This window comes from Clostridium puniceum, assembly GCF_002006345.1.
Lineage (GTDB): Bacteria > Bacillota > Clostridia > Clostridiales > Clostridiaceae > Clostridium > Clostridium puniceum.
In genome coordinates this window covers 57,672-109,021 of the sequence record NZ_LZZM01000022.1, presented here as the reverse complement: position 1 = coordinate 109,021, position 51,350 = coordinate 57,672, and the positions used below count along the sequence as shown (strand labels likewise).

The following is a 51,350-nucleotide window of genomic DNA, read 5'->3' as shown; positions in this document are numbered from 1 at the left end:
GGATTATTGTTGAGCATCTCCTAATTATGTTTTTAATAGAAATTTTAGAAGGTTTCACTATTAATTTTCCACTGTATTTCTTAAATGTCCAGCCAAGAAAGTCAAACCCTTTATCGATATGTGTAATGTTGATGATATAAAATTTAATATAGAGGAAAGTTGGAAGTCAGTTAGTATAAAGGAAAGAGGTAATAAAGCAAAAATTAAAAAGTGCAATGAAAAGAATGTAAAAAAATCTAACAAAGCATTAGTTATGGAAAGGCAAATACAAGATATAGATGATAAGTTTATAGAGTTAATAAGTAAATATAAACAGGAGATAATTAAAATTTACTATGATGAATATGAGTTTTTGACAGTAATTTTAAAGTGCTCTCAATTCAAAGAGTTATTAGGTTCAAAATATATGCCATCATGTGTTGTTGGAATCACTTTTAATCAAAATAGTAATATGGTAGTTTTACAATTTAACAATTATGAGAACTTAGACGAGAAATATAAAAAAAATATAAAGAAATATATGAGTTGTTGGATATAAATAAGTTAAATTTAGATATGGATTATGGGAAAAAGGTTCTTAGCATAGAAATGAATAACATTGAAAAAAAGTATATGTCTTATATAGACAATAAATGTGAGATAGCATTAGTGAGAATTAAAGATAATTTTGAGATAAGTATTCCTATTGATGTAATAACTAAATTATTTGGTGGTTTAGAATTTGTGTATAGGCTACCTTTTGCGTTGGGGCTAAAATATAAAGATAACAAAAGCATATTGTTGATACATTACGAACCTATAAGATATAATGATATACTTAATCAAGAATTGAAAGAAAAATTTAAATACCAATATTATTTTAAAATCACTAATTAAGAGGATTTACTAGAGTATCTATTATATAAAGAGCGGATTCCCAATAAAATGTTTTCTGGATATAAGGAGTATGATGAAGAGGTTGGATTCTTTTATCAAACTATGGAATCAGTTTTAAAGGTTGATATTAGTAAAAGTATTATTCGTGATGAATTGTACAAAAACTCGAAAGAATATAAAGAATTAGATGGAATTATTAATATTGGATAGAAGTTGAGAAAGAATATTGACAAAATATAGAATATACCCTTATAATTAAACCGATGGTCGGTTTAATTATAAGGGGGTTTTATGTCAAGAACAAATAAGAATTTTGATAACAAAAGAAATGAATTACTGGAATTAATATGGGATATATTTATTTCAAATGGCTATGAAAATACTACACTTGCATTTATAATTCATTCACTAAATATTTCAAAAGGTGCATTTTATCATTATTTTAATTCAAAGGAAGAATGTGCAAATGCGGCTATAGAAATGAAGGTTAAACATTGGATTAGTCAAATAAGCAAAGAAGATACAAAAAAAATAAGGGCTGATGAAAGACTTAAGAAAATTATTTTAATAGGTAGTAGAATTGCTAAAGATAATAGTAAACAGAATGAAAAGATGCATTCTTCGTCAAATATAATATTTCATCAAAAGTTGATGGTAAATATAATTAAACAATTTTCACCTATTTATGCTGAAATAATATGCCAAGGAGTTGAAGATGGAATTTTTAATGTAAAATATCCCTTTGAAACGGCAGAAATGATTTTAACACTTTCTAATTTTTATTTAGATGTAAATTTATTTGAGTGGGACTTAGAAAAAATGGTTTCAAAAGTTATTGCATTTGAGGAAATTCTTACATGCACTTTGGGTATGAAAGAAAATATATTTAATTTTATTAGTAGGTCATTTAAATTGGAGGATAAGTAATGAAAATTTTAATAGTAGGAACAGGGGTAATAGGAACACTTTATGGACATGCTCTTTCAAAATACCACGAAGTTATACATTTTGTTCGTGAAGATAAACTTAAGATTATGAATGAAAGAAATATACTTTATGATATTATTGATGAACGTGAAAAAGAAGAAAATATGTATACAACTGGAGAGTACACATACAAATGTATATCTAGAGTAGATTGTGATTATGATTTGATAATAGTGCCAGTAAATACTTATCAATTAAAAAATATACTAGAAACATTAATAAAGCAAACACCCAATGCTAATTATTTACTATTTACTTTAAATTGGAGTGGAACGGATAAAATTGATAAGTTATTAAAGAAAGAACAATATATTATGGGATATGCTGGAGGCGGAGGAACATTTAAAGGTAATTTGCTTTGGGGTAATGTAGGAAATGATGTTATGTTAGGTGCAGTATATGAAGAGCAAAAGCCATTACTTGATAACGCAATTGAGATGTTTAAAACGTGTGGAATTATACCTGAAATTCCAAGCAATGTACTTCATTGGTTATGGATTCATAATGTAGGAGCAAGTCCAATTGGAGTTGGACTTTCAAAGTACAATGATATTATCAGATATCTAGAAGATGAAGAATTAGTGGAAACTTGCTTTAAAGCAATGAATGAATGTTATAATTTATGTGAAAAAAGGGGTGTTGACTTATCACAATATCCTGAAGTTGAAATGTTCAAAATGTCCTTTTCTAATTTATATCCAATGTTTAAGAAAAACTTTGAGGAAAACTCTATAATGCAACGCTATACAGCTCATGCATTGCTGGCGATCGATGAAATGAATGATAATTTTAAACAAATGTTTGAATTAGGTAAGGAAATAGGAATTGATATGACAAATATGAAAGAACTTATGAAGCTATTATAATATAAGTAAATATTAAAAATTAATGATAAATTAAGATGGAATACTTAGAACAATAAAAGCTTTGGGTATTCCTTTTTTCTATTTAAAGGAGGTAAGTTATATGTAATAAAATTGATATTTTATCGTGTATCAAATATTTTAGGACTAACAATACTATAAATAAATGTGAAGTTTATAAAAAAAGTGAGAGAGTTAGAACTTTAATAGTTACCTGCAACGAATGCTATTAAGACTATTTTTATAGTAAATAATTTATTATTTAGAAATATATATAATAAAATAGTTGAAATCTTCTTTTGATAGTAGTAATATACAAATATAGTACGTATATAGAACTATACTTATATGGTATTATACTTATGTGGGATTATTTTTTGAGGAGGTTTATTTATGGAAAGTAATAAAAATATTTTTAAGGAAAATTCAAAATGAATTTTAATAGGTACGCTGAATTTTATGATGAAAGTGGTGACGGAAAGTTTGTAGCTCCAATGTATGGCGAAATTATTAGTAGGATAATGAGTGAAAGTCCTAGAAAATTATTAGATGTTGGATGTGGTACAGGCAATGTGTTGATGAAGCTTTGTGCAAATGAAGAATTGAGTTTATATGGGCTAGATATCTCGGAAAAAATGATAGAAATGGCTAATAAAAATCTTGAGAATAAGGCTGAGTTAAAAGTTGGTGACTCAGAATATATACCTTGGAAAGAGAATTTTTTTGATGTGGTTGTATGTAATGCATCATTTCATCATTATCCAAATCCTGAAAAAGTTTTATCAGAAATAAAAAGAGTATTAAAAAATAAGGGGATATTAATTATTGGAGAACCAACAGCACCAGTAATTCTTAAACAAATATTAAATCTATTTTGTAAGGTATCTAAGAAAGGTGATTATAGAATATATTCTAAGAAAGAAATTGAAGCACTTCTAGTAAAGTGTGATTTTGAACCATTTGAATTTAAAAAGATTAATTGCAAGAGCTTTGCTATTAATGCTAAAATAAGAACATAAACAGAAATAAATTTTGGAGTGACAATCATGGATAAAGAATGCAAAAGACAAGTAAATGAATTAAATATATTGTGGCATCGTATGTTGGTAGAGTCTAATTATAAAGATATAGAATCAAGATATTCCAATATACAAGGACTTAGTACTAATGAACTAGCTATAATTAGAATTATTTCCGAAAAAGATGAGGTTATTATAAAAGATATTTTAGAAGCATTAAATATTCCTAAAAGTACACTGACTAGTATAATAGATAAATTAGAAAAGCGTAATTTTGTTATTAGAGCTATTAGTAAAAGAGATAGACGCTCTTACAAATTAGAACTTACTGAAAAAGGTAAAGTAGCACAAGATGAGCATATTAAATTTGAAGAAGAAGTTTATGGGAATATAATAATTTCATTAGACACTTATGAAGAGAGGGAAGATTTCTTAAAATTGCTAAGAAAGATTGTAGGGAATATTTCTAGTATATGATAAAAAGAAGAAACTAGAATTAAGTATTAATGATAATTTAATAAAGCTTTAAAAACTATATAGACAATACATTATAAAAGTTTAATTTTAACGTTATAGTAAGAGGCATAGGGGATAAAGTTAACTGATTAATGTTAGGAGTAACTGTTGGAGCTAAACAGTACCTAAAAATTTTTTTGTTATCGTTCTAAAGGGTAGTAGATAGGTGAAAAATCTTGTCTGCTACCTTTGTTTTTTTGACCTAAATTACATAATATAGTAAAATGATAAATAATAAGGAAACTGAGAGGGGTTATAATATGAAATTAGCAAAATATTAAGAAAATTTATTAGTCAAGACTGATAAATTGATGAAATCGACCAATTTAAAATAGGTAGTAACTTATTTGAGAATAAAACAAAGGTATGGGAAACTGAAGAATGGCAAGAAATAAAGGGAAATAAAATTCAACATAAATGTAGTCAATGTGATTCAACAGAAGGATTGAGGTTACAGCATGAGCTAGAGAGAAACGACTAGCCCAAAAGTGTGGTATATATATTTATTTAAAGAGGGATTTTGATGAAAATATATAATTTATACAATTGAGTATAGATATGGAAGGAGATAAAATAGGGTGGATATGATTATAATTTCAATTATTGTGAGTGTTTTTTTTCTATTTAGCATAATTTACTTTTCTGTTAGATTTGCAATAAAACCTTTAATAGATAATTCAAAAAAAAATTTTAATAATGTAGTTAGCAATGAAATTAATTTTGGATTAAAAAATTTACTTGACATAGGAGTTGTTAATGAAAGTGAACTTAAAGAAATAATAAATATTTATAATAAGGAAAAATATAATCCTAAAATTAATAAACAATATGAAAAATATGAAAAAATATTAAAGGAATTGAGAGATATGGGATATTTTACTGATGGGGTTTATAATGACAAATTAAAAGTATTAAAGAAACATTTTAATTAAAACTATTCCTTAAATTTAAGAAATATAGTTTTATGAAATTTATGATTTTTATATTATAAATCAAATTTATGTGAAGGATAATAGATTGAGTTGTTACATTTGTGACAGCTCTTTTCTGTTTTATTAAAGCCTTTAATACAATACCTTGAAAATAAATGTTGTTATAAAATATATGGTTTCTAATTCAATCGATGTAATATATTGGGAGATTGTACATATATATGTTAAACTGTAAAAAGAAAAGGGGGGAGAACTATGAAAAAAATAGTTTCTTTAATAGCTATTTCATGTATAATAGCTACTTGTGTTGCACCAGTGAGTGCATTAGCAACAACTAAAAGTATAAATAATAAACTACTATATATAGGAGCTACTCCTATGGAAAAAATAGTGATTAGCGATGAGGATGGAAGTTCTAAGCAAACAACATTGAACTCGTCAGTTTAAAAAAAGGAATCAACAAATAAAGATGCTAAGAGGGAGGTGATGGACGTACAAAAGTCAACTGATGGAATTAATATAAGTGATGATATGGTAAAAGACGGTCTTATAATAGAATATGATTCAGTTAAAAATAACAAAGAGAATATTAAATTAGCTAAAAAAGTATTAAATACTGGACAACCAGTTGTATTTGTTAGTGATAATATAAGTAAAGAAGATATATGCAATTTACTAGATATTAAAATAGGTTCTAGATTTAAACAAACTGGAGATTCTATTTTAAAAGGAATAAAAGTAGAAAAATATGATGATTCATATCTATTCAATTTTATATTTTGTGATAATAAAGAGAATAATAATAAGTATATGAGAGATTTATCATTATATAGAGGGTATCAATCTACTGAATTAAAAGATTCAGTTCCAAAAATTAAAAAAATAACTGAAATAGGAGACAACTCTCTAAGCTTATCTAATCAAGTTACAACAGGAGCAAGTGTATCTGCTGAAGTTTCAAAAGGAAGTCTTTTGGGAGTATCTACTCCAGTTACAACAGGAGATTATAAGATTGAAGGCGGTGATGGTGCAACATACACATATACTGATGCAACTGTTGAAGTATCAGCTAAAACTTATTATTATAAGCCGGATCGTACTTGGGGATTAAATTATGGGGACTTTACATGTAATTGTAATTTCTCTCAAGTTTATTCAATGTATACTTATGTAGGTGTGCCTGATGATGCTAAAGTAAATGATTATGCTCCTCGTGATGGTAAGAAAGTCTCATCGGGTAGCACAAATGTATCAATTGCAATTGGAGCATTTACAGTTAATTTATCGCCAGATGTATCAACAAAATACAAATTGGATTCTGGTGGAATTGGTTCTGGTCATGTACAGCTAATAGCTAAACAACAAGCATTTGGTGGTGATTATTATAGTGGTAGCGGAGACGTATTAGAAACTCCACAGCTAGTAGAATATAAGAGCCCTAGTCAATCTCAAAATGGAGCTTTCACATTTTCAACATTTGGGCTTTCATATAATCATAATGATGGTTTCAATGTATATTAAATTTTAAGATTATTAAAAAAGAACTTAGTAAGAGTGTACAAGCGTTACTGAGTTCTTTTTATTTTTAGGCAGGAGTATAGAAATATATTCTTGACTTATTTTTTTTCGTTCAGATTGAATTTGACACTCTATAAAAATAAGTATATTATTTTATTAAAGATGACGAATATTTATTTGGGTATAATGTAATATATTTAAGGTGTAAATAAGATTAATTGGAGTATAAATCTAATCCTAGTTCACTTGTCATGTATATGATGCTGGATATGACATTGTTAATGATTTAGATGGAGTTTTAGAACAATTTGATAAAATAATTGGTTTAGATAAACTATTAGCCATACATTTAAATGATAGCATGAATGTATTTGAGAGCCATAAGGATAGACATGCAAAAATTGGAGAAGGCTCTCTTGGTTTAGATGCAATTTCTAATATTATCAATCATCCTAAACTACGTGATTTGCCATTTTTTCTTGAGACACCAAATGAGCTTGAAGGTCACGGAAAAGAAATTGAATTATTAAAAAGTCTTTATAAAACGGATAAATAGAATTGTAAAAAATTAATATAGAAAATACATAGACTATATATGATGTTTTAAGCACATATATAGTCTTTTTTATAATCATAAAAATAAAACAACTTAAATATAATTAAAAATATTGAAAAATAACTTATAATTACTTATAATTGAAGAGAAAATACTTACATAAATGTATTTAATTTTAGGAAGCAGGTGATCAAATGTATCAAGATGAAAGACTTTTAAAAGTATTAGAATATTTAAATGAACATAATTACATGTCTATTCACGATATTTGTCAAATGTTCAATGTATCAAGGGATACTGCACGTCGTGATATTGTAAAACTCATAAATCAGGGAACTGCAATTCGTACTCATGGAGGACTTAGCTTACCTGTTTTAAAAAACACTATTAAAGAATATAGAGAGAGAATTGAAGCTTATTCGGAAGAGAAAAAAAGTATTGCTAAAAGAGCAATAGAATTTATTGAAGAAGGAAAACATTACTTTTTTGATGTATCTACAATAGTAAGTTTTTTAGCAAAAGAGATAAACCAATCTATTTGGGTACTTACTCATTCCCTTGATAATATTGAGATACTTTCAGAAAAGGAAAATGTAGATGTAAATTCTATCGGGGGATATCTTAATAAAAGAAATAGATTCTTTTATAAAGCAGATTATGTAAAGTATTTTGATGGAATAAGATTTGATGTAGCAATACTTGGAGCAGCAGCTATAACAGAAGATGGCATTTATTATGTTGATGAAGAAGATGCTTTAATTAAACAAGCAGCTGTAAAAAAATCTGATATAGTAATTATTCTTGCTGAATATGAGAAATTTAAATGTTTAAGCTATTACAGAGGTGCGAAATGGGAACAAATAGATGTTATTATAACTGATAAAATACCTCCGACTGCTTTTGTAGATATTATAGAGGCATATGATATTAAATTAATTATTACTAAGTAATTATGCAGGATTATTAAGCAATAATAAGGGAAAGAATTATTAAAATAAGAAATTAATTTAGTTCCAGCTAGAATGCCTAAGGGAATAACATTTTTACAAAAGGAACTTGGAATTAAGCAACCAATTATTTGTTACAGTGGAGCTTTGATTCTAGATGAGGATAATAAGACATTAGCTAAAGAAAATATAGATATTTTTAATCTTGAAGAAATATACAAGTTAGCTTGTGATCATAATATACACATTAGCTTATATAAAGATGATGAATGGTATATAGAAGAAATAGATTATTGGGCTAAACAAGAAAGTGATATAACAAATATTATTCCTAGAGTAACAAACTTTAAGGAATTAATAGAAATATGGAAAAATGAAGGGACTGGACCAAATAAAATTTTATGTATGGCAGCTCCAGATAAAATAGATTTATTAAAAAAAGGCACTAAAGCTATTGATTTAAACATATATCCATCAAAACCAACATACGTAGAAATCATGCCAACAAAATCATCAAAAACATCTGCAATTAATATTTTACAAAAGAAATTTAATGTAGATAAATCAGAAATAATAGCAATGGGTGATAATTATAATGATATAGACATGCTCGAATATGCTGGGCTCGGAATAGCTATGGGGAATGCACCAGAAGAGGTTAAAAAGCATGGAAATGATGTGACTTTAACAAATGATAAAGATGAAGTGGCAGCAGCACTAAAAAAATATGTTATTTTATAACCTGAAGATTAATTCTCCATAAATTGCAGAAATTCAAGCAATTTCTCATAGTAATTGCTTGAGTTTCTCTATAATTACTGGAACGGTAAGAATATTTATTGTTTGCTTTAAATTATAGGCAACAAAAATAGAAAATTAAATAATTATGATTCGTTCATTTCATAAAAAGTCTGCATTTTAATAGATTGATTATAATCTCCAAAGCCTTCTCCAAACAATGTGAAGCCTCCAACATTTTTCGTATCTTTAGGAACAGAAAAACGGAAAGAAATAGTGCTGGTGTAATCTAAGTTAAGATCATCAATTGTAGTTTTAGAAATTTGATATCCGCCATCAATAAACGTTCCATTTTTGTTAATTGACAAAGTTTTAAGTCTTCCATACTGATTACAGATTTCAGGCCACCAAGCAGGAGTCAATCTTCCACGTCTAGCACCAAAATCTCCAGGACTTACCCAATAGCCTAAGTTTATATTATTAATAGAAAAATGAATATCAGATGGATAATCTTCATTATAACCAGGGCTTTCAGATGAAATTTCAAAAGAAAGTTGAAGTTCTGTTAATTTTTGACCAGCAGTTAAACGATTTGGTAAATTATATTCTATAAATCCAGTGGTAAACCAAAGAATAGATGCTCCAAAATGCTCTGGAAATAAAAAGTAACGTGGATCATCAAATTCACCGATGATATTATCTTTAGTTGAGATACCACAAGTAGCTGTTATTTGGCAATTAGAATAATAACCTATACCAATTTCATCTTGGTATGAAGAAACATCTATTTTTTTAGGTAATAAATCAATTATCATAATATCATGAAGTGGTTTGCAAATTTTCATAGAACCACGCTTTCCAGACATAGTATGAATTTCTATTAAACCAACTTCTTCTAACTTTTTTATATGAAGCGAGATAGCACTATTAGTTAAATCAAGCATATTAGCTAAGTCATTTAAGTTTTTATCACCATCTTCATATAAAATTTCCATTATTTTAAGACGCATAGGTGCACTTAGTGCTTTAAACATTTCACTGGCAGCTCTCATAGATTCAAAATGTAGCATAAATTTATCCTTTCCGTGTAAATAATAAATGTATCATAGCAGAAAATATAAGGTTTGTAAATCAGCATATATACTCGATTTTAATTTGAAATTAGATATATTTAATAAAGAATTTCAAATTAAATTTAGTTAATTTGGATTTATTGGCAGCTATAATTTTCAGTTAGAAAATTATAGCTTTAAAATATATACACTTAAGTTTTTTAAGCTAAGAATGTCTTTAATACATTAACAACAGCATCTTTATGTTCAGTATTAGAAATTACCACAAGAACATTATCATCATTAGAAAAATGAATATCATTTAAAAGCTTTAAATTCTTAACATGTATGCCGTAAATTCCATTAGTACCATTACTATCAGTCTTTTTTATTAATTCATGATTTGATAAAGGTAGTGTGGAGAATCCATTAAGGGATTCCAAGTTTAAAAACATTTCAGAAGAAAAGTTTTGCTCAAAAAATTCTTTATTTACAATTGCAATATCTATTTGCTGAGCCGCAATATTCACATGTAACTTTTGAGTCATAGCAAGTCCTGCATTTGACTTGTCATCAGTAAATATTGAATCAAAAGTTATAACTGATTTTTTATTATTATTTAATAAGATATCATTAAGTTTGTCTTTTGCAGGAGTCAATTCGTCTGCATTAATTGAATTACCAACATAGGTAATATTACAATATACCTCTTGTCTATTTATTTGAGAAGATATGTAAGAACCTACAAAAAAAATTAGAATTAAAATGCTTAATATATGAAGTTTGTAATAAGTCCATATATAATCCAATTTTTCTTTAAAAGTTTTATTTGCTAGCCCCTCACGCAGGGATATAGTACGATCCATTGAAATTCCTCCTATGTGTTAAACAAAATATTTTTCTTGTGAATTTATATTTAATAGTAATTATATACCTACTAAAGTTTAAATAAAAGGAAAAAGTTAATATAAAAATATATAAAAAAATAGTTTTTATAAACTTTCACAATTATTTAGAAAACGTTTGACTACTATAATAGAAAATGTTATATTATGAATAATTACATTATAAACTTAAATATTAAAGTATTTACTTAAATAAAAGGAGGATATTATGAGCAAATTATTTGTAAATGTACACGATAAAAAAGGAAAGATTAACAAGGAAATCTATGGACACTTTTCAGAACATCTAGGAAGATGTATATACGAAGGATTATATGTAGGTGAAAATTCTAAAATTCCTAATACAAATGGTATGAGAAATGATGTAGTACAAGCATTAAAAGAAATGAAAATACCAGTGCTTCGTTGGCCAGGTGGATGTTTTGCTGATGAATATCATTGGAAAGATGGAATTGGACCAAAGGAAAATCGCAAAAAAATGATTAATACTCACTGGGGGGGAGTAGTAGAAGATAATAGCTTTGGTACTCATGAATTTATGGAATTATGTAGACAGCTTGAATGTGAACCATATATTAATGGAAATGTAGGAAGTGGTACAGTTCAAGAAATGTCTGAATGGGTTGAATACCTAACATTTGAAGGTGTATCTCCAATGGCTGATCTTAGAAAGAAAAATGGTAATGAAGAAGCTTGGAAAGTAAAATATTTTGGTGTTGGTAATGAGAGCTGGGGTTGTGGTGGCAATATGACACCAGAACATTATGCTAATGAATATAGAAGATATCAAACTTTCTGCAGAAATTATGCTGATAATAAACTTTATAAGATAGCTTGTGGAGCTAATGTAGATGACTATAATTGGACTGAAGGTGTGATGAAGGTTGCAGGTAATTTTATGGATGGATTATCTCTTCATTATTACACAATTCCAGGAGAATTTTGGACAGGAAAGGGAGCAGCAACAGGCTTCAATGAAAAAGATTGGTATATAACTCTTAAGAAGACATTAAAAATGGAAGAATTAATTTATAGACATGGTGCTATAATGGATCAATATGACCCAGAAAAGAAAGTTGGATTAATAGTTGATGAATGGGGAACTTGGTTTGATGTTGAAGTAGGTACTAATCCAGGTTTCTTATATCAACAAAATACTATGAGAGATGCACTAGTCGCAGGTATTAACCTAAATATCTTTAACAAAAATTGTGATAGAGTTAAGATGGCAAATATTGCTCAATTAGTAAATGTACTTCAATCTGTTATTTTAACAGAAGGAGAAAAGATGATATTAACTCCAACTTATCATGTATTTAATATGTATAAAAACCATCAAGATGCAACGCTTGTTGAAAGCCATATAGATACTGAAAATATTGGGGTTGAAGAGGAAAATCAAGTTCCTAATTTACATGAATCAGTATCAGTAGATGCAGAAGGTAGAATTAATGTTACTATAAACAATCTATCTATTTCTGATGGTTATGATATTGAAGGTATTTTTATAGAAAAAGAAATTAAAACTGTAAAAGCTACTATTTTAACAAATGAAATGGGTGCTTATAATACTTTTGATGAGCCAGAAATAGTAAAAGCACAAGAATTTAAAGACTTTAAGATTACTGGTAAAGGAATTGACTTTAAGATTCCTAAATGTAGTGTAATTCACTTTGTTATAGAATAATATGAGTCAAAGATTTTGTAGACGATGTTTATTAGATGAGGTTTTTGAAGAAAAAGAATATAAGCATTTGCAGGATTATATTAAAAATTTAGATAAGCACTTTAAAACAGAAGAGGAAGAATATAAGAGAAGACTTGATATATGTAAGGAATGTGATAATTTAATCAATGGAATGTGTAAGATTTGTGGTTGTTTTGTGGAAATGCGAGCTGCTGTTAAGAAGAATTATTGCCCTGATATAGACAAGCATTGGTAGAGAGTAACGTACATTAAAGATAAGTTTCTTATATAAGAGATGAGCATAAAAAAGAAATCAAATATAAAATACTTATAATGTTAAAAATAATAGGAGAGACTAGTATAGGCTTTATTTAAGTCTAGATTAGTCTCTCCTATTGTTTTTGTAATAATTATTTCATAGCCTATATAAGGTATATTGATGTGGTGAATTAAAAAAAATATTTTTATGAATCTTTAATATTAGTTTTTTGTGTCTAAGAATATATGGAATCTAAAACAAAGTGTCTAAAATTATAGAATGGGAGAGATATCTAAAAAGATAAGAATCACAGTGAAATGCCTGTTTTTCAATGTTTAAATCACAATTTATAATTATTATTTATAGTGTCGACAAAAATTGGCATGGCAATTGCTTAATAAATAAGTATACGAAGGATAATATTAAATTAATTTTTGCTTATATATTATTTAAATTTTTAATAGATAAAGAAGGAGATGTACTAAAAGGCAAATTTTAAATTTAAATTAATACCTTTAATATGACAATAAGGTTATAAAGAAAGCGGTGATTTTTAATTTGGATAAAAAAGTTATTCTAGTATCACATGGTAAATTATCAGAAGGTATGATGCATTCTGCTCAAATGATTATTGGGAAAAATGAAACTTTGTCATGTTATGGAATGATGCCTGGTGAACATTATTCAACTATTGTAGATGAAATTGAAGTAGAAGCAAAAGCAAATACTGAAACACAATATGTCATAATTGCAGATTTATTTGGAGGAAGCGTTTGTAATGGATGTACAAGCTTAACAGGTTTACCTAATGTTAAATTAATTAGTGGTATGAATATAGCACTTGTTATTGAAATGGTACTTGCATCTGCTCCAGTAAGTGATGAAATGATTGCAGAAGCAATAGAAAGCTGCAAAGAAGGTATTATAAATGTATCTCAAAACTTTGCAAGCTCGCAAAATAGTAATTCAGATGAAAACTTTTTCTAAAAAGTAAAAAAGGAGAGATAAATATGATTTCAATGGTTAGAATTGATGACCGTTTAATTCACGGTCAAGTAGCAGTAATGTGGAGTAAGCAATTAGGTATCAGCAGAATTGTAGTTGCAAATGATAAAATTGCAGCAAATGACATGCAATCAAGTGCTTTAAAGATGGCTGCTCCAGCAGGAATAAAGGCATTTATTTTACCGGTTCAAAAAGCAGTAGAGTTATTAAATGACCCTAGAGCTGCAAGTATGAAAATTTTAGTGTTAAGTAATAATCCAAAGGATATTTATGAAGTACTTCAAGGAGTTAATGAAAAGCCATTATTAAATTTAGCGAACTATGGACGTATTGGTGGAGCTTTATCTGAAAAAGAAAAACTAACTGATACAGTATATGTGACTAACGAAGACAAAGAAACTTTCAATAAAATATTTGACATGGGATATGATTTTGAATATCAACCTTTACCAAGTGATCAAAAACAATCATTAAAACAATTATTAGGAGGGAAATAAAATGTTAATGAACGCACTTATTGTAGGATTAGTAGTAATGCTTGCAAAATTTTTTGACTGGTGGGGCGGTACAGCTTTTCAAAGACCAATTGCTTGTGTATCATTATTAGGTATTTTATTAGGTCATCCAGTTGAAGGTATTATTATGGCTGCCCAATTAGAACTAGTTTTCTTAGGTAATGTTAGTTTAGGTGGAGTTATGCCATCTGATTTTACATTAGGTTCAATTTTTGGTGCAGCATTTGCAATGATTTTAGGAACTAGTATTGAAGAAGCTATTGTACTTGCAGTACCAATTTCAATGCTTGGAACATTATTGTATTCTTCTATGAAAATAGTTGTAACATCTATAGTGCCAAAGTTTGAAAGTTATATTAAACATAAAAACATAAAAGGTTTTAAAAGATTATGGTTAATTCAAATTATTTGTTTTGAGACAGCTTACTTCTTGTTAGGATTCTTTGCAATTTTAGCTGGTACTGATGCTGTTAAGGCGTTAATCAGTGCAATTCCATCTTGGGTACAAGCTTCAATGACAGTTGCTGCAGGTATGTTACCAGCTGTAGGTATGGCATTATTATTAAAATCATTATGGGAAACAAGTTCTGCAGCATATTATTTCGCAGGATTTGCTTTAGGAGCCTTCTTCTTCTATAACAATACAACAGGTGCTAAGCTTGTAGATGGAGCTATTCAATTAACAGGTGCTTCTACTAAAATGTTATCTTTGGTGCAAATATCATTTATTGGAGCTATAGTAGCTGCGCTCGTAATATATTCAGAATTGAGAAAAACTAAAAAAGAAACTGTAACAGTATCAAATGGAGATGAAAGTGAGGATTTCTTCAATGAGTAAAATTGTATTAGATAAAAAAGCAAAGAAGCTGGTTAGAAAAGTATTTTGGAGAAGCATGTTCTTAATGTTCTGTACATCTTATACAAAACAACAAGGAACAACTTATGGATGGACAATGATACCATTCTTAGAAGATATCTATGGTAAAGAAACACCTGAATTTTATGAAGCAATGTCAAGAAATCAAGATTTCTTTAATACAAATACAGGAATGTCGCCATTTATATTTGCATTAACGATTTCTATGGAAGAAGAGCGTAAAGCAACATTAGAGAGAGGGGAAGAATTTGATTCACATTCAATTGAAGCAGTTAAAGTATCACTAATGGGACCTTTTGCTGGGATAGGTGATTCAATTTACACAGGAGCATTAAGAATTGTTGCCACTGGTATTGCTTTAGGTTTCTGTCAACAAGGATCAATTTTAGGACCACTTCTTTTCTTATTAGTATTTAATGTACCTAATATGCTAATTCGTTGGTTTGGCGGTGTATATGGGTATAAATTAGGAAGTTCATTTGTAGCTGATGCTATGAAAACTGGAAAAATAGCAGCATTTACAAAGGGATTTCAAGTTTTAGGTTTAATGATGGTAGGTGCTATGTCAGCTCAATTTGTTAACTTCAAAACATCTTATGTAGCAGACTTTGGAGGTGCAAAGTTTAACTTACAAGCGGTGTTTGATCAAATATTACCAGGATTATTACCATTATCATTGACAATGATTTGTTTTGCATACTTACGTAAGAAAAACAAACCTGTTAGAGCATTAGTTGCAATATTTATAGCTGCTATAGTGTTTACACTTACTGGGATTACAAAATAGTAAAATTTATGCGAGGTGTACTTACTGCCTCGCATTCTTTATAATGGAGGAATAATTATGAAACATAACATTAATGAAGAAAATATAAAATGGCTAGACCAAACCTTTAAGAAAATTAAAGATAAAATGTCAGCAGAATGTGATCGTATAGGAGATAAAATTCCATACATTGCAGAAGATGGTGTGTATAGAGAAGATAAAGCAGAAACTGATACAGTTTGGTGGACAAATGGCTTTTGGCCAGGAATGTTATGGCAAATGTATCATGTTACTGGAGAAGAAAAATATAAAACAGCTGCTGAAGGTGTAGAAGCAAAATTAGATAAAGCTTTTGATAAATATACTGGACTTCATCATGATGTTGGATTTATGTGGTTACATTCAGCAGTTGCCAATTATCGTATTACAGGGAATGAAAGATCAATGGCACGTGGAATGCATGCTGCACATTTATTAGCTGGAAGATATAATCCTAGAGGAAAATTTATTCGTTCTTGGAATCGTGATAGATCAGGATGGGTTATTGTAGATAGCGTGATGAATGTTCCATTATTATATTGGGCAGCTGATACTATTAGTGATCCACGTTTTACATATTTAGCAATGGATCATGTTGATACACTTATGAAAAATACAGTTAGAGATGATGGATCTTGTAATCATATTATTGTTTTAGATCCTACTAATGGTGAATTGTTAGAAACACCTGGAGGACAAGGCTATGAATCAGGATCATCTTGGTCAAGAGGACAATCTTGGGCTATATATGGTTTTGCTTTAAGTTATCATTACACTAAAAAACCAGAATATTTAGCAACGGCTAAAAAAGTGGCTCATTACTTTATGGCTAATGTAGAGAAGACTGGAAATGTTGCAATAGTAGATTTTAGAGCACCAAAAGAACCAGTTTACTGGGACTCTACTGCTGGTGTGTGTGCAGCTTGTGGAATGTTGGAAATTGCTAAAAATGTGCCTGAACTGGAAAAAGATTTTTATATTGATGCTGCTATAAATATTTTAAAAGCAACTGATGAAAAATTCTGTAACTGGGATATAAATTATGATTCTATTGTCGCTATGGGATCAGGATCTTACGAAACTGAACATGACCGTCATGTACCTATTATTTATGGAGATTATTTCTTTATAGAAGCAATACTTAGATTGTTAGATAAAGATATTTTAATTTGGTAGCATGAAGTATAAATTAATTTGTATTGATGTTGACGGAACTTTAGTAAATTCGAACAAGGATTTACCAAGAGAAAATATAAAGGCGATTCAAGAGGCTTGGAAAGCAGGATTAAAAATAGCCATTGCCTCAGGAAGAGCACCAGCATCTGTACAAGAAATATTACGCGATTTGGGAATAGAAGGTTATGGAATTTGTTTAAATGGTTCTTATATAGTTGATGGGAATAATGAAATCTCAAGATATGCATTTAATGATAGTCAAGTAGAGATTATTCGTAAAATTGTTGAAAAGTATGATGTAAGATCTTTTTTTGCAACGCCTACATTCAATGTAACTAATAAAGAACCAGAGGGCGGATGGCTTAAAGCTATTGAAAAATCTGTAGTTAAACAAAGAAAAGTAGTTGTTTGTAATAATGGTGAATTAGAAAATGAACTAAAAAAACATAGTGGTATATTGCTAAAAGTAAGTATAAGAGAAGAAGATGATAATACCTACCAAAAAGTCAGAAAAGAATTAGAAGGTATAAAACTTTTTGATGTGGCAAAGTCAGACACTCACTATATTGATGTAAATATAAAAGGCATTAACAAAGCAAAGGGCGTAAGAGATTTAGCAAAGTATTTAAGCATAGACTTATCAGAAGTTATCTGCATTGGGGATAATGAAAATGATATTGATATGATTAAAACAGCTGGTCTAGGCGTTGCAATGGCTAATTCCTGTGAAGAATTATTAGAAATATGTGATACTGTGACTTTGTCAAATGATGAATGTGGTGTTGCTAAGGTTATTTACGATTATGTATTAAGATAAAACACAAGCAAAAAAGTATGTTTATCTGTTATTTTTTAGTTGGGATTAAATAAAAAAAGGAAGATGGATGGTTAAAACATCTTTCTTCCTTTATATTTTTAGGAGGAATAATTTTATGATTAAAATAGAAAATCCAATTTTAAAAGGTTTTAACCCTGATCCATGTATTTGTAAAGGAAATGGTAAATATTATATTGCTACTTCTACTTTTGAATGGTTTCCAGGAGTACAAATTTATGAGTCTTCTGATTTAGTAAACTGGGAGCTTAAATGTGTTCCATTAAATAATATTGAATATTTAGATTTAAAAGGAATTCAAGACTCTGCTGGGATTTGGGCACCAGCTTTATCTTTCTATGAAGATAATTTCTATTTAGTTTATACAATTGCTAAACAAATAGATGGATATTTTAAAGATGTTTATAACTATGTAATAACATCAAAAAGCATTGAGGGTCCTTGGAGTAAACCAGTATTTATTAATGGATCTGGATTTGATCCATCTATGTATCATGAAGATGGAAAACATTATGTTATAAATCCACAATGGGATCCACGTCCATTAGAAGGACATAATAAATTTAATGGATTAATACTTCAAGAATTTGATTTCGAAAAAGGAATGGTTGGAGAGTCAAAGATAGTATTTCCAGGCAGTGGGACAGGTGGCTCAGAAGGACCTCATATTATAAAAAAAGATGACTATTATTACATTATTGCAGCAGAAGGAGGAACTGGAAGACACCATTCTATTTGTGTTGCAAGAGCTAAAAGTATTTGGGGGCCATATGAAGTCTCACCATATCACCCATTAATCACAGCATGGGTGAAAGATACTATATTGAAGAAATCAGGACATGGAAATTTTGTAGAAACAGATGATGGTGAATGGTACATGACACATTTGTGTGCACGTTATTTAAATAATAAAGATGTATGTGTATTAGGACGTGAAACTGCACTACAAAAGTTAGAGTGGATTGATGGATGGCCACGTATGATTCAAGGAAATAATACTCCAGCATTGGAGGTAGAAGCACCAAAGTGTGCTAAGGAAAAACAAGAGAAATCAACGGTATATGAAACAAACTTTAATATTGACATGGATATGGTTAAAGAAGGATGGATGTCTCTTCGAACACCTTTTGACAGAAAAGTTAAACTAACTAATAATGGACTAATTATTAAAGGTGGCGATTCATTAACTTCTTTACATGACCAATCTTTAATTGCTAGAAAGTGGGAGAGTTTTAAATTGTCTTCAGAAACTTGTGTGCAGTTTAACCCATATCACTATTCACAAATGGCAGGATTAACTTGTTATTATAATACAAAAGTCTGGCATTTCTTATATGTTGGATATGATGAGAAGGCAAAGAAAAGAATAATTAATATTTTAACTAATGATAACCTTTCATTTAATGAACCGTTGAAGGGGAATTATATATACGTTGAGAACAGTATAAAAAATATTTATCTGAAGGCTAAAGTTGAACAGGAAAATTTACAGTTTTATTATGCTTGTGATGATAAGGAATATAAAGCTATTGAGCCAGTTTTAGATGCTTCAATTTTAAGTGATGAGTATGCAGCTGGCTGGGCATATACAGGTGCAGTTTGCGGGATTACAGCTATTGATGCATTTAATAAGGATACTTCAGCTATGTTTAATTGGTTTAAGCAAATAAAAGAATAAATATATTAAGTATCATGAATAATATTTTAAGGAGGGATATTTTGGATAAAGCAAAAGAGATATTTACGCTTGAAGAAAAATTAGAAAATTTAAGAGATAAGCTTAATATGGAAGCTGTTAAAATTTTAAGGGATAGTAGTAAAGAAGAATATAAAGATTTAGTAGATCTAAGTAAAGAACTAGATGATGTTATAGTTAACTTCATCAAGAATTCTGTGAACAAGTCTAAAAGTATCATGAAAGAATGAATCAACTAAATACATTAGTAATTAAAATATAAAGTAATTCTAAGATATATATGTATATCGAGAGGGAAAGAACATGAAAATTAATGTACCAGATAATCGAAAAATAAGACTAATTATTAATAGTGATGCTAAAAATGAAGCAGATGATCAATTTGCTATAGTACAGGCATTACTGTCGGAAAAATTTATTGTAAAAGGAATTATTGGAGCACATTTTGGTAGAGAAAATTCAATGATAAAAAGCTACGAAGAATGTAAATTGATAGTTAAATTAACAAAACAAGAAGGAAAATTTCCAGTTGTGAAAGGTTCAGTCAAAAAAATGAAGTCTGAAACTGAATATGAGTATTCTGAAGGCGCTAGGTTGATTGTAGAAGAAGCGTTAAAAGATGATTCTCATCCTTTATACATTATCTTTTTAGGAGCTATTACTGATATGGCCTGTGCGCTGCAAGAGTATCCTGAAATTCAAGATAAAGTGAATATTGTCTGGATTGGAGGTGGGCGTTATCCAGAAGGAAGTCCAGAATTTAATCTAGGAAATGATATTTTAGCAGCAAACATTGTCTTTAACTCTACTGCAAACATGTGGCAGATTCCAAGTAATGCTTATAAAACAATGGTAGCTAGTATGGCCGAGCTAATGATTAAAGTAAAAACTCAAGGAGAATTAGGTAATTATCTAATACAACAGATGATAGAGTTTATTAATGAGAATATTCACATTAAGCCATGGATTAATACAGAAGCATGGATACTTGGGGATTCACCAGCAGTAGGCGTATTGTTAGAAGAACAAAAAGGATACTATGACATTATTGAAGCTCCTTATGTAACTGAAGATTTTAAATACACTTATACTGGTAAAAATAGAGATATAAGAGTATATCATACTTTAAATGTACGTTTTATTTTGGAAGATATGTTTGCAAAACTGGAATTGTTCGCAAGAGGAGAGATTTAGTATGGTTGAATTTAATTTAGAAATTGTAAATAAAGATGGAGAAGTATTATTAAGAAACACAGCAGAAGATGAAGTTACTTTAACATATCGTGGATTATACAATCCAGGAGATAAAATTATTTTAACAAGCAATAAAAAAGATATTTTTGTTGTTTTAAGATTAGAAGATAGTTTTGAATCGAGCTTCATTTACTTAAAAGGCCATCAGGCAGAATTTAAAATTCCTTTTGATAAGGAACGTAAGCCTTATGGCTTAAAAGCATTTACGGAAGAACGTCATTGGTTCTTTGCAAGAATAGCCAGAGACTATGAAATCAAAGCATATAAGAATTTAGCTAGAAATACTTTTGATACAAAAGAGAATAAGAGTATATTTCCGCATGCTTCAACAAATGTAATAACAGAAGATCCCGTATTTTTTGCAAGAAATACAATTGATGGAGTATTTGAAACATCAAATCATGGAAGTTGGCCGCATTCCTCTTGGGGAATTAACAAGCATAAGGATGCATGGCTGAAAATAGATTTTGGAAGAAATGTAAATGTAGATAGCGTAGTGTTATATTTACGTGCAGACTTCCCACATGATAATTGGTGGAAAGAAGCCGAGTTAACTTTTTCTGATGGAAGTGTAGAACATATTAATCTACAAAAAACAGGAAAGGGGCAATGTTTTGAAATTACTTCGAGAAATGTAGAATGGATAAAATTATCTAATTTGATTATGTCAGATGAACCTTCTGAATTTCCGGCCTTAAGTCAGATAGAAGTATATGGAGTGGAAGCAAATTTATGAATGGTATGACATCAGTAACCTTTAGAAAAAAGAGTGTTGACGAAGTTATTAAAATTACAACTGAAGCTGGGCTTGAAGGAATTGAATGGGGAGGAGATGTACATGTGCCCTTAGGTGAACTTTTAAAAGCAAAAGAAATTGCTAAAAAAACTAGAGAGGCAGGACTTAAGGTATTATCTTATGGGTCATATCATACACTGCTGCAAGATGATGTGAATGATTTTAAAAAAATATTAAAAACAGCCAATGTGATGGGAACTGATTGTATAAGAATATGGGCAGGAAAAGTAGATATAAATAAGGTATCAAGTGAGGAGTTTATAAAAGCGTCTCAGGAACTCAAAGTAATATGTAAAATAGCTTATGAAGAGGGAGTTTTTATTAGTTTGGAAAAGCACCGAAAAACCTTGACTCATACAACTGAAAGTACATTACATTTATTGCAATTAACTGATTGTGAAAACTTAAGAACATATTGGCAACCTAGTCTTGAACTTTCAGTTGAAGAAAACTGCAAATCAATTAGATTACTAAAACCATATATTGGTAATATTCATGTATTTAAATGGAATTATATGAAAGAGAGATTCCCTTTATTAGAAGGAAAAGAATGGCCACTCTATATTTCTGAATTAAAAGCAGACTTAAATATTCAAAGTTTTATTTTAGAATTTGTAAAAGATGATTCTGATGAAGCATTTCTAAAAGATGCAGTTACTTTGAAAAAATGGTTATGCAATTAAATAATGTAATCACTAGATTAAAAGTACATGGTCTAATGAAAGCAGATTAATTTCTTTATCTTTTATAGAGAAGAATGTTAATAAAGATTATGAACTATTAATTGAAACTGCAACAAACTATGGAAAAGATTCTGAGTTAATTATCAACTTGTTAAAAGAAATAAAAAATACAAGTAAAATTATTGAAAATGTTATTACCCAAATAACTGATGGAATTAACATTGGAAGTTCAAATGCAGATGAGATTTTAAGTAAGTCGCAAGATATACAAATAAATGTAGAAGAAGTCACAAATCAAGTAAATACTATTGTTAATGCAATTTAAGAGCAAATCGCACTTGCAGAAGAACTTAAAAAGGTTATAAATGTATATAAATTTAATTAAATAAGAACTTTAAAAATATTACCAGGACTAGAATGTAGATAAATTATAAAAATATGTTATTCTTATTCTAGTTTTTTTAGTTTGAAAATATCCAAAATCTAAAAGGAGTGTCTATAGTAGTGTCGAAGGCAGTTATTTAAAAGAATTAATAGTATATAATGAGTTTTTTAATATAAAAATAATAAATGTATAGAAAAGTAATTGAAGTATATATAAGGGTATTGAAATGTAGGTTTTTACCATAATTAGAGATGTTGTTATAGTGTCAGAAAGAATTGGCATGACAATTGCTATATCAATATAGTGACGGAAGGTATTATGACTTAAATAATTATGATTTAAATTTATATTTTAAAATATAAGATGGACAAAGAAGGTGATATTGTAAATAGTTATTCTGAAAAAAGTGATTGTAATGTTTGTCTAAAGTGTTTGGAGAGAAATATATTTTGAGCAAATTGGAGTGGAGAAAATGATAATTATAAATAAGTTTAATTTTAGAAGTGAATTTAAACGTATTCTTGCAGGAGTTATCTGTTTTAGTATTGTTGTTATGGGAGTGCCTATGGAAATTAAAGCAAGTATAAAAGAACCTACACTATTAATTACAGATTATAAACCAATTATTAGCGAATCAGTAGATGCAAGTGGATTTAAACATCCGGGTATTGGACTTACTAAAGATATTCTTGAAAATATGAGAACGGAAGTATTGACACAAAAAGAACCTTGGTATAGCTATTATAAAGAAATGATACTATCTCCAGCTGCATCAAAAGAAATTAAGTCTAATAATGAGAACAGTAAAGATCCAACAAAACCAGAAATTACTACTTTTGATAGTAAGCAGGTGCAATCAAAATTTATAACAGATGCTTTAAACTCATATACACAGGCAATTTTATACTATATAACTGGTGATGAAGTTTATAGAAAAAATGCACTGCATATTATTCGTATTTGGTCTCAAATGGATCCAACAAAATATAAATATTATACAGATGCATGCATTCATTCAGGAATTCCTCTTAATCGTATGGTAACTGCAGCAGAGATTTTAAGATATACAAGTTGTAAGACAGAGAGCTTAAAGTGGACAGATAAAGATACTACTGATTTTACAAATAACCTTATAAATCCAGTTATTGACACGCTGCAACATGATAATAATCATTTTATGAATCAGCATCTTTATCCACTTTTAGGAGCTATGGCAGGTTATATATTTACTGATAATAGAGAAAGGTATAATGAGGGTGTTGAGTGGTTTACTATTAATAAGACGGCTAAAGATCAAGGTCAAAATGGTTCTATTAAGCAACTATTCAGATTAGTAGATACAGATATAGTTACTGGAGAAAAATTAGAGGAACCAAGAGTTCAGCATGCAGAAATGGGAAGAGATCAAGCCCATGGTAGTGGTGATTTAACTAATACAGCAATTATATCACGTTTGTTACTTGCTCAAGGTACTAAAGTAGATCCAGTTGATGGAACTGCCTCTACAAAAGCTGATGCTGTGACATCATATGAATTGTTGGACAATAGAATTTTAAAGGCAGCCAACTATTTCTGGCAATATATGTTGGGATATGATACCCTATGGACACCATTAGCAGCGCATACGGATATAAATGGAAATCCAACAGTTATTTATAGAATATTTTCAGACTCTTACAGAGGCAGAATGAATACAGCTAATTTTTGGGATACCTACTATTACTATAAATATACATTAGGAATTGATATGGAAAAAGAAGCGCCATACTTTGCAGAAGCATTTTCCAAGAGACTACCTACAAATTATTACTATCAAGGAAAAGCTATAAGTGCTTGGGATAATGTAGATGGTGGAGGAGATTTCTGGCTCTATATTCCAAAGGCGGCAGAGGCCGAAGGAACAAAGTATCTTCCTAAGGAACAGCCAAATTCAGCATTAATACAAATTGATGAACGATATGCTGCCTTTGATAATAATTCTACTACAAAGAAAGAAGGGGATATTTCTTATGTAGAAGTAAAGGCGACAGAAAAAGGAAGCAAAATTGTACCTTTAAGTTTGTCTTATCCGGATCGTACAAAACCTTGTATAGTTGGCTTGAAATTTAGAACAAATGGTACAGCTAAATTAGAAATGAGTAAGGAAATTAATTCGACACCATATACTACGCTAACATTACCAGATACTAATGATGAATGGAAATATATTACTTATGATATGGGAACAGATAAGGTTTCTTTCAGTCAGTTAGATAAGGACTACAGTTTATTATACTTTAATATAGTAGGAGCAGGTACTACTGTTGATATAGATTGCCTTGATGTACAAGCGAGCAAGCATTTAACTGTTCCAACATTTAAAGCTGGAAATTCAGATTTGAATTTATTCACATATGTTGGATCAGCTGCTTCTATAACTCTTGATTTTTCAGCATCTGTTTCAAGTACAAATGCGGCAGTTACTTATCAGATTGATAATAAACCCAAATTTGCCAATTTAAATAAGAATACTGGAGAATTTTCTTGGATTCCAACAGAAGCAGGAACATATTCGTTTATAGTTTCAGCATCTGATGGGACTACAGTTACAACTAAAAACGTAAAAGTTGAAGTTTCAAATGATAGAAAATCAGCAGTAGATTTAGTAATTGAGCCGTATAATAGGAATGAAAGTTATGAGTCGTCAACTCTTTATGAATATAAAAAAGTGTACGAAGAAACAATCAAGTTAGTAGACAATAATAGCACTGATGATGAATTTTATAGTTCATTATCGAAGTTAAAGAATGCGGTTGATAAGCTTAAATTATTAACTCCATTATTAAAAGATGGAAGCATTAATTATCCAGAGATTGTTACATCATCTACAGGCAGTTATTTACCTACTCTTGTAGATGATAATCCTAATAGTTATCCAGTAGTTCCAATAGGTTCTGATTTATATTATACCTTTGATTTTGGAGCAAATTTTAGAGTTTCAGCAACTGCATTTGACATTCAGTCAAGAATGGGATTTGGAGAATTTTCAGCAGGTACTGCTATATTTGGATCTAATGATGGAACTACTTGGATTAGATTAACAGATGGGACAACAAAATATAGTGAAGAAAAGCAAAGACTTAATGTCAAGGAAGAGTATAAAAATACTCAATTCCGTTACTTTAAAATGGAAATGGTTGATCCACAACGAAGTATTGATCCAAATATTAACTTCAATTTATATGAACCGAGTGAATTTAAGATTTTTGGTGAGCGTTATGAAGTAGCAGAGTAACTTTGCTTTTAGTTAATAAATATTATTATAAAAGATCTCAAAATGACCAAGGTCATCTTGAGATCTTTTTTTCAGTGAAAACTACAGGTTATTAATTAGGGGTTACTGAGCAACCCTAATTAGATTTATAAAGGGCTCATAAGTTACATATTTTAAAATTGCATATTTAATTTATGTGATTTTTTACAAGTGTTGTGTATATTAAATAATAGTGTCGAAAAAATTTGGCACAATAATTGCTGTTAAAATATTTGATTATAGGAATAAGATATCATTAAGATTGTGAATTAAATCATGTATAAGGGAGGAAATCATTTATGGAACAATTTAAAATGAATGAAGTAAAACTTGGTGATAAATATTTTCGCAGTAGAAGAGAATTAGTTAAGCAATATATTAAAGAATTTGATATAAACAGGCTAATGCATACACTTAGAAAAAATGCAGGTATTGAGTCGACAGCGGTGCCACTAGGAGGATGGGAAGCAGAAGATTGTAGTCTTAGAGGGCATTTTGTGGGACACTTTTTATCGGCTTGTTCGCAATTTGCTTTTAGCGATGGAGATGATGAATTAAAAGAAAAAGCAAATGTTATAGTAGATATTTTTGAAGAATGTGCTAAACCTAATGGCTATTTAAGTGCATTTGAAGAAAATGTAATGGATACTTTGGAGTTAGAAGAAGATCGTAACGTTTGGGCTCCTTATTATACATTACACAAAATACTACAAGGATTAGTTGATGCATATGAATTTATTGGAAATGAGAAAGCTCTAAAGCTTGTAGAAAATTTAGCTAATTATATCTATAATAGGTTCTCTAAATTGTCTTATTGGAAGATTGACAACATATTAAGACCCGTCAGATTAAATCCAAAGAATGAATTTGGAGGTATTGGCGATGTATTATATAGCATATATGAAATAAATAAAGATGAGAAAATCTTAGAATTAGCAAAACTATTTGATAGAGAATACTTTACAGGAAACTTAGAAAAAGGGCTGGATTTACTAGATAATCTTCATGCTAACACCCATTTGCCAATGATTACAGCTGCAATGCACCGTTATAATATTACAAAAGAAGAGCGTTTTAAAACAGCAGTAGAAAATTTTTATGAATTTCTTCTTGGAAGAACTTTTGCAAATGGAAGCAGTAGTTCAAAAGCATCGCTATTTATTGAAGGCAGATGCTCTCAAAAAGCTGAACATTGGGGTAAATATAGTGATTTAACAGACAAGCTTACTGGCGGAGAAAGTGAAAGCTGCTGTAGCCATAATACAGAAAAAATAGCAGAAGATTTCTTTAAATGGACTAATGATATAAAGTATTTAGATCATATTGAAATATTAAAATACAATTCAGTATTAAACAGTGCCAGCTCAAAAACAGGTTTATCGCAATATCATCAACCTATGGGAACAGGTGCAAAAAAGATATTCAGTACATTATATGAAACTTTTTGGTGTTGTACAGGATCAGGTATAGAAGCTATGAGTGAAGTACAAAAAAATATTTATTTTAAGGATAAAGATTCATTGCTTATTAATTTATTCGTTGAGTCAAAAGTTAATTGGATAGAAAAAAACATGACTATTACTCAGCATACAGATTATCCTAATTCACTTAAAGCTTCATTTACAATAACAGCAGAAAGGCCTAAATTCTGCAAATTTATATTTAAAGAGCATAATGTGAAAAAAATAAGTATTAATGATAAATCAGTAGAAATTATAAAAAAGGATGGATTTATTATTATTGAATATACGTTTAATAATAATGACATTATCAATGTAGAAATAGAAGCTAAACTTCATTTGGTTCCATTACTAGGATGTGATGGTGTTGTAGCAATAATGTATGGACCTATATTATTGGCCGAACTTGGAAGTGAAGAATATATTGGAGAAATAAATAATGAAAATATTAATTTAGTTTTAAGTAAAACTAATGATGAGGAATTAACTTTTAGTGTTATAAATAATTCAAGCATTAAATTTATTCCATTATTTAGAGTAGAAGATGAAAAATATACAGTTTATATAAATAATAAAAAAATTAGAAATATTAAAAGAAACTTTAGTAAGGCTGAAGATGGTAGTGGAGCATATGTAATACAGTCATAAGATTCGTGACTGATATGTAAAAGCGTTATTGAATGGAGATGGGAAAATGCCAATTATTTTCGAAAAAAATTCAAAAATATTTCACATAAAATCTGAAAAAACCAGCTATGCTTTGAAAGTATTGAAAACAGGTCATGTTGCCCATTTATATTGGGGAAGAAAATTAAATAGCAATAGTTTAAGTTATATTATAGATAAGAGAAAGAGAGCGAGTTATATAAGTAATACGGATAACATAAAAGAATTTAAATTAGAGTTAGTACCACAAGAATATCCGAGTTATGGAAATACAGACTTAAGAGTGCCAGCTTTTGAATTACAGTTTGAAGATGGTTCAACTACAACAAATTTAAGATATGCACATTATAAAATTTATAAAGGTAAGAAAGCGCTTAATGGATTACCTGCAACATATGTTGAAAGTAATAATGAAGCAACAACTTTAGAAATACACTTAATAGATGAATTAAAAAAAATTAAAGTTATTCTTACATATAGCGTATTTGAAAATTTTGATGCAATAACTAGATCTGTTGAGTTAATAAATGAAGGAAAAGAAGAGGTCAGGATATTAAGAGCTCTTAGTGCAAATGTTGATTTTAATAGTGATAAATTTGAAATGTTACATCTAGGTGGAGCTTGGGCCAGAGAAAGGTGTATTATTAGAAATAAAATTACACAAGGCAGCCAATCTACTGAAAGTAGAAGAGGTGCAAGCGGTCATGGAACAAATCCCTTTATATCTTTGGTAAGAAAGGAAACTACAGAAACAAATGGAGATGTCTATGCAGTGAATCTTGTGTATAGTGGTAATTATTTAGGAAACATAGAAGTTGATATGCATAGTAACACTAGGGTTCAAATTGGAATAAATCCTTTTGATTTTAATTGGGTATTAGAACCAGAAGAAGGATTTCAAACTCCAGAGGCAGTAATGGTTTATTCGCCAAATGGAATAACCGGCATGTCACATATTTATCAGAATTTATATAAGAATAGACTATGCAGAGGTAAATATAGAGATGTAGTGAGACCAATTCTTATAAATAATTGGGAAGCTACTTATTTTGATTTTAACGAAAGAAAAATAAAAGAAATTGCTAAAGAAGCTAGTGAACTTGGAATAGAACTTTTTGTTTTAGATGACGGCTGGTTTGGAAATAGGAATGATGATACAAGTTCTCTTGGCGATTGGTTTGTTAATGAAAAGAAATTAAAGAGCGGTTTAACTAGTTTAGCATCAGAGATTAATAAGATGGGTTTAAAATTTGGACTTTGGTTTGAACCAGAAATGATTTCTCCTAATAGTGAACTTTATAAAGAACATGATGATTGGTGTATTCATGTTCCAGGCAGACTTAAATCAGAAGCTAGAAATCAACTTGTATTAGATTTATCTAGAAAAGAAGTATGTGATTATGTAATAGAAGCAGTAAGCAATGTGTTAAATTTAGCATCAATTTCTTATGTTAAATGGGATATGAATAGAAATATGATGGATATAGGTTCGAAAGGATTACCAGCTAAAAGACAAAGGGAAACAGCTCATAGGTATATGTTGGGATTATATAGAATCCTTGAAGAAATAATAACTAGATTTCCTGATGTATTATTTGAAAGTTGTGCTGGAGGCGGTGGAAGATTTGATCCAGGAATGCTCTACTATATGCCACAAACTTGGACAAGTGATGATACAGATGCCATAGAAAGATTAAAGATACAATTTGGTACATCATTAGTTTATCCAACTGTATCAATAGGATGCCATGTATCAGAAATTCCAAATCATCAAGTAGGAAGAAATACTCCTATAGAAACAAGAGGAGTAGTAGCCATGACAGGAAATTTTGGTTATGAACTTGATGTGACAAAATTAAGTAAAGAAGTGAAGAATATAATTAAAGAACAAATTAAATTATATAAAGAAATAAGAGAAACAGTTCAATTTGGTGATTTCTATAGATTACTAAGTCCATTTGAAGATAGTGAAGCAGCGTGGATGAGTATATCTAGAGATAAATCTGAGGCTATAGTAAGCTACGTAAAACAATATGTAGAACCTAATAAGGAAGATAAACCATTAAAATTAGTTGGTTTGGAATGTGATGCCCAATATGAAATATTAGGTGAGGACATTATTTTAGGTGGAGATGAATTAATGTATGTTGGCTTATATATACCAGTGCTTAAAGGTGATTATACATCAAAGCAATGGGTTTTGAAAAAAATCAGTATATGTGAAAAATAAGCACCTATAAAAAAGTGCTTCAGCACAATTATGAATTTCTTAAGTGAGACATTTATAAGTTTAAAAGAGAAATTGTATAAGAAGTAGAAGACATTATTGAAGACTAGTATGGGAATGAATTATTCATATGCTAGTCTTCAATAGTGTCTAAAGTCATATATGATTTAGATGTATTAAAAATATAGTAAATTAAACAAAGGGATCAAAAAAGAATAAAATGGACCTAAAGAGCGTATTTTAAAAATCACAATTTTATTGCTTGTTTGTAAATGCTGTCATAGTGTCGATAAAAGTTGACATAATAATTGTTAATAAATAATAGAAGAATAGATAGTAAACATTAAGGTAATAAAATGAGGTTTACAAACAAATTAAATTTTGAGAATACATTTAAACTGGTATTATTGCAATGATTTTACCTTTTAAAGTTAAAATAAATGTAGCAGAATCCAGCCAGTTATAACTACTTATCAACCAACGATTAATGAGGTGATTGACGCAAGTGGATTTAAACACCATGATGTTGGATTAACCAAGGACATTATTGAGAATATGAGAGAAGAGTTAATAGCTCCAAAAGATCCTTGGTATAGTTATGACAGTCTAAAGAGTGGGTATGCGGATGATCCAAGGAAATTAACATCAATATCCCTATTCAAATATTAAATTTTCACTAGTTAGATTTGCATATTATAAAACGAAATATTCGTATATATTATAGTATTTCTAATGCGAGGAAATTATATTCTTGACCAATCTGTGGATAACTAATAAAAAATATATATTAGGAAACTATTTGCTCGTCTGCATGATTGCGCGATCGGCATTTAGCATTTTTAATATTTGAATTTAATTTAGTAAATGTAATTTTAACAACTTCAAAAATTTTATAATCAAAGCAGCACAAAACTATTATACTCATTCACAAAAAACTTTCCTATCCATAAAACTTAGAGATTCTCACACAACTTTTTTTATTTAAAAAGCCCAAAAAATATTTGACAACGTTTTAAATAGGTGTTAAAATTTATTTGTAAATATAAATAGGATTGTTACTCTCTTGGAGGCATTACCTAAGACAGATAAGCTGTTTTATGTAATCATTCAAGAGAGTTTTTGTTTTAGAAAGGAAGAGAATTATGATAGACTTTTTTAAAAAGAAAAAGAAATTACTGTTATATTCACCTGTAAGTGGTAAATGTATTGATCTGGAATATGTACGAGATAAAATTTTTTCCTCAAAAATGATGGGAAATGGAATTGCATTTTCTTTTTCAGAAGATACAGTATGTGCTCCTTGCAATGGTAAACTTACTATGATTGCCAATACACTTCATGCATTTGGAATTAAAGCAGAAAATGGAGCAGAAATCCTTGTTCATATTGGTCTTGATACTGTAAACCTTAATGGAAATGGATTTACAAAACTAGCAAAAGAGGGAGACCAGGTTAAGAAAGGTGATCCTATTATTAAAATCGATAGAAAAGTTATGCAGAAATCAGATATAGACCTTACAACACCTATGATTATTACAAATGGATCAGAATACAAATTTAATATAAAAAATCCCAGAAAAGATGTTACAATGGGCATAGATGTGGTAATATCATTTGAATGAAGACAAGGAGGTCAATGGTATGAGGGTAATTAAGAAAATTAACAATAATGTCGTTAAGTGCTTGGACAACAATGGAAATGAATTAATTGCCTTTGGAAATGGAATTGGATTTCCTAAAACTCCTTATGAATTAAATGATATGAGTAAGATTAAACATACTTATTACAATGTAAATCTGAAATACTTAGGATTATTAAATGAAATACCAGAGGATATTTTTGAAATATCAGCGAAGATTGTCGATTATTCTAAAGGGAGAATCATGAATGAAATTAATTCGAACATTGTTTTTACTTTGGCTGATCATATCAATTTTGCAATACAAAGATATAACAAAAACATGATAATCAAAATGCCTTTTAGCTATGATGTCCAACATTTATATGAAACTGAAATGGATATTGGAGAAAAAGCAATAGCATTTATTAATAAAATTAAAAAAATACATTTATCAAAAGATGAAGCAGCAAGTATTGCATTACATTTTATTAATGCAGAGAATATAAAAGCGCCCCAAGGTAGCAAAATCAATGAAAATCAAGTGATTACTGATATTACCAAACTTATTGAACATAAAACCAAACTGAATATTGATAGGAAAGGATTTAATTATTCACGCTTTGTATCACATATGCAATATTTACTAAAACGTCAGGAAAGTAATACAAATATTTCTAGTGATAATGAAAAGGCATTTGAAATGTTGAAAAATGAATATCCGGAAACTTATGAGTGTGTTCTGGATATAGAAAAATATATAATGAAAAATCTTGGGTGGAATCCGAGTAGTGAAGAGTTATTGTATTTAATATTACATGTAAATCGATTATGTTCAAGAGAGGATTGTAACCAATAGGGCATTACCTCAGTGCAAAAAATGTTTTTATGTTTTTGTGCTGAGGTTTTATTTTGGCAAATTCAATAAGAAAAGCGCGCATCTTATTGTTTGTATATATTTTATATAGAAAAGGAGAGAAAAAAATGGCTTCAAAAAAGAAATATGATGATTTATCAAATCAAATTATTAATCTTATTGGTGGGAAAGATAATATAGAATATTTTACTCACTGTGTAACTCGATTAAGATTTAATTTAAAAGATCAAAGTCTTGCAAAAGTAGAAGAAATTGAAAAAATTCAAGGCGTATTAGGATCCCAGTGGCAAAGTGGACAATTACAAGTAATTATTGGGCAAGATGTAGCAGATGTATATAGTTTAATATTCGAAAGAAATGGACTAAATAAGGAACAATCAATAGATGAAAAAATTGATGCTGCTTCACCAAAACACAAAAAAAAATTTAAAGAAATCATAAGTAGTATCTTCGATGGTATAGCTGGATGTGTGGCTCCTTGTGTTAGCGCATTGATTGGCGGTGGAATGATTAAGGTTATTCTTTTAGTGTTGACTCAATTAAATATTCTTACGCCTGAAAGCGGAACATATGTTACTTTATCTTTTGTAAGTGATGCTCCGTTTTATTTCTTACCAGTTATGGTAGGAGCTAATGCAGCAAAAAAATTCGGAGCCAATATGGCAATAGGGATAACATTGGGAGCTGTATTAATACATCCGACATTTGTATCAATGGTTTCTGAGGGTACTGGAGGATCTATTTTTGGTCTAGCAATTCCAGCAAAATCATATGGTAGTAATGTATTTGCGATGATACTAACAATATGGATTGGTGCAAAAGTTGAAAAAATTATTGCTAAATATTCTCCAGCTATAATTCGTTCAGTTGCAGAACCTTTATTGACTTTTCTGATTATGGCTCCATTAATGTTATTGTTATTAGCTCCAATGGGAGCAATGATTGGAACTTATTTAACTGGTGGTCTTCAATGGCTATACAATACAACAGGTTTCTTTGGGTTAGGTATTTTAACAGCTCTTGTTCCAATACTTGTTTTAACAGGTATGCACATGGCATTCCCCCCAATTGCTTTACAAAACTTTGCAATATTAGGCTATGATCCATTAATTTGTATTGCAAGTATTATTCCTAACTTTAATCAAGGAGCAGCTTGTGCTGCTGTTGCACTAAAAACTAGAAACCAAACTATACGTTCTAATGCATCTTCTGCTTCTGTAGCTGCTATTATTGCTGGAGTTAGTGAGCCTGCTCTGTTTGGTATTACATTAAAATATAAAACTCCATTATATGCAGTCATGGGAGGAAGTTTTATCGGAGGAGTAATTGCTGGAATATTTCAGTGTTATTGCTATGCATTTCCTGGAAGCTTTGCATTATTTAGCTTCATTGCTTTTATTGGAGATAAAGGTATCAGCAATTTGATTTATATGATTATCGCTGTTGTTGTTGGAATGATTTCAACATTCATTTTAACAATATTTCTGTATAAACCAGAGGAACAATAATATAATAAGGAGGAGAAAGAAATGTTTTCAAAAAATTTTTTATGGGGTGGAGCAAGCGCCGCTTGCCAATTAGAAGGTGGATTTGATCAGGGAGGGAGAGGTCTAGCCACCACAGATATGATTAATTTTATTCCAAAAGAGTTAAGAGGTGAGTCAATTTTAGAAGTGACAGCAGATGAAATAAAATACCGTAAAGAACATCCAGAAGAATTTAATTTTCCCAAACGTAGAGGAATTGATTTTTATAATCATTATAAAGAGGATATTAAATTATTTGCAGAAATGGGATTCAAAGTATTTAGAATGTCTATTTCTTGGCCTAGAATTTATCCAAATGGAATCGATGAAAGACCAAACGAAGAAGGACTAAAATTTTATGATGATGTATTCGATGAACTGCATAAATATGGAATTGAACCATTAGTTACATTATTGCATTACGACATTCCGTTGTATTTAACTGAACATTATAATGGATTCGAAAGCCGAGTAACTGTTGAATGCTTTAAAAAATATGCTAAAACTGTATTCACAAGATACCAGAACAAAGTTAAATATTGGCTTACATTTAATGAAATTAACATGGTGCTGATGAGCCCGTATTGTTGCTGTGGTGCTCTAATTGAGAAAACCACTAAAAATGAACTAAGTTTCAAATATCAATGTACACATAACCAGTTTGTTGCATCTGCACTAGCTGTAAAGGAAGCACATGCGATTAATAAGGATTTACAAGTAGGATGTATGGTTTGTCGATTAGAAAAATATCCATATTCTTCTAATCCGTTAGATGTATATCAATCAATGTTTGAAGATCATTTAAATTATTTCTATATTGATGTTCAAGTTAAAGGTGAATATCCATACTATATGGATCGTTACTTCAAAGAGAATAATATCTGTATTGATATAGAACCAGGAGATTTAGAATTAATAAAAGAAGGTTGTGTTGATTTTATTTCTATAAGCTATTATATGACATATGTTTGCAAATATAATCCTGATACGAAGGATGCGGGCAATTTGATTGCACAAATCAAGAATCCATATTTAGAAAATAGCGAATGGGGTTGGCCTATGGATCCTATGGGATTCAGAATTACTTTAAACAATTTATATGATCGATACCATAAACCTATCTTTATTGCTGAAAATGGTTTAGGAGCTTACGACAAAATTAATGAAAATGGCACAGTACATGATAGTTATCGTATTGACTACTTAAAAAAACATATTGAACAACTTGGAGAAGCTATTAAAGATGGAGTTGATGTTTTCGGTTATGCATCATGGGGACCAATTGACATTGTAAGCAATTCAACTTCTGAAATGTCAAAAAGATATGGATATATTTACGTTGACGCAGATGATTATGGAAAAGGAACGTTTAACCGTTTCAAAAAAGACTCTTTCTATTGGTATAAGAAGGTAATTGCTTCTAATGGGCAAGATATTGAATAAATACAATTAGAGGCTGTAGCAAAATAGGAATATTTGAATACGAAATATTCCCTATAGAGGCTACAACCTCTTTTTCTTAGTTCCTATATTTTTTGATGGAAGATAATAACTTCAATATTTTAACGTATTTCATAGATTTTGAATGTAGTTTTTCTTAATTCTTATTCCATCTTTATTGGATATGTTCTCAAAACTTTTTATGTTATCTGGATTTATAGTACCATATATATTCGAACAGAAGAAAATTTATCTATATCAGTAGATGTTACAGGAGAGGCTCCGCAGACCGTAATTTGATCTAGTAGCGATTCGACTGGAAAAGTAACTGTAGCTTCAGATGCAGAAGCAGGAGATTAGATAATTACAGCAATATCAACAGTGGACGAAACAAAGAAAGCATTATCAACTATTACAGTAACTTATACAGAATTACAACATTAAGTAACAACAGCAGCTATAGTTAAAGCATAAATGATGCAATTGATTCTGCAGACAAAGTAGATTTTAGTGGATTTAAAATACTTGAAAGTGTTAAAGATGCTTTTTATAATGCATATGTGTCTGCAATAAGTGCGTTAAATGATGCAAGAGATGCTTTAACAGTATCAATTGAAGATGCATTAAGCTATGCCCAAAATTTAATTTCTAAAACAAGTAATGTTAAAATAGCAATTACAAATGCTAAAAATGATGAAACTATAGCGATAAATAGAAGGAATAACAATTAAAGGCAATTTAAAAGTGGGAAAAATCTTGAAGTAATAGTTTATGATGAAAATCAAAATAAAATTACTTCAGTTTTATCTTGCCAATGGTATAGATTAAAAAATAAGGATGATGGCAAGGAAGATTGAGCAGAAATAGGTACAGACGGTAGTACTTATAGTTTAAGTAACCGTGATGAGGGGAGGCTCTATATTGCTAAAAGATAGTCAAGTAGTGACAGTTCAAGTTCAATATCAGATGGTAGTTCAATAACAAATACAACTACTACACAACCAACAAATACTCTAACAGTAACTTCAATTACAAATGCTGATGGTACTGTTAAATTAGTAGATAGCAATGGACAAACTTTAATAGCTTGGCAAGAAGTAGATGGCAAATGGTATTACTTATATAGTAATGGTGTTATGGCGTATAATACTTATGTTAGAAAATACTATGTAGGTATTGATGGGGAATGGCATAACAATTAAAATAAATTTAGTGTCGAAATATGTTGGCATAAATATTGCTTTAAATATAAATAATTAAGTATCTTGACACTAATGAGTAGATGTATTGCATATTATTTAGGATGATATAAGTAGAGTAAGTAATATAGTTATTGATGGATATGCATTAGAGATGAGAGATTTTAAGTTTAATTTATTTGATAAGGAGGGGGATATAAGGATGAAGAAAATACTTTTTTCGCTTAAGATACTAATTGCAAATTAATGTAAAAGTAAATATTTTCTTATTAAATAGCAAGGAGAAAAAATATGAAGAAAAGAATCAAAAATATTTATATATTGCTTATGTGTAGTATAATGCTCTTGTCACAAGCATTTGGGTTTGGATATTGCACAAAAGTTTATGCTGCAACATATATTCTAGATGATGCATTTGTTTCCAATATGACTGGAATGGCTAATACAGTAATGTATACCGGATATAGTACTTCTACTGGCGTGACTACTTCTGGCAATGCTGTTCCTACTAAATTAACTGTAGGTAAATTGCGTCACGCATACATAAAATTTGATTTATCATCCATAAATATTGAAAATGTTGAAAGTATAGTATTAAGTGCAACAAAGACTAGTGGTGCTAGTGTTAATACATTGAGTTATAATGAGTGCAGTGATTATTTAAGAGATAAAACAACTCAGACTGAAACTACTACTTTGTGGACAAAAAATAATATAACTTACAACACTAGACCATTGGATTTGGTAGGTGCTACACAATACAATCTAGAAATTACAAATGGGACTTCAAAGCTTAGTGTGGATCTAATGAAATTGTTTACCTCAGCTGCGGATAGAGGTAAAACATCAGTTACAGTTCATTTTACAACTACATCTGTAGATAACACTTCAGTTGGTGCAACTGATATATATTCAACTAGTAGTTCTAGTAGTGTCCCATATTTAACTGCTATTGAAAAAAATGCAGAAGTACCAGTTCAACCATCAGGAAATAATATAGGTGATTATCTTGAAAATGCTTCTATAGCAACTAAAACATTTAAAATAAAAAATTTTGACGGGGATGCTAATTCATATGTTAAAGTGCAAGCAGATGGAAGTTTAAAAGCCAATGTTGATGAAAATAATGCATCTATATTTGCATTATATGTTTATCAATATGATCAATATAAGTTAACTAGTGTAACTACTGATAATACTTATGGATCTACGATTACAACTTATGCAATTAAATGTCTAGGTAACAATAAATATCTTTCTATTCAGAATTATTTTTCAGAAACTGACACAGACAAGCCTTATTATAACATGGTTGATTCAAATACTTTTAGAATAAAAGCAGTTGCTGATGATGTTAATTGGAATGAAAGATTTTATTTAAATCAGTATGTAGCAGGTGGGTATAATATGTATTCACATCTTGATACTCTTAGAGATGATCCAACCTTTTCTAAGACAATTGTTAGAGTAGATGGAAGTAATATGACTGCTTGCAAAACCAATATGGATAATTTTAAATTTCAATTTATTGATGTGGCAAACCAAGATCAGTTAGAAGTTGTGCAAAAGATATCAGGAACTAGTGCAAATCTTACTTGGAAAGCTGTAAACGGTGACACTGACATGGGTAAATATTCAGTAAGTGAAAGTGCTACAATAACGGAAAGTAATGGAGTTTTTACAGCACAAATAAGTGGTTTAACAAAAGAGATCAAAAGTATAACTGTCACATATTCAAATGGTACCATTTCAAAAAGCGACACAGTAGAGGCTAGAATATTTAATCATCCTGGATTACTTCACAGTGAGGAAGAACTTGATACAATAAAAGAGCATGTAACCAATAAAGAAGAACCGTGGTATTCTGATTATATGAAATTAAATAATACAGTACCCAATAATCTTTCATCTTCTGCATTTGTAGCAGCCACACATGCAGGTATAGGTAGAGGGACTCCTGAGGGCTCAGGCAATATTGCAGATTTTGAACAGTCAGCAAGTGCAGCTTATTTTAATGCATTACAATGGGTAATCACTGGTGAAGATGAATATGCAGATGCTGCAGTTAATATTTTTAATGCTTGGGCTGATAACTTAAAGGTAGTTGATGGAAGAGACAGAATACTTGGAGCTGGAATGAACAGTTATAAGTTAGCTAATGCAGCCGAAATCATCAGATATTACCACGGAGGCTATTCTCGATATAGCAAATCTGATTTTATTAAATTTCAAGATATGATGAGGAATGTAATATATCCTGCAATACAAGATTTAGCAAGTCCTATGGTGGCAAATGGAAATTGGGATACTAATGCAATAGTTTCTATGATAGCTATTGGTGTATTATGTGATGATTCAGTAATTTTTGATAGAGCAGTCAGCTTATATCAAGATATACACGTAAATGGCTCAATTGCAGTATATGTTAGTGATACCGGTCAATCCGTTGAAAGTGCAAGAGATCAGGGACATGCTCAATTAGGAATTGGGTATATGGCAGAAGTGTGTGAAGTTGCTAATAAGCAAGGAATAGATTTATATAGTTTGTATGATAATCGATTAGCTAAAGCATTTGAATGGGCAGCTAAATATAATTTGTATGGAGAAGTGACCTTTGCATCTTTACCGAATGTTTTTGGTAATACATCAAAAAGCTATTGGACTCATCTAGATAGCGAAAAGCTTAATCGTGGAGAATTAAGACCAGTTTATGAGTTGCCATTATCACATTACAGAAATATAGCTGGTGTTGATGTAACATGGATGAGCAAGGCGGCAGATTCTATGAGGCCTCAAGGGTATGTTCATAATGATGAGCTGAATTTTGGAACTCTTACAACCTATAATGGAGAAGTGACTAATGTCAGTGAACCATATTTCTTAATTAGAACTCGTTTAGAACCATGGTATGAGAGGAATTTAACTAAAGATTCAAGCGGCAACTATCTTGAAGAAACATTAAATTCTTATTTTGCACCTCACGCAGATGGTACTTTAACTGCAAGTTCACAAAGAAAAGATGCTCCATTTTATCAATTAGAAAGCAATGGAGATGGAACTTACTCAATACGCTGTGTTGCAACTGATACCTATTTATCAGTTAAGGATGAAAAAATGGGGGATTACAATGTAATTAAAGCTGATGCTAAAACTAAAGGAGACAATGAGAAGTTCACCTTATATTCGAATGGAGCAGCTTTTTATTTTTTAAGATCACCTTCACATGACAATAGGATTGTATATGTTAATATAACTGATGCTAATAACAACACTATAACTACTTATAATAATAACACAAAAACTTCAACTAATGGAACTTTAACAACTAAATCTAATAGCACCATAACTTATACCAATGACATAACTTATACAAATGTAAGTCCTAGTAACTTTAAATTAACCATGTATTTAGGTACAGATGTATCAGATGATATATCAACCTTAACTAATAATGAAAAACTTATTTTAGTATATAACACTGAAGAAGAAGCTTTAAAAGATGTATCATCATCAATAGAAGTAACCAATGTAGATTCAATAGATGATATTAATGTAGAAAAAGGAACAGATAAAGATGAAATACGATTAGCAGAAACAATAGATGTGACACTAAGCGATTCGACAACTACAAGTGCAGCTGTAACCTGGGATAGTGGAAATCCAGTTTATAATGGAGAGATTTTGGGGACATATACATTTACAGGAACTTTAAAAATTCCTAAATATATAACTAACCCGAATAATCTACAGGCAAGTGTAAATGTTATTGTTGTTGGTGGTAATAATGAAGAGCCACAATCACCTACAAAACCAGATGATTCTGAAACAGAAGAAGTTCCGGTGTCGGTGAAAATTCAAGGAACAGAAAGAGTAGGTAAGACCCTCCAAGGTGCAGCGTTAATGGAAAATGGAGCTGAGTTTACTACATCGGCAGGTGTAACTTATGAATGGTATAGGTTATCCAGTAAAGATGATTATGATGGTAAACTAGTTGGAAAGGGTAAAAATTATAAATTAGTTAGTGATGATAAAGGAAAATATATTAAATTAATAGGGATTTATGAGGATTATACTTTCGAAGATATTACAGGAAAAATCGCAAAAAAATCTACAAGCAGTAACTCAAGTTCATCATTAAGTAATAATTCACAAGAAAACACAAGTTCACCTAATAATGAAGCTGACCCAATAGTTAATAGGTGGGAAAATACAATGAATAATAAAAGATATATTAAAAATGGACAACCTGTTACTGGATGGAACCAAATAGATGGTGATTGGTATTTAATGGATTCAACTGGTGATGTCCAAATAGGATGGAAACAAATTAATGGAGAATGGTATTTATTAAAGAATGATGGAACCATGGCAACAGGCTGGCATCAAACTAATAATACTTGGTATTTCTTAAAGGATAGTGGTGCTATGGCTAAAGGATGGATACATTTAAATGGTATTTGGTATTTCTTAAAAGACAATGGAGCTATGGCAGTAGGCTGGCAACAATTAAATGATGAATGGTACTATTTGTATAGTAATGGAGCTATGGCAGTAAATACAATTATAGATGGATATTCACTAAACCCAAATGGAGCTTGGGTTAAATAATATATATTTATAATATTTTATTGTTAAATATAAGTTATAATTTTGATTAACATATGAAAAGCTAATTTTTCATATGTTAATCTTTTGTTTTATTAAAAATTTAGTTAATTTATGATAAGATGTAACTGTATACAAATAATGATCAATATCAGTGAATGGAGATGATAGTATATGTTTAATTCAGCTAAGACAAAGCAATTGGTTTTAGATTATATAGAAAAAAATTCCGCAGAATCATTAAATGAAGAAAATTTGCAGGCAGAAATAAACAAATTTTCAGCACAAGCTGTAGCTCAAAAGTTTAATGTAAGTAGAAATTTAGCAAGCCAATATTTAAATGAATGGGCTAAAGAAGGCATTATAGAAAAAACAAGCTCCCGGCCAGTATATTTCTATTCTAGAAAAATACAAGAACCAGAAACAGAAGAATCAGATTATTGTATGAATAGAGAAGATAATAAAAATGACGAATTAAATGGGGACATTTTTGAAAGTGTTATAGGATATAATGGAAGTCTTCGTAATGTTATAGATCAATGTAAAGCAGCAGCTAAATATCCACCTAATGGATTACCTATACTTTTAACAGGAACAAGTGGTGCAGGAAAAAGTTATCTTGCAAATATGATTTATAATTATGCTATTGAGCAAAAGATAATAGAAGATGATAAGCAATTTGTAATTGTAAATTGTTCAGAATTTGCAAATAATCCAGAGTTACTTACAGCTAATCTATTTGGATATAAAAAAGGAGCATTCACGGGGGCAGATTCTGAAAATGTGGGATTAATTCAAGCAGCTAATGGAGGAGTATTATTTTTAGATGAAATTCATAGCCTTAACCCATCATGTCAGGAAAAATTATTTCTATTTATGGATAAAGGAATATATCATCTTATGGGAGATAATAAAAATTGGAAGGAATCTTCAGCAAGATTAATTTTTGCTACTACAAAAGATCCAGAACAAGCGCTGCTTAGGACATTACTTAGACGTATTCCAGTAACAATTAATATTCCAGCCTTAGAAGACAGACCAATTGATGAAAAAGAGCAGTTAATATTTTCATTTATTCAAAATGAAGCAGAACTGATAAACCAAAAGATCAAAGTAACTCAATCTTATTTTCAAACTTTAATGTCTTATCGTTTTAGAGCCAATGTTGGTGAGTTAAAAAGTGCAATAAAAAGAAGCTGTGCAAATGCATTTTTACACCAGAAGCAAGACAGTGAAGCGCTAATACTTAAGATGTTCCATTTACCAGAGAATATAATATCATATTCATCTTTTTTTATAACTATCGATGAAGAGGAAGGAGAAAGAGTATTATTAGATCCTTCAAAAACAAAAATAGAAGATGGAGCAGAAAAAATAATACTTTTTTTTAATGATTTGTTAAGAGAAAATGATTTATATATAGAATATAAAAGTGATAATAAAACTTTTATGGAACATGCTCAAAAAATAATTACAAAGTACTATGATTATCTAATGTTTGATAAGAAAAATAAAAATTTAAGATTAGAAGCATATGAAACTGCCATGGAGAAAATTACAGAAGAAATATGCTCAAGATATAAGATTCAATTTCAAAACAATGGATTAATACCATTAATAAGATATTTTGTTGAAAGAGGAAGTTATAGATCACAAATTTTTGAATGGGAAAGAACTGAAAAAGATAGAATAAATAAACTCTATAATATGTTAAAAAATAAATATGAATATGAATTTTTAATAGCAGAAGATTTTTCAGAAAAAGTTGAAATGATTTTTGATATGAAAGTTAGTAAAATTAATAGAATAATTTTACTATTAAATATAAAGTTCTTTAATCCAGAAATAAAAGTACAACAAATAATGGGAGTTGTATTGAGTCATGGCTATAGCACAGCCAGCAGTATTGCTGATGCAGTAAACAAGTTATTGGATGATTATGTATTTGAGGCTATTGATATGCCATTGGATGTTACAGCTTCCGAAATAGGGGAACGTCTTCAAAGTTTAGTTAGAAGGAGGCATTTATCACAAGATATAATTTTGTTAGTTGATATGGGATCTCTTGAAGATATATACAAAGAGATAAGTATAATACCTAATCTTAATATAGGAATTATAAACAATATAACTACTAAAATGGCCTTGGAGGTTGGAGCAAAGATTTTAAATAATGAACCTATGCTTCAAATCCTTGAAAATGCAAGCAGTAATACTGTCTGCAACTTTAAAATTATAGAAAACAGAGTTAGGGAAAAAGCAATTATTTTTGTAAGTGAGACAGGAATAGAAGCAGCAAGAAATATGTCTGAACTGTTTATAGATAGTTTGCCAGAATCAATTAATCTTAAAATAATGCCTTATGATTATTATAAATTGTTGAGAAATGGAATAAATGATGAAGTATTTTCAGAAAACGAGATCATATTTATTGCAGGAACCTTAAATCCAAATATTAAGGAAATACCTTATATTGCAGTTGAAGATATTATAGGTGGAAATAGATTAGATGTTCTTTATGAAGCTTTTAGTACAATATTTACAGTTGAAGAAATGCAAAGACTTCAAAATAGCATGCTGATGAATTTTTCACTTCAAAATGTTGTTGGATATTTAACTATATTAAATGCTGATAAAGTTTTGGAGTTAGTTAATAATTGTCTAAATAGTTTACAAGAAAGACTTCAAATTCAATTGAAATATAAATCTATTATAGGATTAAATGTGCATTTAAGCTGCTTGGTTGAAAGATTAGTAAAAAAGATTTCTATAGAAACGTATTTTGAATTAGATTTATTTGAAAAGGAACAAGAGAGATTTATTAAGGCATGCAAAGACAGTTTTATAAAAATAGAAAGACATTATGGAGTAGAACTGCCAATAAGTGAAGTAGCTTATATATATGATTATTTTAAGCCATATATGTAATAGTGTTATGGATATAAATTCAAATTGCATTAAAAAATGATTTGAGTTAAGAATAAGTTTATGACTGAAATTAATATAAAATAATTATATAGTGTCGAAAAAGTTGGCGTGTTAATTGCTTTGTAAAATAATATAGGGAAGGTAGGGAAGAGGAAGTGACGAAAATCATATTAATTTCTCATGGAGAATTATCAGAAGCAATGGCTAAGTCAGCACAAATGATTACAGGAGAAAGATCTAATTTATTTTATTATGGGCTTTATCCGGGACAACATCCTTCTGAAATAATAAATAATATAAAAAATGAAGCAAAAAATAATGAAGGAAATGATTTTATTGTTATAGCAGATATATTTGGCGGTAGTGTATGTAATGCAGCAATGGAATTAGTTGAATTTAGTAATATAAAATTAATAAGTGGTATGAATCTTTCATTAGTAATAGAGGTATTATTAGAAATGGATACCTCTGATGAAGAATTAAATGAAAAGATTAATAATGCCAAGGATGGAATTAAATTATTTTCTAATACTGAAAATATAAAACAGATTCAAGATAAAAATGATTTTTTTTAATAAAAATAAATATGTCTGCATACAAAAGGTAAATAATATATTTGTAACAAATTTACTTAAGGAGGAATAACCAATGATTTCAATGATAAGAATTGATGATAGATTACTTCATGGACAAGTAGCATTTGTTTGGGCAAAATATTTAGGAGTAAATCGTATAATAGTTGCCAATAACAGTGTAGTTAAAAATGATATTCAAAAAATGTCTCTAAAAATGGCAGTACCAGATACTACAAAGTGTAGTATTTTATCTATAGATGAAGCTGTAAATGTATTAAATGATCCAAGGGCAAAGAATTTAAAAATTCTAATTGTAGTAAATAATCCAGAAGATGCAAGAAGATTAATAGAAAAAGTTGAAGATATTCCTTTTGTAAATATCTCTAATTATGGACTTTTATCAAGCGATTTATCAGCAAAGAAAAAAGTAACAGATACGATTTATTTAACAGAAGAGGATATAGAGGAATTTAATAAAATTTTTAAATATGGAAAGAGAGTAGAGTATCAGATTGTACCAACAGGTCAGATGAAATTATTAGAAATACTATTAGAGAAAAACTAGGAGGTAATGTAAATGGTTGTTGAAGGTTTATTAGTTGCATTAGTTATCTTTATAGTAAAATTTTTTGATTGGGTATTTTGTCTACAACTTAACCGACCAATGGTAACAGGTACTTTAGTGGGTATAGTTTTAGGTCATCCAGCAGAAGGAATAACCTTAGGTGCAGCTATAGAATTAGTTTTTCTAGGTGCAATTACAATTGGAGGCTCAGTTCCACAAGAAATTGCAATAGGGGGAGTTTTAGCAACAGCATATGCTATATTACTAAAGCAAAATGTTCAGGTTGCAATTGCATTAGCTGTTCCAATAAGCATATTAGGAGCATTTTTTTATAATATTTTGAAATTATTCTTTACTGCTTTAGTTGAGAAGCTGGATAGACACTTAGATAATAAAGATGAAAAAAATTTCAATAGATTGTTTTTATCTCAGTTATTAATTTTTCCCTCAGCTTTTGCAATAGTTGTGTTTATAGGCATCGTAGCCGGGACAAATACAATTGAAACTATAGTAAATGCAATTCCTCCTGTGGTTATGAATGGATTAACAACAGCAGCAGGAATTTTGCCAGCTTTGGGATTTGGACTGCTATTAAAAATGTTATGGCAAAAGAATATAGCATTATTTTTCTTTGCAGGATTTGCTATGGCAGCTTACTTGAATTTATCAAATATGGGAGTAGCAATTTTTGCAGCATGTATATCAGTTTATATATGCATATCTGATTATACTGATAAGAAAAAAATTGCAGTCAATGATAATTCAAAAATAAGTCAAACATCAGAAATGGAGGACTTTTTTAATGAGTAAGAGTGAGTTTAAATTATCTCGATATGAAAAAAAAATGATGAGAACATTGTTTTGGCGTCAAAATTTTTTAATGACAGGAATAAATTATATACGAATGCAAGGTATGGGCTATGCATGGACAATTAAACCATTATTAAAGAAAATTTATAAAAATGAAGAAGAATATTATGAAGCATTAAAGAGAAATTCTATGTTTTTCAATACAACTCCTCAAATGGTTACATTTATTATGGGACTTACCTTATCAATGGAAGAAGAAAATGCAAATAGCAATGGTGAATTTGATACAGATTCTATTAATGCAGTAAAAGTAGGTCTTATGGGGCCTTTTGCAGGACTTGGTGATTCATTTTTTTCAGGAACCTTGAGGATTATAGCTACTGGAATTGGATTAGGATTAGCTCAAGCTGGAAATATACTAGGTCCTATATTGTTTTTATTGGTTTATAATATACCAGGCTTCTTTATTCGTTATTATGGAGGAGTATTAGGATATAAATTAGGATCAAAGTATATAAGAGAAGCAACTGAATCAGGATTAATTCAATCAATAACGAAAGCAGCATCAATTATGGGGTTAATGATGATTGGATCTATGTCATATCAAATGGTTAAATTTTCAACTACTTTTGAGGCTACCATTGGAGGGACAGATTTTGAGCTTCAAAAAGTATTAGATTCTATAATGATAGGCGTACTTCCATTAAGCGCAGTATTAGTATGTTTTATACTTTTGAGTAAAAGGGTTAAACCTATGTATATACTATTCGGAATTATTATTTTAGGACTTGTTTTGACATTGTTAGGCGTGTGTGGATAGGGCATTTTAAGATAAGATGATAAAAGTTAGGTGTATTTTTAATTGTAATAATAACTTTTTGTTAAACTAGGAGGAATAAATAATGAAAATTTTTAAGAGAAATACTACAGAAGTAACAGATTTTTCTAGGGATAATATTGAGGATATTATTGTTAATGAAGATTTAAGCAATGATTTTAAAGAGTTGAAAGATATCAATACTATTGCAACTTTACTAATATCTTCTACAGAATTACAAAATAAGGAATTACAGAATACTGAAAGTATATTATCTGAGTTCAAGTCAAATATGGAAAACTTAGCAATTGATATTACCAATGTGCATATTAAAGTAATAGACACTGATAAACTGGCTGATAGTCGAATGTTATTAATGTTTTTGAACAACACGAGAGTTTATCTAGAGAAATAGCCTCAGGCATTTCAGAGCAGGAAGTGAATATGAAAGATATTAGGAAATCAATAGATATGTTGTAAATTTAATTGATAAAAAAGAAAAGTAAATTTATTAATAATAATAAATTTACTTAATAATGTTGATAAATGCATTTTTTATTATGGACTTTATTTTGTGATGCTCATGCTTACAAAATATAAAACTATCTGAATTTTAAGGAAAATTATCTTTTTAATATTTTGAGTTTAATTTAATATTAAGATAATTTTATTAAAACAACTAATTCATACTAAAAGTAGAATACTTCTTAGGAGAAACTCCAACAGCTTTTTTAAAAGACTTCAAAAAGTTGCTATAATCATTAAAACCACATTCAATATATACATCATTAATATTTGAACCATTTGAGAGAAGAGATTTTGCAATAGATATTCTTCTTGCAGTAATATATTTATTTATAGTTGTTCCAGTAGCCAATTTAAAAATTCTACAAATATAAGATTCACTTAGAAAGAAGTGTTCTGCTAAATGTTTAATGGTAATATTTTCAAGAACAGTGTCATTAATATAACCAATTATTTCTTGAATTTGATTATTATATTTATAATATGATAACAAAGTATCTTCATTATCAACAAATAATTTAGTGAAATAAGTCATAAGTTCTATAAAACTTGAATACTCAATTCTATCAGAACCAAAACCTTCTGCACTTATAATCTTATTTATAAAATATATGAATCTGTTTTGTTGTTCCTTATCTAATTGAATTTTATGGCTAAAAGTTTCGTCACGATGGCTGAAACAATAACTTAAATCTGTTTTGTCTGTAGAAATAGATCTTAAGAAGTCAGGATGAATAGAAATTACTATTCTTTCATGCACCATTTTGCTTATTTGAGAAACATAGTGGCTTTCAAATTGATTTATAACAAATAAGTCTCCAGGATTAATATCGTATAGTTTATTATCTATTAAAAATTGTTTTCCACCAGAAATAGAATAGTAAACTTCATAGCAATCATGAATGTGAATAGACATAGTTTCTTCTTCACTATGTAAATGTGCAATTGAGAAATATTTATTTTCTATACAATTATTAATAGATTGTTTGCAGGATGTAAATTCTTTCATTAAAATCACCTCACTAAATAATAGTCTATTTATTTTTATTATACTTAGTACTTCAAGATTTGCAATATTTTGATGAAAATATAACAAGAAACAGTTAAATTATCATAGTATAATTAAATTATTAAATAAGTAGTATTAATTTTCGAGGAGGAATAGTTAATGGATATAAAGAAATTTTCACTAGAAGGCAAAATAGCATTAATAACAGGAGCTGCATATGGTATTGGATTTGAACTTGCAAAATCTTATGCACAAGCTGGAGCAACAATAGTATTCAATGATATTAACCAAGAATTAGTCGATAAAGGTTTAAAAGCGTATGAAGAATTAGGAATAAAGGCTAATGGTTATGTATGTGACGTTACAGATGAAGAAGCTGTAAATGAATTAGTTGCAAAGATAGAAAAAGAAGTTGGCGTAATTGACATTTTAGTAAATAATGCAGGAATAATTAAAAGAATTCCAATGCTTGAAATGAAAGCAGCGGAATTCAGACAAGTTATAGACGTAGATTTAAACGCTCCATTTATAGTATCTAAGGCAGTAATACCTGGAATGATTAAAAAAGGACATGGAAAAATAATCAACATATGTTCTATGATGAGCGAATTAGGCAGAGAAACTGTTTCAGCTTATGCAGCTGCTAAAGGTGGACTTAAGATGTTAACTAAAAATATAGCATCTGAATATGGTGAATACAATATTCAATGTAACGGAATTGGACCTGGATATATAGCAACACCACAAACTGCACCACTTAGAGAAGCACAAGCAGATGGGTCAAAACATCCTTTTGATCAATTTATTGTAGCCAAAACTCCAGCTGCACGTTGGGGAACACCAGAAGATTTAGCAGGACCAGCTGTATTTTTAGCATCTGATGCATCAGATTTTGTAAATGGTCATATTTTATATGTAGATGGTGGAATCTTAGCTTACATTGGAAAACAACCTAAATAATGGTAGAAAATAACATGATAATTAGGAGGAAAAGTAAATGAAAATTGCTTTAATAAATGAAAACAGTCAAGCTGCAAAAAACCCAATGATATATGAATCATTAAAAAAAGTAGTAGAACCAAAAGGTCATGAAGTATTTAACTATGGAATGTATGGCGTAGAAGGTGAAGCACAATTAACGTATGTTCAAAATGGTATATTAGCTGCTATCCTTTTAAATTCAGGAGCAGCAGATTATGTAATAACTGGATGTGGAACTGGAGAAGGTGCAATGCTTGCAGCTAACTCATTCCCGGGAGTATTATGCGGTCATATAGTAGATCCTTCAGATGCTTATATGTTTGCACAAATTAATGATGGAAATGCAATTGCATTACCTTTTGCAAAAGGCTTTGGATGGGGAGCTGAATTAAATCTAGAATACATTTTTGAAAAGTTATTCCAAGGTGAAAGTGGACAAGGATATCCAAAAGACAGAGTTATTCCAGAACAAAGAAACAAGAAAATACTAGATGAAGTTAAAAAAGTAACTCATAAAGATATGGTAACAATTTTAAAAGAAATAGACCAAGAGTTATTAAAGGGAGCTGTAAGCGGAGAAAAATTCAAAGAATATTTCTTTAATAATTGTAAGTGCAAAGAAATAGAAGCTTACATTAAAAGTATAGTAGAATAATGAAATTATAGTTAGTATATAATTTTATTAACTATATACGATGATAGTATTCCTTAATTATATATATTAATTTCGAAATTAACCATAATTGAAAAATTTAATTATAGCCTTATCAAGTATAAATTTTAAGTTCTATCTCTATATACTTGATAAGGCTAAAAATAAAGTGAAACTTGATTCAGATGAGTAAACTCCATCTGAATTTTAGTTGAACTTATCCAGGAGCGTGCAGCCGTCATCTCCCATTTAAAGAAGTGGAGGATTACGGATGCTAGCTATCGGATAAAGAAAAAATGGAAAGTGGTGTTTTATTCATGGACGTAATTACTATAGGAGATGCAATGATTGCAATGTGTCCAGTAAAAAAAGGACCAATTATTTTTTCAGATACTTTTGAAAGAAAAATTGGTGGAGCAGAATTAAATGTTGCAATAGGTTGTTCAAGATTAGGGTTGAAAGCTGGATGGATAAGTAGACTTGGTAATGATGATTTTGGAAAGTATATTTTAAAAACAGTTAGAGGAGAAGGTATTGATACTTCAGAAGTTAAATTTGTAGATGGATACCCAACTTCAGTATATTTCAGAGAAGTTTTAGCTGATGGATCTAGTAGATCATTTTATTATAGAGAAAAATCTCCAACAAGTACAATGAAGTGTAAAGATTTAAATGAAGATTATTTTAAAGAGGCA

Annotated in this window: 47 protein-coding genes and 3 pseudogenes (1 of these 50 only partly in view); 46 read left to right on the top strand and 4 right to left on the bottom strand. The window is 29.5% G+C overall.

The window, feature by feature from the left end:
• Positions 1-118 precede the first annotated feature (118 nt).
• The 13 genes and pseudogenes from CLPUN_RS02190 to CLPUN_RS02135 all read left to right on the top strand — a co-directional run.
• Positions 119-538 carry a hypothetical protein gene (locus tag CLPUN_RS02190; RefSeq protein ID WP_077845738.1) on the top strand — a complete coding sequence of 140 codons (420 nt, stop codon included), beginning with the start codon at positions 119-121 and terminating at the stop codon, positions 536-538.
• A 17-nt stretch (positions 539-555) separates the two neighbouring features.
• On the top strand, positions 556-876 hold the full coding sequence (locus CLPUN_RS02185) for a hypothetical protein (RefSeq protein ID WP_158078678.1): 321 nt from the start codon (positions 556-558) through the stop codon (positions 874-876).
• 48 nt (positions 877-924) lie between these two features.
• Positions 925-1,086 carry a hypothetical protein gene (locus CLPUN_RS27415; RefSeq protein WP_158078677.1) on the top strand — a complete coding sequence of 54 codons (162 nt, stop codon included), beginning with the start codon at positions 925-927 and terminating at the stop codon, positions 1,084-1,086.
• 81 nt (positions 1,087-1,167) lie between these two features.
• Entirely contained in the window at positions 1,168-1,803 is a 636-nt protein-coding gene (locus CLPUN_RS02180) for a TetR/AcrR family transcriptional regulator (RefSeq protein ID WP_077845736.1), read from the top strand.
• Positions 1,803-2,729, top strand: a complete 927-nt coding sequence (locus tag CLPUN_RS02175; protein WP_077845735.1) for a ketopantoate reductase family protein — start codon at positions 1,803-1,805, stop codon at positions 2,727-2,729. Before CLPUN_RS02180 ends, CLPUN_RS02175 begins: the two co-directional genes overlap by 1 nt.
• A 390-nt stretch (positions 2,730-3,119) precedes the next feature.
• A pseudogene (locus tag CLPUN_RS02170) lies at positions 3,120-3,745 on the top strand (class I SAM-dependent methyltransferase).
• 27 nt (positions 3,746-3,772) lie between these two features.
• Entirely contained in the window at positions 3,773-4,222 is a 450-nt protein-coding gene (locus CLPUN_RS02165; protein ID WP_077845734.1) for a MarR family winged helix-turn-helix transcriptional regulator, read from the top strand.
• A 617-nt stretch (positions 4,223-4,839) separates the two neighbouring features.
• A complete protein-coding gene (locus CLPUN_RS02160) occupies positions 4,840-5,193 on the top strand; it encodes a hypothetical protein (protein ID WP_077845733.1) in 354 nt (117 codons plus the stop codon).
• Between the two features lie 255 nt (positions 5,194-5,448).
• The gene (locus CLPUN_RS02155) at positions 5,449-5,640 is read left to right on the top strand and encodes a hypothetical protein (RefSeq protein WP_077845732.1); all 192 of its coding nucleotides are present in this window, start codon (positions 5,449-5,451) and stop codon (positions 5,638-5,640) included.
• A gap of 39 nt (positions 5,641-5,679) precedes the next feature.
• Positions 5,680-6,714: a hypothetical protein gene (locus tag CLPUN_RS02150; RefSeq protein WP_077845731.1), complete on the top strand. Its 1,035-nt coding sequence runs from the start codon at positions 5,680-5,682 to the stop codon at positions 6,712-6,714.
• 241 nt (positions 6,715-6,955) lie between these two features.
• Positions 6,956-7,267 (top strand): annotated as a pseudogene (locus CLPUN_RS02145) (TIM barrel protein); the annotation flags it as partial.
• 194 nt (positions 7,268-7,461) lie between these two features.
• Positions 7,462-8,217, top strand: a complete 756-nt coding sequence (locus CLPUN_RS02140) for a DeoR/GlpR family DNA-binding transcription regulator (RefSeq protein ID WP_077845730.1) — start codon at positions 7,462-7,464, stop codon at positions 8,215-8,217.
• A gap of 57 nt (positions 8,218-8,274) precedes the next feature.
• Positions 8,275-8,955: pseudogene (locus CLPUN_RS02135) on the top strand (Cof-type HAD-IIB family hydrolase); the annotation flags it as partial.
• A 143-nt stretch (positions 8,956-9,098) separates the two neighbouring features.
• Here CLPUN_RS02135 and CLPUN_RS02130 read toward each other — a convergent pair.
• On the bottom strand, positions 9,099-10,022 hold the full coding sequence (locus CLPUN_RS02130) for an ArsR/SmtB family transcription factor (RefSeq protein WP_077845728.1): 924 nt from the start codon (positions 10,020-10,022) through the stop codon (positions 9,099-9,101).
• A 203-nt stretch (positions 10,023-10,225) separates the two neighbouring features.
• Positions 10,226-10,870, bottom strand: a complete 645-nt coding sequence (locus CLPUN_RS02125; RefSeq protein WP_077845727.1) for a hypothetical protein — start codon at positions 10,868-10,870, stop codon at positions 10,226-10,228.
• A 247-nt stretch (positions 10,871-11,117) separates the two neighbouring features.
• Between CLPUN_RS02125 and CLPUN_RS02120 the strand changes: the two genes are divergently transcribed.
• The 22 genes from CLPUN_RS02120 to CLPUN_RS27405 all read left to right on the top strand — a co-directional run bounded on the left by CLPUN_RS02120 (position 11,118) and on the right by CLPUN_RS27405 (position 36,720).
• Positions 11,118-12,596 carry an alpha-N-arabinofuranosidase gene (locus tag CLPUN_RS02120; protein WP_077845726.1) on the top strand — a complete coding sequence of 493 codons (1,479 nt, stop codon included), beginning with the start codon at positions 11,118-11,120 and terminating at the stop codon, positions 12,594-12,596.
• Position 12,597: 1 nt separating this feature from the next.
• Positions 12,598-12,852 (top strand): DUF6171 family protein, encoded by a 255-nt coding sequence (locus CLPUN_RS02115; RefSeq protein ID WP_077845725.1) that lies wholly within the window; start codon positions 12,598-12,600, stop codon positions 12,850-12,852.
• A 561-nt stretch (positions 12,853-13,413) separates the two neighbouring features.
• Positions 13,414-13,842 (top strand): PTS sugar transporter subunit IIA, encoded by a 429-nt coding sequence (locus CLPUN_RS02110; RefSeq protein ID WP_077845724.1) that lies wholly within the window; start codon positions 13,414-13,416, stop codon positions 13,840-13,842.
• 23 nt (positions 13,843-13,865) lie between these two features.
• Positions 13,866-14,357, top strand: coding sequence for a PTS sugar transporter subunit IIB (locus tag CLPUN_RS02105; protein ID WP_077845723.1), 492 nt, complete (start codon positions 13,866-13,868; stop codon positions 14,355-14,357).
• 1 nt (position 14,358) lies between these two features.
• Complete coding sequence (locus tag CLPUN_RS02100) at positions 14,359-15,213, top strand: PTS mannose/fructose/sorbose/N-acetylgalactosamine transporter subunit IIC (protein ID WP_077845722.1); 855 nt, start codon at positions 14,359-14,361, stop codon at positions 15,211-15,213.
• A complete protein-coding gene (locus CLPUN_RS02095; RefSeq protein ID WP_077845721.1) occupies positions 15,206-16,039 on the top strand; it encodes a PTS system mannose/fructose/sorbose family transporter subunit IID in 834 nt (277 codons plus the stop codon). The genes CLPUN_RS02100 and CLPUN_RS02095 overlap by 8 nt, the downstream gene beginning before the upstream one ends.
• 57 nt (positions 16,040-16,096) lie before the next feature.
• Entirely contained in the window at positions 16,097-17,233 is a 1,137-nt protein-coding gene (locus CLPUN_RS02090) for a glycoside hydrolase family 88 protein (protein ID WP_077845720.1), read from the top strand.
• A gap of 1 nt (position 17,234) precedes the next feature.
• A complete protein-coding gene (locus tag CLPUN_RS02085) occupies positions 17,235-18,050 on the top strand; it encodes a Cof-type HAD-IIB family hydrolase (RefSeq protein ID WP_077845719.1) in 816 nt (271 codons plus the stop codon).
• Between the two features lie 115 nt (positions 18,051-18,165).
• Positions 18,166-19,746, top strand: coding sequence for a glycoside hydrolase family 43 protein (locus tag CLPUN_RS02080; protein WP_158078676.1), 1,581 nt, complete (start codon positions 18,166-18,168; stop codon positions 19,744-19,746).
• A gap of 41 nt (positions 19,747-19,787) precedes the next feature.
• Positions 19,788-19,994: a hypothetical protein gene (locus CLPUN_RS02075; protein WP_077845717.1), complete on the top strand. Its 207-nt coding sequence runs from the start codon at positions 19,788-19,790 to the stop codon at positions 19,992-19,994.
• A gap of 73 nt (positions 19,995-20,067) precedes the next feature.
• Entirely contained in the window at positions 20,068-20,958 is an 891-nt protein-coding gene (locus CLPUN_RS02070) for a nucleoside hydrolase (RefSeq protein ID WP_077845716.1), read from the top strand.
• Between the two features lies 1 nt (position 20,959).
• Positions 20,960-21,754, top strand: coding sequence for a DUF7402 domain-containing protein (locus tag CLPUN_RS02065; protein ID WP_077845715.1), 795 nt, complete (start codon positions 20,960-20,962; stop codon positions 21,752-21,754).
• Positions 21,751-22,497, top strand: coding sequence for a sugar phosphate isomerase/epimerase family protein (locus CLPUN_RS02060; RefSeq protein ID WP_077845714.1), 747 nt, complete (start codon positions 21,751-21,753; stop codon positions 22,495-22,497). The genes CLPUN_RS02065 and CLPUN_RS02060 overlap by 4 nt, the downstream gene beginning before the upstream one ends.
• Positions 22,498-22,645: 148 nt before the next feature.
• Positions 22,646-22,822 carry a hypothetical protein gene (locus CLPUN_RS27410; protein ID WP_158078675.1) on the top strand — a complete coding sequence of 59 codons (177 nt, stop codon included), beginning with the start codon at positions 22,646-22,648 and terminating at the stop codon, positions 22,820-22,822.
• A 532-nt stretch (positions 22,823-23,354) separates the two neighbouring features.
• Positions 23,355-26,156 carry an Ig domain-containing protein gene (locus tag CLPUN_RS02055; RefSeq protein WP_077845713.1) on the top strand — a complete coding sequence of 934 codons (2,802 nt, stop codon included), beginning with the start codon at positions 23,355-23,357 and terminating at the stop codon, positions 26,154-26,156.
• A 317-nt stretch (positions 26,157-26,473) separates the two neighbouring features.
• The gene (locus CLPUN_RS02050) at positions 26,474-28,282 is read left to right on the top strand and encodes a beta-L-arabinofuranosidase domain-containing protein (RefSeq protein ID WP_077845712.1); all 1,809 of its coding nucleotides are present in this window, start codon (positions 26,474-26,476) and stop codon (positions 28,280-28,282) included.
• A gap of 46 nt (positions 28,283-28,328) precedes the next feature.
• Positions 28,329-30,530 carry an alpha-galactosidase gene (locus CLPUN_RS02045; RefSeq protein WP_077845711.1) on the top strand — a complete coding sequence of 734 codons (2,202 nt, stop codon included), beginning with the start codon at positions 28,329-28,331 and terminating at the stop codon, positions 30,528-30,530.
• Positions 30,531-31,669: 1,139 nt separating this feature from the next.
• Positions 31,670-32,149, top strand: a complete 480-nt coding sequence (locus CLPUN_RS02040) for a PTS sugar transporter subunit IIA (protein WP_077845710.1) — start codon at positions 31,670-31,672, stop codon at positions 32,147-32,149.
• Between the two features lie 19 nt (positions 32,150-32,168).
• Positions 32,169-33,005, top strand: coding sequence for a PRD domain-containing protein (locus tag CLPUN_RS02035; protein ID WP_077845709.1), 837 nt, complete (start codon positions 32,169-32,171; stop codon positions 33,003-33,005).
• 125 nt (positions 33,006-33,130) lie between these two features.
• Complete coding sequence (locus CLPUN_RS02030; RefSeq protein ID WP_077845708.1) at positions 33,131-34,531, top strand: PTS transporter subunit EIIC; 1,401 nt, start codon at positions 33,131-33,133, stop codon at positions 34,529-34,531.
• Positions 34,532-34,552: 21 nt separating this feature from the next.
• Positions 34,553-35,992, top strand: a complete 1,440-nt coding sequence (locus CLPUN_RS02025; protein WP_077845707.1) for a glycoside hydrolase family 1 protein — start codon at positions 34,553-34,555, stop codon at positions 35,990-35,992.
• A gap of 557 nt (positions 35,993-36,549) precedes the next feature.
• The gene (locus CLPUN_RS27405; RefSeq protein WP_158078674.1) at positions 36,550-36,720 is read left to right on the top strand and encodes a hypothetical protein; all 171 of its coding nucleotides are present in this window, start codon (positions 36,550-36,552) and stop codon (positions 36,718-36,720) included.
• A gap of 185 nt (positions 36,721-36,905) precedes the next feature.
• Here the strand turns inward: CLPUN_RS27405 and CLPUN_RS28440 are convergent, their stop codons facing one another.
• Positions 36,906-37,097, bottom strand: coding sequence for a hypothetical protein (locus tag CLPUN_RS28440; RefSeq protein WP_242954021.1), 192 nt, complete (start codon positions 37,095-37,097; stop codon positions 36,906-36,908).
• Here CLPUN_RS28440 and CLPUN_RS29515 point away from each other — a divergent pair.
• From CLPUN_RS29515 to CLPUN_RS01985, 8 genes are all read left to right on the top strand, one after another.
• Positions 37,018-37,191 carry a hypothetical protein gene (locus tag CLPUN_RS29515; protein ID WP_423237273.1) on the top strand — a complete coding sequence of 58 codons (174 nt, stop codon included), beginning with the start codon at positions 37,018-37,020 and terminating at the stop codon, positions 37,189-37,191. The genes CLPUN_RS28440 and CLPUN_RS29515 overlap by 80 nt on opposite strands.
• Positions 37,192-37,479: 288 nt before the next feature.
• A complete protein-coding gene (locus CLPUN_RS02015; RefSeq protein ID WP_077845706.1) occupies positions 37,480-41,796 on the top strand; it encodes an alginate lyase family protein in 4,317 nt (1,438 codons plus the stop codon).
• A 171-nt stretch (positions 41,797-41,967) separates the two neighbouring features.
• Complete coding sequence (locus CLPUN_RS02010) at positions 41,968-44,721, top strand: sigma 54-interacting transcriptional regulator (protein ID WP_077845705.1); 2,754 nt, start codon at positions 41,968-41,970, stop codon at positions 44,719-44,721.
• A gap of 155 nt (positions 44,722-44,876) precedes the next feature.
• Positions 44,877-45,296: a PTS sugar transporter subunit IIA gene (locus tag CLPUN_RS02005; RefSeq protein WP_077845704.1), complete on the top strand. Its 420-nt coding sequence runs from the start codon at positions 44,877-44,879 to the stop codon at positions 45,294-45,296.
• Positions 45,297-45,369: 73 nt separating this feature from the next.
• A complete protein-coding gene (locus CLPUN_RS02000; RefSeq protein WP_077845703.1) occupies positions 45,370-45,861 on the top strand; it encodes a PTS sugar transporter subunit IIB in 492 nt (163 codons plus the stop codon).
• Between the two features lie 12 nt (positions 45,862-45,873).
• The gene (locus CLPUN_RS01995; protein WP_077845702.1) at positions 45,874-46,671 is read left to right on the top strand and encodes a PTS mannose/fructose/sorbose/N-acetylgalactosamine transporter subunit IIC; all 798 of its coding nucleotides are present in this window, start codon (positions 45,874-45,876) and stop codon (positions 46,669-46,671) included.
• Complete coding sequence (locus CLPUN_RS01990; protein WP_077845701.1) at positions 46,664-47,491, top strand: PTS system mannose/fructose/sorbose family transporter subunit IID; 828 nt, start codon at positions 46,664-46,666, stop codon at positions 47,489-47,491. The genes CLPUN_RS01995 and CLPUN_RS01990 overlap by 8 nt, the downstream gene beginning before the upstream one ends.
• Positions 47,492-47,573: 82 nt before the next feature.
• Entirely contained in the window at positions 47,574-47,903 is a 330-nt protein-coding gene (locus CLPUN_RS01985; protein ID WP_077845700.1) for a hypothetical protein, read from the top strand.
• A 264-nt stretch (positions 47,904-48,167) separates the two neighbouring features.
• Here CLPUN_RS01985 and CLPUN_RS01980 read toward each other — a convergent pair whose 3' ends face one another.
• Entirely contained in the window at positions 48,168-49,022 is an 855-nt protein-coding gene (locus CLPUN_RS01980; RefSeq protein WP_077845699.1) for an AraC family transcriptional regulator, read from the bottom strand.
• A 159-nt stretch (positions 49,023-49,181) separates the two neighbouring features.
• Here CLPUN_RS01980 and CLPUN_RS01975 point away from each other — a divergent pair, with 159 nt between their 5' ends.
• From CLPUN_RS01975 to CLPUN_RS01965, 3 genes are all read left to right on the top strand, one after another.
• A complete protein-coding gene (locus tag CLPUN_RS01975; protein WP_077845698.1) occupies positions 49,182-49,982 on the top strand; it encodes a gluconate 5-dehydrogenase in 801 nt (266 codons plus the stop codon).
• A 37-nt stretch (positions 49,983-50,019) separates the two neighbouring features.
• On the top strand, positions 50,020-50,658 hold the full coding sequence (locus CLPUN_RS01970; RefSeq protein ID WP_077845697.1) for an RpiB/LacA/LacB family sugar-phosphate isomerase: 639 nt from the start codon (positions 50,020-50,022) through the stop codon (positions 50,656-50,658).
• Positions 50,659-50,972: 314 nt separating this feature from the next.
• A protein-coding gene (locus CLPUN_RS01965; RefSeq protein ID WP_077845743.1) for a PfkB family carbohydrate kinase crosses the window boundary here: on the top strand, positions 50,973-51,350 show its start. It continues 570 nt past the right edge of the window; only the first 378 of its 948 coding nucleotides appear in the window; its start codon is at positions 50,973-50,975; its stop codon lies off the right edge, out of view.

What these genes read in the sequence shown, in the direction of transcription:
- CLPUN_RS02035 (WP_077845709.1), top strand. Translation starts at nt 32,169, where the DNA reads ATGAGGGTAATTAAGAAAATTAACAATAATGTCGTTAAGTGCTTGGAC.
- CLPUN_RS02080 (WP_158078676.1), top strand. Translation starts at nt 18,166, where the DNA reads ATGATTAAAATAGAAAATCCAATTTTAAAAGGTTTTAACCCTGATCCA.
- CLPUN_RS02140 (WP_077845730.1), top strand. Translation starts at nt 7,462, where the DNA reads ATGTATCAAGATGAAAGACTTTTAAAAGTATTAGAATATTTAAATGAA.
- CLPUN_RS01995 (WP_077845702.1), top strand. Translation starts at nt 45,874, where the DNA reads ATGGTTGTTGAAGGTTTATTAGTTGCATTAGTTATCTTTATAGTAAAA.
- CLPUN_RS02070 (WP_077845716.1), top strand. Translation starts at nt 20,068, where the DNA reads ATGAAAATTAATGTACCAGATAATCGAAAAATAAGACTAATTATTAAT.
- CLPUN_RS02180 (WP_077845736.1), top strand. Translation starts at nt 1,168, where the DNA reads ATGTCAAGAACAAATAAGAATTTTGATAACAAAAGAAATGAATTACTG.
- CLPUN_RS02000 (WP_077845703.1), top strand. Translation starts at nt 45,370, where the DNA reads ATGATTTCAATGATAAGAATTGATGATAGATTACTTCATGGACAAGTA.
- CLPUN_RS02115 (WP_077845725.1), top strand. Translation starts at nt 12,598, where the DNA reads ATGAGTCAAAGATTTTGTAGACGATGTTTATTAGATGAGGTTTTTGAA.
- CLPUN_RS02185 (WP_158078678.1), top strand. Translation starts at nt 556, where the DNA reads ATGGATTATGGGAAAAAGGTTCTTAGCATAGAAATGAATAACATTGAA.
- CLPUN_RS02030 (WP_077845708.1), top strand. Translation starts at nt 33,131, where the DNA reads ATGGCTTCAAAAAAGAAATATGATGATTTATCAAATCAAATTATTAAT.
- CLPUN_RS02120 (WP_077845726.1), top strand. Translation starts at nt 11,118, where the DNA reads ATGAGCAAATTATTTGTAAATGTACACGATAAAAAAGGAAAGATTAAC.
- CLPUN_RS27415 (WP_158078677.1), top strand. Translation starts at nt 925, where the DNA reads ATGTTTTCTGGATATAAGGAGTATGATGAAGAGGTTGGATTCTTTTAT.
- CLPUN_RS01985 (WP_077845700.1), top strand. Translation starts at nt 47,574, where the DNA reads ATGAAAATTTTTAAGAGAAATACTACAGAAGTAACAGATTTTTCTAGG.
- CLPUN_RS02150 (WP_077845731.1), top strand. Translation starts at nt 5,680, where the DNA reads ATGGACGTACAAAAGTCAACTGATGGAATTAATATAAGTGATGATATG.
- CLPUN_RS02025 (WP_077845707.1), top strand. Translation starts at nt 34,553, where the DNA reads ATGTTTTCAAAAAATTTTTTATGGGGTGGAGCAAGCGCCGCTTGCCAA.
- CLPUN_RS01980 (WP_077845699.1), bottom strand. Translation starts at nt 49,022, where the DNA reads ATGAAAGAATTTACATCCTGCAAACAATCTATTAATAATTGTATAGAA.
- CLPUN_RS02105 (WP_077845723.1), top strand. Translation starts at nt 13,866, where the DNA reads ATGATTTCAATGGTTAGAATTGATGACCGTTTAATTCACGGTCAAGTA.
- CLPUN_RS01975 (WP_077845698.1), top strand. Translation starts at nt 49,182, where the DNA reads ATGGATATAAAGAAATTTTCACTAGAAGGCAAAATAGCATTAATAACA.
- CLPUN_RS01970 (WP_077845697.1), top strand. Translation starts at nt 50,020, where the DNA reads ATGAAAATTGCTTTAATAAATGAAAACAGTCAAGCTGCAAAAAACCCA.
- CLPUN_RS02125 (WP_077845727.1), bottom strand. Translation starts at nt 10,870, where the DNA reads ATGGATCGTACTATATCCCTGCGTGAGGGGCTAGCAAATAAAACTTTT.
- CLPUN_RS02190 (WP_077845738.1), top strand. Translation starts at nt 119, where the DNA reads ATGTGTAATGTTGATGATATAAAATTTAATATAGAGGAAAGTTGGAAG.
- CLPUN_RS02095 (WP_077845721.1), top strand. Translation starts at nt 15,206, where the DNA reads ATGAGTAAAATTGTATTAGATAAAAAAGCAAAGAAGCTGGTTAGAAAA.
- CLPUN_RS02040 (WP_077845710.1), top strand. Translation starts at nt 31,670, where the DNA reads ATGATAGACTTTTTTAAAAAGAAAAAGAAATTACTGTTATATTCACCT.
- CLPUN_RS02055 (WP_077845713.1), top strand. Translation starts at nt 23,355, where the DNA reads ATGATAATTATAAATAAGTTTAATTTTAGAAGTGAATTTAAACGTATT.
- CLPUN_RS02060 (WP_077845714.1), top strand. Translation starts at nt 21,751, where the DNA reads ATGAATGGTATGACATCAGTAACCTTTAGAAAAAAGAGTGTTGACGAA.
- CLPUN_RS02165 (WP_077845734.1), top strand. Translation starts at nt 3,773, where the DNA reads ATGGATAAAGAATGCAAAAGACAAGTAAATGAATTAAATATATTGTGG.
- CLPUN_RS02050 (WP_077845712.1), top strand. Translation starts at nt 26,474, where the DNA reads ATGGAACAATTTAAAATGAATGAAGTAAAACTTGGTGATAAATATTTT.
- CLPUN_RS02100 (WP_077845722.1), top strand. Translation starts at nt 14,359, where the DNA reads ATGTTAATGAACGCACTTATTGTAGGATTAGTAGTAATGCTTGCAAAA.
- CLPUN_RS02045 (WP_077845711.1), top strand. Translation starts at nt 28,329, where the DNA reads ATGCCAATTATTTTCGAAAAAAATTCAAAAATATTTCACATAAAATCT.
- CLPUN_RS02085 (WP_077845719.1), top strand. Translation starts at nt 17,235, where the DNA reads ATGAAGTATAAATTAATTTGTATTGATGTTGACGGAACTTTAGTAAAT.
- CLPUN_RS02155 (WP_077845732.1), top strand. Translation starts at nt 5,449, where the DNA reads ATGAAAAAAATAGTTTCTTTAATAGCTATTTCATGTATAATAGCTACT.
- CLPUN_RS02175 (WP_077845735.1), top strand. Translation starts at nt 1,803, where the DNA reads ATGAAAATTTTAATAGTAGGAACAGGGGTAATAGGAACACTTTATGGA.
- CLPUN_RS02015 (WP_077845706.1), top strand. Translation starts at nt 37,480, where the DNA reads ATGAAGAAAAGAATCAAAAATATTTATATATTGCTTATGTGTAGTATA.
- CLPUN_RS01990 (WP_077845701.1), top strand. Translation starts at nt 46,664, where the DNA reads ATGAGTAAGAGTGAGTTTAAATTATCTCGATATGAAAAAAAAATGATG.
- CLPUN_RS02090 (WP_077845720.1), top strand. Translation starts at nt 16,097, where the DNA reads ATGAAACATAACATTAATGAAGAAAATATAAAATGGCTAGACCAAACC.
- CLPUN_RS02130 (WP_077845728.1), bottom strand. Translation starts at nt 10,022, where the DNA reads ATGCTACATTTTGAATCTATGAGAGCTGCCAGTGAAATGTTTAAAGCA.
- CLPUN_RS02010 (WP_077845705.1), top strand. Translation starts at nt 41,968, where the DNA reads ATGTTTAATTCAGCTAAGACAAAGCAATTGGTTTTAGATTATATAGAA.
- CLPUN_RS02065 (WP_077845715.1), top strand. Translation starts at nt 20,960, where the DNA reads ATGGTTGAATTTAATTTAGAAATTGTAAATAAAGATGGAGAAGTATTA.